Genomic DNA, 56301 nt, shown 5'->3' with positions numbered 1-56301 from the left:
TATCGTCTGAAGAGTACAGCAGTTCCTCCAACAGCACAAACAGCACTCAGCAAGGCATGATGAGAGGAGGACCTGGCGGAGAAAGCCAGCAAACTCTTTATCTCGTGGAATAAAAAAGAGGCTTGGATCAATCCAAGCCTCTTTTTCTATTAAGCTTCTTCTTTTACATGTACCTTTAACACTGCCTGCACCTCAGGATGCAGCTTCACAGGCACGTTTGTGTATCCTAATGCACGAATGCCGTCCGGCAGTTCAAGCTTCCGCTTATCTACTTTAATGTTATGGTCTTTTTGCAGCTGTTCAGTGATTTGCTTGCTTGTCACTGAACCAAATAAACGGCCGCCTTCACCTGATTTTGCGCTAAGTTCAACAGTCAGTTTTTCTAATGTCTCTTTCAAGCTCTTAGCCTGCTCAAGCTCGGCAATGGCTTCTTTTTTCTCTTTCTGCTTTTGTCCGTTTAGCGCGCTGATGTTTGACGCGTTCGCTTCAACCGCGAGGCCTTTTTTAATGAGAAAGTTATGCGCATAACCGTCTGCTACGTTTTTGACTTCACCTTTTTTTCCTTTTCCTTTTACATCTTGTAAGAAAATAACCTTCATCTCTGTACGCCTCCCTCAAAATACTCATCTATGGCGTGCTTCAGCCGTTCCAGCGCTTCAGAAACTGAAATGCCGGACAACTGCGTCGCCGCATTTGTTAAATGCCCTCCGCCTTCCAGCGCCTCCATGATGATCTGCACATTTACCTCGCCAAGTGACCGCGCACTGATACAAACCGTTTGTTCATCCCGTCTCGCCACCGCAAATGAAGCCTCAACCTCACTCATCGACAGCAGCGAATCGGCAGCCTGCGCAATCAGGACTTGATCGAAGTATTCCTCTTCATTTTCAGGAAGAGAAGCAATCGCAATGTTATCTTTATAGAGGACCGTATGCTGGATCAGCTTCGCCCGTTTAATATAGGAATCAACGGTTTCTTTCAGGAACTTCTGCACCAGCACCGTATCGGCGCCTTTTGCCCTTAAATAAGAAGCCGCATCAAAAGTCCGCGAGCCCGTGCGGAGAGAAAAGCTCTTTGTATCCACTATTATACCAGCTAATAGGGCTGTTGCTTCAATCATATTGATTTTTAAGCGTTTCGGCTGATATTCAAGCAGCTCTGTCACCAATTCTGCTGTGGAAGAAGCGTACGGCTCCATATAAACGAGCAGCGGGTCTCTGATAAACTCCTCACCCCTGCGGTGATGGTCGATGACCACGATATGTTCAATTTTATTGACCAGCCGTTCCTCCATAACAAGCGACGGCTTATGTGTATCAACGATCACAAGAAGCGTGTCATCATTAGAAATTTCCATCGCTTCTTCAGGCGTAATAAATCTTGACCACAACTCTTCATATTTTTTGATTTCCTCAATCAAACGCTGCACGCTTGATCCGATTTGATTTGGGTCAATCACAATAAAGCCATCTTTGTTATTTGCCTGTGCCACCTTTAAAATCCCGATCGCTGCGCCGATAGAATCCATGTCGGGGAATTTATGCCCCATGATAATCACATTGCTGCTTTCAGAGACGATTTCCTTTAAGGCATGAGAAATGACGCGGGCCCGCACCCTTGTTCGTTTCTCCATTGGGTTTGTTTTACCGCCGTAAAACTTCACCTTGCCGTTTGGCAGCTTAATCGCTACCTGGTCTCCGCCGCGTCCCAGTGCTAAGTCCAAGCTGGATTGCGCCAAATCGCCAAGTTCTTTCAAGGAAGAGACTGAAGCCCCGACACCGACGCTTAACGTCAGCGCTACACCGTCAAATGAGGTTTTTTCCCGCACTTCATCAAGAATCGAAAACTTCGAATTTTCGAGTTCAGTTAAGATGTGTTCATTAAGCACAGCGATAAAGCGTTCTGAAGACGTCCGTTTCAAGAAGATCCCGTACTCCTGCGCCCAAGCGTTCAGCAGAGATGTCACCTGGCTGTTCATCGTGCTTCTCGTCTGGTCATCCAATCCTTGTGTCACATCATCATAGTTATCAAGGAAAATATAGGCCAGCACGGTTCTTTCGTTTTCATATAGCTTTTCAATCTGGATTTGTTCTGTAACATCAAAGAAGTATAAGAGACGCTCATCCCGTTTGATGACAACCCTAAACTTACGGTCATTCAATGAAACCGTTTCCGATTCCACCTCTTGTTTGATCAGCGGTACCACCGATTCACAAGTATCGTAAAGTGATCTCCCCACTAAAGTGCTTTCATTAAAGCAAGAGGAAAGAAACGGATTTGCCCATTCTATATAATATTGGTCATTAAAAAGCATGATTCCGATCGGCATTTCCATCAATGCCTCTTCACCGACTTTTTTCAACCTGTAGGATAACGTTGAAATATAAGCATCTATCTCTTTTCGAATAAGAGAATCAGCACGTTTAATAAAAAACAAAATAACTGCCAGCAGCAGCACTTCGACGGCTCCTAATATCCAGTTAAAATAAAAGCTGATGAGGATTGTAATGATTGACAGAGCAATCAATGCATAGATGGGATACCGAAACAGCGGTTTTTCATAAAAGCTTGGCATTTCTATCACTCCCCACCATGTGAGTAAAACTCATGTTCACTTCACCTTATTCCTTATATGAAAGCCCATATCTAAGACGCCTAAAATGCGAATGACTGCCATGAATACCGGATGCACAAACCCAAGTACGACAGCAATCACAGCCGCAGCCTTCGGATATTGTTTCTTATGGCAATAGAAAAAGATAAATGATAAACCTTGGATAAAAATCAGAAACCCGAGTATAAACTCCCCATTTAAAGCGATAGAGTACAGCATTTGGCCTTTTTCTAAAGGCAAAAATGAAAGCATGACAACTATCAAATACAGCACTACAACACTTTGCGGAAACTTCAACTCTCTAAAAGGCTTTAGATTAGGAATATCGGGGGAGAATCGCCTTAAGAGCGGCTTAGCGATAAGGTAACTGAGGAAAGCATATATTACCCCCAGCATCACAATAGCTGTTGGGAATAGGTATTGAGCTGTGTCTAATTGATCTCTCATTATACTCAAGTTTTTATTAATTTCTTCTGAATGAACTGAATTTCTCATCATATCCTCTGCAGAATCAATCGCTTCCTGTGATTGTGTTAAGGCCCTATCGATGATATTAATATCCATAAATAAAACACTTAACACAAAAAACATCATAATACATAGCACTGAAACAAAAGAACCAGATAAAATCGCAATTGCAGGATCCTTCTTCTTAAGAAAAAAACCTAAAGCAACACCTGTAAATGCGGATATAATCGCTAAAAAGACCCCAGTAATTGAACTAGTTATAAAAATAACGGGAAGACTTACAATACTCATCCAAAAACCTAATTTTGCCCCATATCTCAATGTGTATAAAATCAAAGGTAGAGGTAAAACCAACCAAAACAGTATTCCAATCACAGGAACATAAACGACCAAAAGCGTGATGATCGCAAACAGACTGATTAAAATAGCACCTTCCATTAATGCTCTCGTTTGTTTCACTTAGTCACCTCGTATCATCTTGAACATACGAATAGAAAAGAGCAGCATAAACGACTGCTCTTTTTTCATCGCTGCAAACGCTTTGCACCGAATGTTTTTATATCATCTCTAAATTTTACTTTTATATTTTAACATAAGTCCAAATCGCAAGTAAAATGACGCTAATGTTTCATGTGAAACATAAAAAAAGGAAAAGACATTCTTGGAAAAGAATGCCCATCACCATTAATGTTTATCATCCATAAAGCCAGAAGATTCTTTGTTTTTCTTTTTCGTTTTTCTGACATACATAAAAATTAAGATCACCAGTAAAATAGTTGTTGCTTGCAGAATGCCGCTGCTAAACAAGAAAAAGTTCTTTATCATGTCCCACATTGAATTTCACCTCTTTGTGCATGTTCTCAACCCGTAGCCTATATAAGGTGAATTTCCCTTTTTAAAAACTTCAAAACATCATGAACAACATTGAGCGTTGGGCATATGCTGATATGGAATCTGATTGATAAAGGAGAATTTTCACATGGATGAACGCAGAACATTGGCTTGGCATGAAACACTAGAAATGCACGAGCTGGTTGCTTTTCAATCAAACGGACTTATTAAACTGAAGAAAATGGTAAGAGAAGTAAAAGATCCTCAGCTCAAACAGCTTTATAACGTGTCTATTCAGGCCGTTGAGCAAAATTTGAGAGAGCTTCTTCCGTTCTTTCCACAGGCTCCGCACAGAGAGGATGAGGAAGAAGAACGCGCAGATAACCCATTTTACAGCGGTGACCTGCTCGGTTTTGCCAAAACGTCTGTCCGCAGCTATGCCATCGCCATTACAGAAACAGCAACACCTCAATTAAGAAACGTACTGGTCAAACAGCTGAATGCTGCCATCCAGCTGCACGGCCAAGTTTATCGATACATGTATCAGCATGGATACTATCCGTCTTACAACCTTTCTGAACTGTTGAAAAATGACGTCAGAAACGCCAACAGAGCCCTTTCAATGAAATAAAACAAGCAGCAAAGGAGTTCCCTTTGCTGCTATTTTTGCTGATCCTTCAGCAAGCCGTTCGTACGATAAGATTCCAGCACGTCTCTGTTGGATTCTCCCCATTCTTTCATTTGCAAAACAATCGGTTCAAGTGTTCGCCCGAATTCCGTCAGAGAATACTCAACCTTCGGCGGCACCTGTTGATAAACCTCACGATGCACGATGCCGTCCGCTTCCAGCTCCCGCAGCTGAAGAGTAAGCATTCTTTGAGTAATATTCGGGCAGATTCGCCGAAACTCATTAAACCGTTTCTTGCCCTCTATCATGTGATAAAAAAGAATTCCTTTCCACTTTCCGCCAATGACATCTAGCGTAAATTCAACTGGACAGCCTTCTTTGTTCGGGTATATATTCTTTTTTTCACTCATTTATGACCCTCCAATAGTACCTTTTTTGATACTACATTACATTTTGCAACTAAGCTACCCAGTATTTTACACAGCTTTTCTCCTCAGCTCAAAGAAAATGCTTCTTATTCACATCAATTTTTAAGGGTTTGCATGATTACACCTGCAGCAAGACGTGTTAAACTATATAAAGATGACACTACTTAAAAAAGGATAGGAGCTATCATGGAAAAGATACTTATTTTCGGACACCAAAACCCAGACACAGATACGATTTGTTCTGCGATTGCTTATGCTGATTTGAAAAACAAACTCGGCTTCAATGCTGAGCCTGTCCGTCTTGGACAAGTAAACGGCGAAACACAATACGCGCTTGACTATTTCAAACAAGAAAGCCCGCGCCTTGTTGAAACAGCTGCAAACGAAGTAAACGGCGTTATCCTGGTTGACCATAACGAACGCCAGCAAAGCATCAAAGACATTGAAGATGTTCAGGTTTTAGAGGTTATCGACCATCACCGCATCGCCAACTTTGAAACAGCTGAGCCGCTTTACTATCGTGCTGAGCCTGTAGGCTGTACGGCTACGATCTTAAACAAAATGTACAAAGAAAATAACGTGAAAATCGAAAAAGAAATTGCCGGCCTGATGCTGTCTGCGATCATTTCTGACTCACTGTTATTCAAATCCCCAACTTGCACGGACCAAGACGTAGCAGCAGCAAAAGAGCTTGCGGAGATCGCTGGCGTAGATGCTGAAGAATACGGCTTGAACATGCTGAAAGCAGGCGCTGATCTAAGCAAGAAAACAGTGGAAGAGCTCATTTCTCTTGATGCGAAAGAATTTACACTCGGCAGCAAGAAAGTCGAAATCGCACAAGTAAACACAGTGGACATTGAAGATGTGAAAAAACGCCAAGCTGAATTAGAAGCTGTGATCTCAAACGTTGTGGCTGAGAAGAATCTTGATCTGTTCCTTCTTGTTATCACAGATATCTTAGAAAATGATTCACTTGCCCTTGCAATCGGTAACGAAGCAGCAAAAGTGGAAAAAGCGTTCAACGTGACATTAGAAAACAACACAGCTCTCTTAAAAGGCGTTGTGTCCCGTAAAAAACAAGTCGTTCCTGTCTTAACTGACGCAATGGCTGAATAAGCAAAAAGCATCCCGTGTAGGGATGCTTTTTCTTATTCACCCAGCTTTTCAATCTGTCCCATCACATCAGTGATTTGCTTTGCGTTTTGGACCAGATCTGACTGCTCCAAATCTTCAAGTGATACCTTGCCTTCCTCGACTTGTTTCAACACCTCTTCAGCGCTTTTCTGCAAGGTTTCGTTATGCTCCTGAATGGTTTGATGAATCTCCGCTGCGGCATCAGGCGGTGCTAACTCATTAAAATCAGCGGCAGCCTTCTGAATCGACTCAAGCTGCGCTTCAAGGTTTTCTTTCGCCTCGGTGTCATTTACAGCTTTCTCAGCCAATTCAGGCGCTTCCTCTGCAAATGTCTTCACCTTCTCCACATACCCCGCTGCCTCACCCGTATAGTTCAACCCGTCGTTCACCTGATCAAGCATGCCGCATCCGCCTGCACTCAAAAGACCCACTCCGGCAAGTACTGTCAAAATAATCTTCATTGTCAGCCTCCTCAACGTTTCTTCTTCACTGTTTCTTTTAAGATCGGAATCAATTTCTCTTTCGCTAACGGCAGCCCTTTCCTCACCAACTCACGCTTCAGCCACTTTTTCAACGTAGACATCCTGACGCTCCTCTCCCTTTTTGATAAAAATGAAAAAAACTCCACCAATTTGGTGAAGTTCCGAAACAAAAAGACCTTCACCAAATCAGATTTGGCAAAGGTCTCGCTAACAATTAGATTGCCAGCAAAGCCGAGGACATCTTGTCCCGTAATGACGACTTTACTGTGAAAGCTACTCCCCTTTGGAGTGTTCATTTTTATTACTTTCATTCTAAAGCACCCATCTGTTCCAGTCAAATTCCTTCCGTTTACATAAAAGCGCGCTGTGGTATTTAAAATTTGAATGGTTTTTCCATCAGGAGATCATGCTATGAAAGAGGAGGTTTTCATCATGAGTCAAGAGCGTGTGAAACGGCCTGGGCATACCAGATGGTACATATCTTCGTTACTTAGCGGCATTATTATTCTTAATTATTTTGACCGAGTGGCCATCTCTGTAGCGGCACCTGCGATACAAGATTCGTTTCACCTTACTGCAACTGAACTCGGCATCGTATTTTCCATTTACACGTATTCCTATACACTGATGCAGCTGCCTGTCGGAAGTTTGCTGGACCGGTTTGGGGTGGCATGGGTCACAAGGGTTGGAATGACAATATGGAGCTTTTTAACGATCCTTCTTGCTTTTTTACAGGGGAAATTGCTGCTGTATCTGTTCCGGTTTCTCATTGGGCTGACGAGCGCCTCTGCGTTCCCTGCTGCCTCTAAGGCAACCGCTTTATGGTTTCCTCCAAGTGAGCGGGGATTGGCAAATTCACTGTTCGATTCAGCCGCCAAGTTTTCAAACGTCATCGGAGCGCCATTGGTCGCCTTTCTTGTCACAACGTTTGACTGGCGTGTCGCCTTTTTGACGATTGGATGCATCAATGTGCTGTTTACGATCTTTTTCTGGCAGTATTATGAACAGCCTGAACGGCACAAACGCATTTCCAAAAGTGAACTCAACTATATTCAAAAACACAACACCATTAATACAGAGCAAATCCCTTACAAAACGGGTCCGCTTTTAAAAAAGCTTTTCACCAACCGCAAAGTATGGGGCTTAATGATCGGATTTACAGGGTACGGGTATACATTCAATCTGCTGCTTACCTGGCTTCCGACTTTCTTTAAACATACATACGGGATGGATCTCATGTCGTCCGGTTTATTTACAGCCGTGCCGTGGCTGATCTCAACCATTTCTGGAATCGCTGTCGGCGGATGGCTCGTCGATTATTTTATTAAGAAAGGCTATCCAAACACCAAGGTGTATCGAACCGTAATCATAGTCGGGATGAGCTTCGGCTTTTTCTTTTTGGGCTCCATTCTGACGAACAATATTACCGTAGCGATTATTTGTATTTCCATCGGGCTCGCTGGAATTTCTGCTACCGCTCCGGTTGGCTGGTCCATCTCCGCTGAGCTCGCGCCGATCGGTTCCGTATCCATGCTGAGCTCTATGGTGAACCTCGCAAACAACCTGTTCGGAGGCATTATTGCTGCATCACTGACAGGGTATTTGTTTGATGTGACAGGCTCCTTTACGCTCAGCTTTCTGGTAGCCGGTTTTGTGCTGTTGCTGGGCTTGGTTTTTTATGTGTTTGTATTAGGGGAAGTGAAACGGATTAAACTATAGAACATGAAAAAGAGAGCTGCCAGTTGGCAGCTCTCCCATTACATCAAAGAATCCGGCCCGTCCCCATTTACCTTCTCCTCGTCCTGTTCCTCTATATCAAGCCCCGAAGCTAGCATTTCCTGCTCTATCTGTTCGAGCACCTGCTCGTTTTTTCCTTGAAGACCACCTTCATAATGAAAAGCATCCTGTGTGCCGTTTTCCTCTATTGTCGCTAAAATATCGTGGATATCATTATGGTCTCCTGAAATGGAGCCGAATCCTTGGTTTTGTTTTTTATAATTCACAAAACCGCTGGGGAGGTTGTTTCCGAGGTTTACACATGATGCGCCTTCAACCGTACCAATGGAAATGGAGCCAATAAAAAAAGAGGGAGAAAACCGTTTCACGTTAAACATCCTTTCCCTGATTGATGGTATACGGCACTGGTTTTCCGTCTATTTTGACCTCAATATCATCTTTTTTTGTTTTCTTTAATCGAGACTGCGATGTGGATTTCTGATGAACATGAGGAGAGAATACGTTGCCAAGATTCAGCATCCCGCTTAGCTCCTGTACATCCAGGTGATCGAGATGAAACGCTAAATCGTCTAAATGCAGCTTCTCTACATTCAATTCCTGTACATCCATCTTCACAAAAACAGAAGGGGTGCGTTTCTCCTGGGAGGATTGTTCAAGCGTATTGACTTTTTGGGCTAATTCTTCAAGCTTTTTTAGGACCTCATCTATGCTCATATACGCCATCCCTTTTTAAAAACTTTTCTCCACAGCTCCCGCATTTCCTTTGATTTTATTATGTTTCCCCTTTATGGCGCCAAAACCTTCATTGATAAAGGTTTCACTTTTTCTGCCTTTTTGGACATTTGTTCCGACAAAGAGGCCAGAAGAATTTCTCAGATGGTTAACCCGCAAAGAACCGTATTTGATAGAGGTCATCACTCTTCTCCTTTTTCATTAGTGCGGTGCGGAACGGTAACCGTTACTATTCCGCTTTCAAATTTCGCACGAATCTGACGCAGATCATACTCTTCGGGAATGGCGATCTCCCGTTTGAAAGGGCCGTAAAACCGTTCTCTGGCGATCCACTCTTGTTCCTCTTCCATCGGCTGGGGGGTAATCTTTCCTTCAATGATGAGTGTGCGATTCTTTTGGCTGATTGACATATCCTCTGCACGTGCACCAGCTGCATCAATGGTTATCGTCAATCTGTGGTTTGTTTTTATGAGATCGGCTCTCGGTTCGACAAAGGGAGCAATTTCGCGCAGCAGCTCAGCGAAATCCTTTCCCATCATTTCCTTCACACGGGGATAAAAATGAGATTTTGGCATAAATAAAAACCCCCTGCACATAGCCATACATCTTTAGAATCTATAACTATGCTTATGTGCTTTTTTTGGAGGTATGCTAAAAGAAAACTATTCACCGTTAAAGAGTTTGATTTTGTACACTTGGCGATATATTTTGGTTATTCATGACACCGTCCATGCCATCAGGGTCAATAACCGTTGAAACATTCCCCTGGTTCAAGACATTTCCTGCGAAGAAGCCGATTCCGTTATTTACTTTACGATGCGCAGCCCATCCGGGTAACTGATTTTCTCCAATCGCGATGGCTGTATTTGTCTGCTGGGAATTCACATTGATTGCACCGAGTGTAAAACCGATAGCCAAACAAATCCTCCTCCTTTTCAAACCAAGGCAGCCTCTTAAAAGTAATCATTTATTTGACAGTCATTTTCGTCGTTATCTATCACGAATGACGAGTTTTGAGTGTTTTGAATCGTGCCTAATAACCTTCCCTGGCCGGACGTTCGTTTACTATGTGAACTCCAGCCGGTAAGTTCGTTTTCGCCAACTGAAATGGCGGCACATGTATCCAGAACGTTAATATTCATTTCTCCAACATCAATATCATTCTGGTTTTCTCCCGAGTTCCCTTCAAAGGAAATCCTGTTTTCATGATGAATCGGCGTATCTACCTCATCGTTATCTATCACATAGCTAAAATTATGAGACACCTGGGAGTTGGTCATTGATCCGAGTCCGTAATTGTTTTTCCGATGCGAAGACCAATTATGCGCATAATTGGTTCCGATAAATATTCCTGAGGAGGTATCAATTGAAATCACGCTAATGTTGCTGACTTGAACCTGGTTTACTGCTTGTCGATGATTCAATCTTATTCAGTCCTTGATATGTCTTTTCAGTCCATTACTTTACAATATGTTTTACATCGATTATTGGTTCGGGTTCTTTTTCAAGCAGTATCTGACTTGGACACGTCCGTAAGCTAAAGACCAATTAAATCCGTACCATATGAATTATCGATTACGCAAAGCCACTCGCCTTGCGCATTCTTCTTAAAGACATAGGTCGCCCTTCTTTCCATCGCATACTCGGAGTCCTTTTTATCCGAATCAAGCAATGTCTGAGAAAGGACGAGGACAGTGTCACCTGCTTCCAGCATGATCATTTCTCCTTGTGTCGGCACAATATGATGATTAAAATAGTTCGCGATCGTGATAAACGCTTTTTTGATTTCTTCTTTGCCTCGCGCGATCATGCCAGGCTTCACAACTAAAATGGCATCTTCCGAGTAGTAATTCATCAGTGTATCAAAATCTTCATTTTGGATTGCCAAATCACACGCAGAGATGATGTCTTTCAATTGCTGTTCCAAATGAATTCCCCCAATCATCATGATTGGATATATTATACAATGTTTGACACGCTGAAACCGTAAAAACAAAATGAAAAGGATCCCTATTTCCTATATAATCAAATAGATATATTTAACAAAGTACCCAAGTGAAGGGGTGGACAATTTTGTCTGCGGAAGTAACGTTACATGACCATATACATCATGATTTAAGCGCGGATTGCCAGTATTGTTTTGGCTTGTGCTGTGTCGCCTTGCCTTATGCGAAGTCGGCAGATTTTGCTTTTGACAAAGACGGAGGCACGCCTTGCCGCAACTTACAATCAAACTATCAATGTTCGATCCATAAAAATCTCAGAGAAAAAGGATTTCGAGGCTGCTCTGCATATGAATGCTTTGGCGCCGGCCAAAAAGTATCCCAAATCACTTATGAGGGAAAGGATTGGCGAAACAGCCCCGAAACGGCCAACGAGATGTTTGGCGTTTTTCCTATCATGCAGCAGCTGCATGAAATGCTCTGGTATTTACATGAAGCTCTTTCTATAGATATAGCCAAGCCGATTCACCCTGAACTGAGAACCAGTTTCGAAAAAATAGAAAAGCTCACCAGACTCAGCAAAGAACGCCTGCTGACACTGCAGGTGGACGAGCATCGAGCTGAGGTCAATAAATGGCTGTTAAAAACGAGTGAGCTGGTGCGTGCCCAAGCCCGCAATCCAAAACTCCCGAAAAAAGTCAGCCGGGGAAGTGTCCTGATCGGTGCAAAACTAAAAGGGCTTGATTTGCGAGGAGCAAATCTAAGAGGAGCGCTGCTCATAGCCGCAGATCTGAGAAATGCCGATTTGAGAATGACAGACTTTATCGGTGCAGATATGAGAGACGCTGATCTCAGCGGCGCCGACCTGACCGGATGCATCTTTCTGACACAGGCACAGGTGAACGCCGCCAACGGTGATTCGAACACAAAGCTGCCGCCGTCTTTACGAATCCCTGCCCATTGGAAATAAAAAAGGACCCGCTTACGGTCCTTTTTTTACTGTCATCAATTCAATCCTTTTTCGTTCCTTTTATCCGGCATTTTCACACTTTTTGCCAAGTATCCCGACAGCCATAACGCAGCCAGCAGCATGAAGGTGATCATACCGACCACGCCCAGCCAGTGAAAAGCAGACCAGAATAGCCCTCCGACTGTTCCGCAAACGCTTGAACCGGCGTAATAAAAAAACAAATACAGCGATGAAGCCTGTGCTTTGTTGTAAAGAGCTCTCCTGCCCACCCAGCTGCTGGCAACTGAATGCCCTCCGAAAAAACCGAATGTAAAGAGGGCAATCCCCAGTATTTTCACTGCCAGCATACTGTTTATCGTGAATAAAGCACCTGCAATGACAATGAAAATATTCATCACCAGTATTTTCGGATAGCCATACCGATCAACCATCCTTCCAATGAAAGACGAGCTGAAAATGCCTACAATCATCACAATAAAGATCCAGCTGGCAAATGCTTTATTAAGCGAGTACGGCGGGCCCAGCAGCACATACACAATGTAATTAAACAATGCAACATTGCTTCCGAGCAGCAAAAAACCAATGAGAAATAAGCTGAATAGTTTGCGGTCTCTCAAGTGGCCGATCAGAGACATTCCCAACTTCCCGAGCTTCAATTTTCTTGGCGTAAAATGCCTGGATGGAGGCAAATTTATAAAAAATATAACACTAGCAATCAAACTAATGACACCAATTGATCCCATCGCCATATGCCAATTCACGTACTCGCTCAGAAGCCCGGAAACGATCCTTCCAAAAACGGCGCCGATTGCATTTCCGCTGATATACAGTCCCATCGCTGATCCGAGACTTCCAGGTTCAATTTCTTCTCCAAGATAAGCCATCGCAATTGACGGAAGGCCTGCGAGCGCAACGCCTTGAATAGTTCGCAATACGAGCAGCGTATGAAAGTTCGGACTGAAGGCCGATGCCAGACAGAGAACCGATGCGGCCAGCATGGAAATACCCATAATCGGCTTGCGACCCCATACCTCTGATAATGAGCCAAAGACAAGCATGCTCACTGCTAACAGCATTGTGGTAACGGATAAAGAGAGGCTCGCCGCAGTAGGCGTCACATGAAATTCCCGCGTGAATTCCTCCATGAGCGGCTGTACGCAATAAAGAATCGCAAATGTATTGAAGCCTGCGGCGAAGAAAGCAAACGTAATTTTACGAAAAACCGGTGTGCCTTTTTGAATGTATGTCATTGGGGTTTTATCTGCCCCTCCGCATGTTGTTGAGCACTGCAATTCATATAAAACCATCCTTTATTCTTCCGATTTCAAACATCCTCGAGTCTGTTTATACTTTTATCTTAGCACCGTCGATATATGATGTATAATGCATATAAAATATTCTTTTGATGCTTATATGTAATAAGGGAGGAATGATGATTGGAATGGGAACAACTTGAATATTTTCAAACCCTGGCCCGGATGCAGCACGTGACGAAAGCCGCAAAAAGCCTCTCCATCACACAGCCTGCACTTTCACGCTCTATCGCCAGGCTGGAGAATCATTTAGGCGTCCCGCTTTTTGACAGGCAAGGACGATCCATTACCTTAAATCAATACGGACACATCTTTTTGCGACGGGTGCAGGCGATGATGAAGGAGTACACCGAAGGAAAAGAAGAAATCCAAGCTTTATTAAAGCCAGACCAAGGCGTAGTCTCTCTCGGTTTTTTGCATACATTAGGCACTACGCTCGTGCCCGATCTCATCGGCTCCTTTCAGCAGGAATACCCCAACATTGCCTTCCAGCTGAAGCAAAACCACTCTTATTGGCTGCTTGAACGATTAAAATCCGGTGATCTCGACCTCTGTCTGCTCGCTTCGATTAAGCCTGAAAATCCGATCCAATGGATCAAGCTATGGAGTGAAGAGCTCTTTTTATTTGTGCCAATTGATCACCCATTAGCCAATCGTGAGAGCATTACCCTGACCGAGATTGCCGGGGAACGGTTCATTTTATTGAAAAAAGGCTACGCGCTTCGAATGACGGTCGATGAGCTGTTTGAGAAGGCTGATATACAGCCGAACATTATGTTTGAAGGAGAAGAAGCCGCCACTGCCGCAGGTTTTGTGGCAGCCGGACTGGGCATATCTATTCTGCCAGACCTGAAAGGCTTAGACCAAAGCAAAATCGCCAAAATCCGCGTCAGCTGGCCGGAATGTCAGCGTGTCATAGGGATTGCCTGGATAAAAGGCAGATTTTTATCACCGGTTGCTGAGACCTTTAAACAATATGTCATCAGCCATTTTTCGGAGTAAGGGAGGATTCAAGCATGAAGGTCAAAAAAATCACGTCAGAACAAGATTTACATACAGCGTTTGAAATCAGAAAGACAGTATTTGTAGAGGAGCAAGGCTGTCCCATTTCGGATGAATTCGATGAGTTCGATACACTCCACGGTGACTGCCGGCACATTCTGGCTTATCATCAGAATGTACCCGTTGGCACTGCACGCGTCCGTATCGTTGGCCACGCGGGAAAACTGGAACGAATCTGCATTCTGAAGCCTTACCGCAAATTCGGTCTGGGAAAAGTAATCGTCGGTGCATTAGAACGTATTGTGAAAGAACAAGGTTTTTCTGCCTTCAAACTGCACGGCCAGACACAGGCGGCAGGCTTTTATGAAAAGCTAGGCTATCAGACTGCATCAGAAGAATTTATGCTGGATGGCATTCCGCATGTGCTGATGACAAAACAGGACGATTCTGCGCTATAGATTATTCACAAATTTGTCACTTATGAGCATGAACGGTTCATTGGTATACTAATCACCGATTATAGAGAGAAGGAATGATTGTATGCCAGCAAATAAAAAAGAAGGCCTTATATTTGGCGTGATGATGTGCTTTGGAATGGTCTGCGTCATGTCGATTTACAACGCCATCATTAACGGAGCCATTCAGGATTTTTCAATGATGACCGTTTTTGAAATGGCCATCGGTTTTATGGTCGCCCTCCTGTTAGATTTACTGTTAGTGGGCCCCCTCGCCAAGAAGATTGCATTCAGCATGCCGTTCGACAAGACTAAAAAAATATATGTCATCCTTGCCATGTCAACTTGTATGGTGATCGGCATGGTGCTTTGTATGTCTGTGTTCGGTTTAGTGACAGCGGTTCTGGCAAATGGGCTGAACGGAGACAGCCTCTTCAGCACTTATCTTATGATTGTGTTGAAAAATTTCATCCTAGCTTATCCGTTGCAATTACTGATTATGGGCCCATTAGTAAGAGGGATTTTCATGAAATTTGTAAAACCAAAGCTCACAGCTGCAGTTTAACTAGAAAAGGGGTGAGCCTGACGCTCACTCCTTTTTCTAACGAATCAAATGTAAAACAAGCTCCGCAAAAGCCTCTGCGGCAGGCAGCTGCCATTTTTTCTTTTTGAGTAACAGGTGTGAGTAAATCGGATCGAGGGCTTCACCATGCTGAAGAATTTTCAGCTTAAGTTTTTCACTTCCATTAATCCCTATACCTTACCACATAGTTTTTATACAATTCTTCGTTATAAAGAATTTCTGCGCCATGTGAAGAGCAAATGAGCGTTGGTTTGATTTGATCTATGATTGAGCCGCTATCGATGTTCTCATTTATATCAACACTGAATCTTCTTATAGGTGGGTGTAAATCCTCCTTACTCGTGATAAAAAGGTCGCCCGTTAATAGAGTACGATCGATTTTATGATAATACACGACATGCCCCGGGGAATGTCCGGGTGTTAAATCATATTGCAGAGGCAAGTGAGCAAGCGTTTGCTCTGTCAGCGGCTGAACAATATGGGCTACCCCTGTGTTCTCTGCTTCATTTTTGTTTGGATAAGGCGCTTCTCCATTGATATATATAAGTTCTTTCTGGTGGGCATAAATCGGAAGATCAAATCTCTCTAACCATTTTGATGCACCTCCGATATGATCACTGTGGCCATGGGTAAGCAAAATGGCTTTTGGATTGCCGATCGCTAACGCTGCCCTAATTTGAGCATCAGCAAAACGTTCTATCCCCGTATCAACAATATAAACATCATCGCCATCTTTAATAAACCAAGTATGAACCGGGACACGAAGGGGAACATCAAGCTCAAATTCACATTGAAAGACATGTTCTGATAGTTGTCTCAAGTTCATCAAAACCACTCCCTTTGGAAATTTCTTGCTATCATTACTGTAATACAAATCAATTCAATATGTAACTACGCACGTTTTTGTAACTTGCATTGTGAAATGATCGAAACAGGAAATTGGCCCTTCCCGGACTCATATTTGGTTCTGTCGATAAGGTACATTTTGTACATTAATAATCCCTTTTGTTCCCCTTCTTCACATACTCCCAATCACGTTCTACATTTTTCCTCACTCTATGAAGGAGTGCAGAAATGGTTTCCTTTTCCTCATGTGTAAAACCAGACAAAGCGACTTCCGTGGAATGTTCTCCTTCTCTTCTTAACAAGGGATACACCTTTTTCCCTTTCTCAGTCGGGAACAATTTTTTTATTTTTTTATTTTGCTCATCTGGCAGTTTTTGAATAAATCCCTGCATTTCCAGCTTCTTAATGGCCCGCGCGGCCGTTGTCCGGTCCACTTTTATCATTTCCGCCAGCTTCTCTTGAATAATTCCCGGATTTTCATATATGCGTACGAGATAGAGATACTGCCCTCTTGTTAAGTCCAAATCTTTAAATTCGATATTGCTTATGGAATCCAACGCTCTTGCTATCATGCCGATTTCACGCAAAATATCATTCATTCTAAAACTCCTCACGTATTTTTGTTGTAATTACAACAAAACTGTTTTAACCTTACTATTATAAGACCACATGCATGCTGGACAGTCCAGACTAATATCAGAAAAGGATTGATTTAGATGAGTATAAAAAGAATAACAACTGAAGCGGATTTACATGAAGCTTTAAAGATTAGAAGAGGCGTTTTCATTGAGGAGCAACATGTGTCTGAAGCCGATGAGTTCGATGAATTTGATACGCTTCAGGAACAATGCCAACATATCTTGGTATATCATGAGAATCAGCCTGTCGGCACCGGCCGTGCGCGCATCGTTGGCCATACAGCAAAGCTGGAAAGAATCTGCATCCTAAAACCTTACCGTAAGTACGGATTGGGGAAGATCATCGTAAGCGGGTTAGAGGAAATCATGAAAGAAAAAGGACTGACTTCATATAAGCTGCATGGTCAAACACAAGCGGCAGGCTTTTATCAAAAACTGGGCTATCAGACTTCTTCACAGGAATTTATGGAGGACGGCATCCCTCACGTCTTGATGACAAAAGAAATATCGCGGAATATAACATGAAATATATGTATTACGGAATAGGCATACTTATATTAAGTTTGGGCATTTCCTTAACCATACAATCAGGACTGGGCACATCATCCTTCGATGCCCTTTTGGTTGGTCTGTCAAAAGAAATCGGTCTTACCGTAGGAAGCTGGGAGGTCCTTATTTCTGTGATCCTCTTAATCTGCAACGCTATATTAACGAGAAAAAAACCTATTTTGCTGGGCTTGATTACAGCATTCATTACTGGAATAGGCATTGACCTATGGTTGTTTGTTGTAAAAAACACCATCTATCTAAACGCGTTGTTAAGCAAACTGATTTGTTTCGGAATTGGTTTGGTGCTCATCGGTCTTGGAACAGCCATCTATCTTCAGACGAAGTTTGCATCAACGCCCATCGATCATTTGACACTTATTATCCGAGATCTCACCAAAAGAACAATCTTGTTTTCAAGAACATTGGTATACGCTCTTTTCTTAGTATTAGCCATCATCTTTAAAGGCCCTATCGGCATCGGAACCCTATTAACCGTCTGTTTGGGAGGAATGCTCCTTCACGTTTTTATGCCTATTGTGGAAAGACATTTCTTATCAAAGAATAGAAGAGGTTATTAAGAAACCTCTTCTCGATCCAAAAAACGAAACGCAAAACAAGCCCCGTTTCGTTCGTCAATTCTTTATCTCTGGTACTGTTGAGATTTTATAATCAATTAAAATTTATAGTACCAAAAAATCGCAATTTCATTTGCTGTTGGAAAGTTGGAATAAAGCATCGTATCAACCGCACCTATTATAAAGTGATGTTTGGCATAAAAATGACAAGCTGAAACATTAATATCTTGGGTTTCAAGCATAAGACCACAAAAATGATTCTCCTTTGCCCACTCAATCGCTTTATGTAATAATGCTGTTCCAACACCTTTTTTTCTATAGTCTTTTGCCACGGCAATGTCCTCTATTAGTGCATACCCATTCCAGTTAGAACGGATCTTAATCCGGCCAATGCAGTTGTTTTCAAGATAATATAAAAAAGCCGCTTTCCCCTCTTCTTCAACATAACTAACATCCATGTCATCATCTTCATATTGTTTAAAATAAGGTTTGGAAAATCGTTCCTCAGTATATGTCCAAACACCGTTTTCAAAAGCAGGTATCATTCTCCCAAAAACAACGAAAGGTTCGTTTGGTTTATTAAAATCTTTCATATTCAAATGAGTCATTTTCATGATCATATCAATCTCCGCCAATCGAGAAATATTTAGAAAAATCATTTCGACACTATTCAATAACAGCTTCCAAAAGTGCACTCTTTAACATTACCTTTTATATAGCGATTTTTCTATTTCACTATCATAATGAGGTATTTCACCAGAAAGGCTTGTGGTACATTAAAAAGGAACAGAAACAAGAGAAAAGAAGATGATCCCATGCCCACTAATAATAAAACTCGCCCACACCCCTGTTGTCTAGTACCCATGGAAAAAGGAAGCTTCGCCAAAGCAAAAAAACTTATATTAGTAAGGATGAGAAACAGCTTCTGCCATTGGTGACATCTCTATTGAAGCATCCATAGGACAACCAAGGATCGCTCTTTGATTTTTCCAAGAAGAAATGAGAGTGAATAAAGGAGTAATGGAGTATGTTAACAAGAGAAGACATCTTTAAACACGTCAAAGAAAAATACGGCACATCGCCTGATTATCCGTGGGAGAAATACCCAAACTATGCTTCTTTGAGACATGAATCAAACAAAAAATGGTACGGTCTTATTATGAATGTTCTCCCGGAAAAATTAGGCTTGGAAGGACGTGACGAAATAGATATTCTAAATCTAAAATGTCCCCCTGAAATAAGTGATAGCTTAAGAAATGGCAAAAATATCTTTCCTGGATATCATATGGATAAGGAACATTGGATTTCACTTGTTTTGGAACGAACAGATCCAGCAGGCGAAATTTATTACTTAATCGAGCAGAGCTTTCATTTAACCAAGTGAAGATAAAGAGAGTGTCCTGCTAATCAAGCTACGAAGATTAGTGGACACTTTCATTTTAGGATATTGTTCTTCTCTCTGTCCACAAACGCAACTTAGTCCATCTGGTGCGAGAGTGGGAGAAGAATTTCTACCAACTTCTTATATAAAAGGATGAATAGTTATGACAAATAACTTAAAACAGAGAAGAATAATTTTAGATTTAGCAGTTACTTTAGATGGTTTTATTGAAGGGAAAAATGGAGAAGTTGATTGGTGCATTATGGACCCTGATATGGGGTTTACTGATTTCTTAAATCAAATTGATACTATTTTATATGGTAGAAAAAGCTACGATTTATGGGGACAATATATTCCAAAAAATGAAGACCCTGATACAGAAAAGGAAATTTGGAAATTAGTTCATAGTAAAAAGAAATATGTTTTTTCCAGAACACAAAATGAGATTGATAATCAAGCCATATTTATAAATGATAATATTCTTGAAGAAGTAAATAAATTGAAGAAAAAGCCTGGTAAAGACATCTGGCTATATGGTGGAGCGAGTCTCATTACAACTTTTATAAATTTGGGGCTTGTTGATGAATTTAGATTATCTATTCACCCTGTTGTTTTGGGACAAGGAAAACCGTTGTTTATTGATGTAAAACAGAGGATAAATTTAAAAATGGTGAATACAAGAACATTTTCCTCTGGCGTTGTGCAAATCGTTTATCATTGGAATGGCTAAAAAAATCTTTCCCTCCAAAATATACATTGTAAGGTAACACTCGACAGTTATTTTTCTTATTGAACTAAAGGGGAATCCTAAATAATGGGTTCCCCTTAATACTATGGAATTATCAACATCGAATTTTAACAGAGCCCAAAATATCTTTTCCTGTAATAAAAGAAAAGAAGACTGAAAAGGACAAATTAACATAATTAAACATTATAGTATATTTTATTCTCCCTCTTTTAAGTAAATCAGCTAAGTTTTGTATTTATAAAAAAACGAAAGAAGATGATCCCATGCCCACTAACAATAAACCCAATAGATTAATCGCTGAGAAGTCTACTTATTTTACTTCACATGCTCACAATCCTGTTGACTGGTTCCATGGGGAGAAGAAGCCTTCGAAAAAGCAAAACGCGAAAACAAACCCGTTCGTCAGCATCGGTTATTCGACTTGCCATTCGTGGCCTAGGATAATCCACTCGTGCGGAACTCCATTAACAGAAGCCATTTTAAACGATAATACCATGTGTTCTAATAATACAGTTTACCTTTTATGTCATTCATTATCTAAAACCTGTAATCCGTAACCATGCGGTAGCAGGTTTTTTTTATTTACTTGACTTAGAGTTAACTCTAAGTTGTAAACTAACTCTAATCAAAAGAGAGGGATGATGTTTGTTGTATTCCATTAGTAAAGCTGCTGAGAAGACTAGTATTAGCTCGTATACATTAAGATATTACGAAAAGATTGGGTTACTTCCCCCACCAAAACGAAAAAACAGTGGAAGGCGTTTTTATACAGAGACTGATATTCAGTTCATGACATTCCTGAAAAGTTTAAAGGAAACAGGTATGTCTTTGGAGGATATTAATGAGTTTGTCAAAGACGGCTGCATTTTGGAAAAAATCAATTCAGATGTTAAATCAGCACAACTCTCCCCATCTATAAATAAACGTATTGAGATTTTAACCAAGCACTTAGAGAAAATGGAGATTAAAAAAAGGGAGCTGGAAGAAGTAATTTCTACTACAAAAGGAAAACTGGATACATATTATTCAATTTTGAAAGAGGAAGTGGAAAACAAATGAAACATTTAAATATATATCTGATGTTAATTGGCTTCTCTATTTTTACAGGAGCTACTTTTAATCTTGCAAAATATACGGTAGGATATTTTTCTCCATCGTCCTCTGCGGCATGGCGTTTCGGTTTAGCTGCTGCGGTGATGCTCCTCATTTTGATTTTTACTGAAGGTATAAAGAAGAGTCAATTACGGAAAAACGCCGTTTCATACATTGTTCTCGGAATTATAGGAATATTTGGATTTAACGCCTTGTTTTTTATTGGTTTGAAATACACATCTCCCGTTAACGGAGCATTAATAATGGGGCTGAATCCTTTATTAACAGCAATTCTCGCTCGAATTATCTTAAAGGACAACATGACAAAAAAACAAGTGCTCGGCATATTCTTTGCATTCATCGGTGTATTGCTAGTCATTACACAAGGTTCTATCGAAACCATTAAAACCTTATCAATTTCAGGCGGAGATTTAATAATCTTTACAGGTAACGTTTGTTGGGCACTTTATGGTGTACTTGGACGGCGGTTTGTAAAAGATGGCACTCCGCTATCTACAACCACTTATACGATGGTTATCGGGGCTGTTAGTTTAATAGTAGTTTCATTATTTACATCCAAACCTGTTTCTTTATCGAACATCCCGATTGGAGTTTGGGGGGCAATTGCCTTTATGGCTTTCTTTACAAGCGTTTTGGGTTACCTATGGTGGAATCAGGGGATTAAGGAGATTGGGGCAGGTAAAACATCTTTATTTTTCAACCTTGTTCCCGTTGTAACGATGATTATTTCATTTGCCATTGGCACACCGATAAAGGTATTTCAAGTTATTGGGGCTGTGTTAGTTATAATAGGCGTTTTAACTGCTTCGGGGGTAATACGTATTCCTAAGTACAATACTAGAGAACAGTCAGCTGTATAAAGAAGCAGGGATTATTTTTGAGAAAATGTGTTAAGTTAAATATAAACTAATTACAGAAAGCAGGTGATCCCATGCCAAACAAAAGTAAACCCAATAGATTAATCGCTGAGAAGTCTCCTTATTTACTCCAACACGCCCACAATCCCGTAGACTGGTTCCCTTGGGGCGAAGAAGCCTTCGAAAAAGCAAAACGCGAAAACAAACCGGTTCTTGTCAGCATTGGTTATTCGACATGCCATTGGTGCCACGTGATGGCCCATGAAAGCTTTGAAGACGAAGAAATCGCGCGTCTTCTCAATGAACGGTTTGTGGCGATTAAGGTCGACCGGGAAGAACGGCCGGATGTGGATTCTGTTTATATGCGAATCTGCCAGCTGATGACCGGGCAGGGCGGCTGGCCGCTGAATGTGTTTATTACGCCTGATCAGAAGCCGTTTTACGCGGGTACATATTTTCCAAAGACGAGTAAATTCAATCGTCCTGGTTTTGTTGATGTGCTTGAGCATCTGTCTGAGACGTTTGCGAACGACCGCGAGCATGTCGAGGATATTGCGGAGAACGCCGCTAAACATTTACAGACCAAAACAGCTGCAAAATCTGGTGAAGGTCTTAGCGAGTCAGCAATTCACCGGACATTCCAGCAGCTTGCCAGCGGGTTTGACACGATCTACGGCGGTTTCGGGCAAGCACCGAAATTTCCGATGCCTCATATGCTGATGTATTTGCTGCGTTATTATCACAATACAGGGCAGGAGAACGCTCTATACAACGTGACGAAAACGCTGGACAGCATGGCGAATGGCGGCATTTACGATCATATCGGCTATGGGTTCGCCCGCTATTCAACCGATGACGAGTGGCTCGTTCCCCACTTTGAAAAAATGCTCTACGACAATGCGCTGCTGCTGACCGCTTATACCGAAGCCTATCAGGTCACGCAAAATAGCCGCTATAAAGAGATTTGTGAGCAGATCATTACGTTCGTTCAGCGGGAAATGACCCATGAAGACGGAAGCTTTTTCTCCGCTTTAGATGCGGACACAGAAGGAGAAGAAGGAAAGTACTACGTATGGTCAAGGGAAGAGATTCTAAAAACGCTTGGAGACGAACTCGGAACTTTGTATTGCCAAGTGTATGACATCACTGAAGAAGGAAACTTTGAAGGCAAAAATATTCCGAACCTCATTCACTCAAAGCGGGAACAAATCAAAGCGGATGCCGGGTTAACTGAAGAAGAGCTCCGCCTCAAGCTTGAGGACGCAAGACAACGGCTCTTGAAGACACGCGAAGAAAGAACCTATCCGCATGTCGATGATAAAGTGCTGACCTCATGGAACGCGCTGATGATCGCGGGTCTCGCCAAAGCAGCAAAGGTATTCCAGGAACGGAAATATCTCAGCTTAGCGCAAGACGCCATTACATTTATTGAAAAAAATTTAATCATCGACGGCCGTGTGATGGTCCGGTATCGAGACGACGAAGTGAAAAACAAAGGCTTTATCGACGATTACGCTTTTCTCCTATGGGCCTATCTCGATCTCTATGAAGCTTCGTTTGATCTTTCTTATTTACAAAAAGCGAAGAAACTGACAGACGATATGATCGGCTTATTTTGGGATGAGGAGCATGGCGGATTCTATTTTTCCGGGCATGATGCAGAAGCCTTAATCGTACGGGAAAAAGAAGTGTACGACGGCGCCGTGCCTTCCGGAAACAGTGTGGCAGCCGTTCAGCTGCTGCGTCTTGGACAAGTCACAGGCGACTTATCACTGATTGAAAAAGCAGAAACGATGTTTTCTGTATTCAAGCCGGATATCGACGCGTATCCGAGCGGCCACGCTTTCTTTATGCAAAGTGTGTTAAGGCATCTGATGCCTAAAAAAGAAATCGTGATTTTTGGCAGTGCAGACGACCCAGCCAGAAAACAAATCATAACGGAGCTCCAAAAAGCCTTTAAGCCCAACGACTCCATTCTGGTGGCAGAGCAGCCCGAGCAATGCAAAGACATTGCGCCATTTGCAGCAGACTACCGCATCATAGACGGCAAAACAACCGTGTATATTTGTGAAAACTTTGCCTGCCAGCAACCGACAACGAATATCGAAGAAGCCATCCAAACGTTAATAAGCAGCAAGGATTAAGACCCTTGCTGCTTACTTTTTGATTTCTTATGGTACCATAAAGCGATCCCCGCAAACACAAGGTTGACCGCAATCGTCAAGAAAGCCTCCCACATTGGGTTCCCCCGCGTAACCGTAAATAGAGAAGGAATTCCTCCATACACACTGTTTTTTTCTGTGATAAACATACACAAAAACATATTATTCGCAGCGTGGGCGCCAAGTGAGATTTCAATACTGCCAGTTTTAATCGTGTAATAGGTCCACACAAAACCAAATGTTAAATACTCAATTCCTGCCCAGACAGCTCCATTGTTCATTTCTGGATTCGCAAAATGCAATACGCCAAACAATCCCCCGACAATCAATGTCAAGATAAGAGGATTTTTCGTCAATCTCCCGAAGGCTTGAAGCAAAAATCCCCTGAAAAACAATTCCTCAGCTGATGTCTGAATCGGAACCAAAATGAGGGCTGCTGCAAGCAGCCAGATAAACCGCGTGGCATCAAAGGCTTGCATTGAATAATTGTCTGGATGAATCGCAAAATCAATCAATTGTACGGCGATCATCAGCAAGAAATAAGCCATAAAACCAAAGGAAATTCTCCGCCAATTCATCTTTGAATTCGGTGTAATCACCGTTCGGAAGGGCCGCTTCAAAATAAAGCGCACAGCCAGCCAAACTCCAGGAATGGCGAATAAATAAATCACATGGGACAAATAAATATCAACGAGAGGATCACTCAGCACAGCTTCATCCAAATCAAACGTGATATTGGGATTCACAATAACCGTGAACAGTATAGCGAAAAGGTAAGCTATATTCCCGAATACATATAACCCTACCATCACCAAAAAAGCGAAAAAATATCTCCACAACGTATTGTTTCCTTCTATAGGACGGATAAATGAATTCATTCCTTCTATGTCTCTTCCTTTCAATGAGAATATTACTATATATTTGCATAAATTGGTCTATGAATCTACTGTTTTGGAAATCTTTTAAGCAAAATGCACGGAAAAAGTGCGAATTTAGTTCTCCCATCTAGTGATTTGAACTCTGTCGCCAATGAACCAAGATACTTATAATATTCCCAAGAGGGGAATTATCAGTCTTTTCTTACTACTTTAAAAGGGGGTTTTTTATGAATACGATCTTCAATCAGAAGAATGCACATCCTTTCTCAAACGCAGCGAATCGTTTAGACCGCCTTCCGATTTCACGCGTTCATTTCCAAGTGTTAACCGCTCTCGGCATTGTTTATTTCTTTGATCTCGCAGATTTATTTACCCTCAGCAATGTAGCACCGGCACTGATCGAGCATTGGGGCATTCCGCTTTCAACCATTGCCAACGTGACGGCGGCTTCATTTTTAGGCATGTTTTTAGGCGCTTCGCTGGGCGGACGGCTGTCCGATCGAATCGGCCGCAAAAAAGCCTTAAATCTATTTGTCTTTGTTTTCTCAATCGCATCGCTGTGCAATGCTGCGGCATGGGACATTCCATCTTTAATGACATTCCGTTTTCTCACCGGATTTGGTGTCGCAGCAGCCATGGTCATTACGAATAGCTATTTGGCGGAGTTTTTCCCTTCAAGTGTACGTGGAAAATATATTTCTTTTTGTGCCATGATTGGATTGATCGGCGTCCCGATCACCAATATTGTGTCTGCCTTTGTCATACCGCTCGGTTCATGGGGATGGAGGCTTGTATTTGTATGGGGTGCCGTCGGCCTTATTTATTTTTTCTTCATCCGCCGTCTGGAAGAGTCACCTCGCTGGCATGAAAATCGCGGTGAATATGTGAAGGCTGACGCGATCCTCAATCGAATTGAGACGCAGGTTGAACTGGAGAAAGGCCCGCTTCCGGCACCGGCTCAGCCTAAAGAAAACAGTTCTGTTCAACAGCATGCCGGTTACGCAGGATTATTGAAAGGCAGAAACCTCAAAATCACCATTATTTTATCTGCTGTATGGATTTTTGAAACGTTTGGGTTTTACGGGTTTGCCTCATGGGTTCCAAGCCTGCTAAAAAGCAATGGCGTCACCATGGAAAATACATTGTGGTATAACGTATTGCATTCTGTCGGCGCTCCGTTGGGCGCACTGCTCGGCTCCATGATTTCTGAGAGATTTCAAAGAAAGTGGATTTTAGCTGCCAGCGCGTTTCTGACGGCCATCGCAGGGCTCTTATATGGCATGACTTTTATTCCCATCATGATCATTGTGTTTGGTTTTATCGTGAATATCACAGAACGGGTTTTCACCTCGAACTTATACGCCTATACATCTGAACCTTATCCGACTGAATACCGCTCGTCCGGCAGCGGATTAGCCTACGGTCTGGGCCGTTTTTCAAACATTTTCGGCTCATTGCTTGTCGGATTTATTGCCGTTCAGCTCGGCTATGTCAGCGTCTTCTTGTTTATAGGCGGCTGCTGGCTCGCATGCTCCTTGCTGTTAATCTGCTTCGGCCCTAATACCAATGCGAAACAAATTTAAAAAAGTCAGTGCGGAGCTGCCGCACTGATCTCTTTACAATTCCTTCAATATCCTCGCAGGGTTTCCGCCTACAACAGTGTTAGCGGGCACATCCTTAGTCACAACAGATCCTGAAGCAATCACCGCATTATCACCAATTGTCACTCCTGGGTTAATCACTGCCCGGCCTCCGATCCAAACTTGATCTCCAATTGTCACAGGCTTACCGAACTCCTTCCCGGACTTTCTTTCAATCGGATCGAGAGGATGGCCGGCCGTGTAGATATGTACACCTGGCGCAATCAAACAATGACGGCCGATACGCACCTCACACACATCTAAAATGACACAGTCAAAATTAACAAATGTGTGATCTCCGATATGAATATGATAGCCATAATCACAGCGAAATGTCGGCAGAATCGTGACTTGATCCCCAACCGAACCGAGCAGCTCCTTCAAAAGCTCTGTCCGCACTGCATCATCTTCCGGTGTTTCGTTATATTGTCTAATCAGCTGTCTCGCATGCTTGCGTTCTAGTAATAGTTGTTGATCTTCCGGATTGTATAATTCGCCGGCTGCCATTTTTTCTTTTTCTGTCCTCAGCATTCAAGTCACTCCAGATGTTAAATTGTAATTTCAATTAAGTTTCCTTCATCATCTTCAATCACACTTTCATAGTAGCCGTCTCCCGTTGTCCTTGGGCCGTTTACTACTGCGAAACCGTCCTTCTTCAATCGAACAGTCAGTTCATCAACCTTCTCCCGGCTTCCTACGGAAAAGGCAATGTGTGCCCAGCCTGTCATTGTTTGTGAAGGCGGATCGGTCACATTCCCTTTTTTCATAATCTCCAGCCTTGCTCCGGAATCAAACGTAATAAAATAAGATTTAAAATCCTTTTTCTCATTATGATACAAATCATTCGCTTTGCCATTAAAATACGTTTCATAAAAAGACTTCATTCGCTCTAAATCATTGACCCAGATCGCTGTATGTTCAATCCGCATGTCTTTTCCTCCTTTACCTTCAATGAAGTTATAACGTATGAAATGCATTTCAGTTCAAGCTTTTTTCTCAAAGTTATGCTGAATTTTGATATCAACAGGTTCATCCTGCAAAAAAAGAGAAAATGCGGCGGTGCCAAGCTGCTCAAGATTCAAATCGAGCGATGGAAATCCAAGAACACGGCTGATAGAAGTATTTCCCTCACCTATGATTTCAACATCCCAATTATTCTTCTGGGCAAATAGATGAATTCCAGCTGCCACTTCATCACTGTTTGCATAAATAGCAGTAGGAACCCGTTCGCTCGTATAAAAGTGCTCAGCTGCCCGCTCACCGTTATTCATATCATTGCATCCAGACAGCATATGGCGGTCTTCCAGCCTTCCGCAAACGGATTGATAGGCAGAAGCTTTATCAGCCGTGCTTGGGCTCCTGTCGACTTCTCTGACGCATGTAAAAGCGATATTCTCATGTCCGCGGCTTTTTAGATAGCGAAAGCTTTCTGCATAAGCAGCTTTTCTGTCGTTATACGCACATGGGACATCAATGTCACCGGTTTCCTCACAAGCGATGATCGGCCCATATTCCTGATAAGCTAAAATCTTGTCCCAATGATTGGCGCGGGAAGTAATAATGAGGCCGTCAATTTTCTTTGTTTTTAACAGCTCTAAATATTTGATTTCAATAGCGGGGTTATAATTGGTGGGGAGAAGCGTCGTTGCATACTCCTGCTGAAAAGCAGCCTTGGTGATTCCGTTCACGATTTTATCAAAACAGGGATGATCGCTATAAGGCAGAATCACACCGACCGTATGGGTTTTCCCGCGAATGAGATCGATTGCGGTTCGATTTGGTGTATAATTCAATTCCTTCATGACTTGATGCACAAGCTTTCTCTTTTCTACAGACACATACGGATGATGATTCAATACACGCGAAACAGTTGAAACAGATACATTTGCCAGTCTTGCAATCTCTTTTATATTTGCCATCCTCTTTCTCCTTTTTCATATAAAAAAAGCAGTAAGTGTAAAATCCTTACTGCTATCTCATCATATATTGATGATAAGTTCAACAGGACAATGGTCGGAACCCATGACATCCTTTGATATGCCGGCATCTTCAATCTGTTCCTTAAGGCTTTCAGAAACAACAAAATAATCAATGCGCCAGCCGATATTTCTGTCCCGGGCGCCGGCACGATACGACCACCAGGAATAAGCGCCTTCAAGATCAGGATAAACATGACGGAAGGAGTCAACATAGCCAGCCTCTAATAAACGAGAGAATGCCCCTCTTTCTTGATCGGAAAATCCAGCGTTCTTCCGGTTCGCCTTTGGATTTTTTAAATCGATCTCCTGGTGAGCCACATTCAAATCACCGCATAAAATGACCGGCTTTTTCTTATCCAATTCAAGAATATAAGACAACAGAGCCTCTTCCCATTGCATGCGGTAATCGATTCGCTCTAATCCCCTTCTGGAATTGGGCGTGTAAATGGTCATCACAAACACGTTTTCAAATTCCAGCGTAATCACTCTGCCTTCTTGGTCATGCTCTTCTATTCCGATACCGTACATGACACGCAGCGGCTCTTGCTTAGAAAAAACAGCTGTGCCGGAATATCCTTTTTTCACTGCATAATTCCAATACACATGATAGCCCTCAGGCTGGAGATCAACCTGTCCGTCCTGTATCTTTGTTTCCTGAAGACATATGATATCTGCATCCTCTTCTTTCAGATAAGAGAGGAAATCCATTTTTCTCATCACAGCCCGCAGGCCGTTTACATTCCATGAAATCAGCTTCATGTTTCATCCCCCTATAAAAAAGAGCAAGAACCCAAAGGTCCTTGCTCTTTACGTATCAGCTTACTCACCGCTTACGTATGGAAGTAAAGCCATTTGACGTGCGCGTTTGATCGCTGCAGTCAATTTACGTTGGTATTTAGCGTTTGTTCCAGTTACACGACGTGGTAAAATTTTACCGCGCTCAGAAACAAACTTTTTAAGAAGATCTACATCTTTGTAGTCGATGTGCGTGATGCCGTTAGAAGTGAAATAACACACTTTACGGCGTTTCGCACGACCGCCTCTGCGTCCTCCTGCCATTGTCATTTCCCTCCTTTCTTTTTCATTTTAGGCGATAATCACATTAGAATGGAAGATCATCATCCGAGATGTCAATCGGTTTGCCATCGTTGGCAAATGGGTCATCATTAAAGCTGTTCCCCTGATTGCGTCTCTGGTTGTTTTGATTTCCCCCGAATGGATTATCATTTTGGCCTCCGCCAAAGTACTGGCCTCCGCCGCTGTTTCCTTCGTTGTATCCACCTGAACCAGAACCGCCGCCGTTTTTCGGCTCAAGAAATTGAACACTTTCAGCTTGGACCTCTGTCACGAAGACACGCTGTCCTTGCTGGTTTTCATAGTTTCTTGTTTGTAAACGGCCATCTACGCCTGCAAGGCTTCCTTTTTTCAAGAAGTTTGCAACGTTTTCGGCTTGTCTTCTCCAAGTGACACAATTAATGAAATCGGCCTCACGTTCTCCAGACTGGTTCGTAAATGTACGATTCACAGCAAGAGTAAACGTAGCAACAGCCGCACCGTTTGGCGTATAACGAAGCTCTGGGTCTTTTGTCAGTCTTCCGACTAATACAACTCGGTTAAGCATAAGAAAGACCACCTTTTACCATTATATATTTCAAAATTGCTTATTCTTCTTCTTTAACAACAATGTGGCGAATGATATCGTCACTGATCTTAGCTAGACGGTCAAATTCTTGAACTGCCGCAGCATCAGCTTGAACGTTTAAGATTTGGTAGAAACCGTCGCGGAAATCGTTGATTTCGTAAGCAAGACGACGTTTACCCCAATCCTTTGTTCCAGTGATCTCCGCACCGTTAGAAGTCAGAACGTTGTTGAAACGCTCGATAACTGCTTTTTTAGACTCATCGTCAATGTTTGGGCGGATAATGTACATAACTTCGTACTTTCTCATCTGTTTGCACCTCCTTTTGGACTAAGCGGCCCATAATGGGCAAGGAGCAATAATTCTATTACTCACAATTTTATATTATACCAAAGCTCTTGTCCCTTTACAACTGCATCCTAAACATTAAATCGGAAATGAATAACATCTCCGTCTTGGACAACATATTCTTTCCCTTCGAGGCGGACTTTTCCTGCTTCTTTGGCTCCTGCCATACCGCCGCCCGCAAGAAGATCCTCATAAGCAACTGTCTCAGCGCGAATGAAGCCTCGCTCAAAGTCACTATGAATAATTCCTGCACACTCAGGGGCTTTCATGCCTTTTTTGAATGTCCAAGCTCTGACTTCCTGCTCTCCCGCCGTGAAGTATGTTGCAAGGCCAAGAAGAGAGTAAGACGCTTTGATCAGCTGATCAAGACCTGATTCTTGAATGCCCAGCTCTTCCAAGAACATTTGCTTTTCTTCGCCTTCAAGCTCAGCAATCTCGGATTCGATTTTCGCACACACAACGATTACTTCTGCGTTTTCGCCGGCAGCGTACTCGCGAATCTTTGCTACATTTTCATTGCCAGATGGATCAGCCACTTCATCTTCACTTACATTGGCCACATACAAAATAGGCTTCGAAGTCAGTAAATGGAGCTGCTTCACAAGCTTTTGCTGCTCTTCAGTGAATTCTACAGATCGAGCAGGCTTTTCACTCTCAAACGCTTCTTTCAGTTTAGATAAAATCTCAAACTCATATACAGCGTCTTTATCTTTTTGTTTCGCAAGTTTGCTGACGCGTGTAATCCGCTTTTCAACCGTTTCCATATCGGCGAGGATCAGCTCAAGGTTGATCGTTTCAATGTCATCAATCGGATCAACTTTTCCGGAAACGTGTGTAATGTTGTCATCGGAAAAAGCACGGACAACGTGGCAAATCGCGTCAACCTGGCGAATATGGGATAGGAATTTGTTACCGAGTCCTTCTCCTTTAGATGCGCCTTTTACAATCCCTGCAATATCAGTAAATTCAAAAGCAGTCGGCACAGTCTTCTTCGGGTTGACCAGCTCAGTCAGCTTTTGCAGACGATCATCAGGTACTTCTACAATTCCCACGTTCGGATCAATCGTACAGAACGGGTAGTTCGCTGATTCGGCACCGGCCTGTGTAATTGCGTTAAATAGTGTTGATTTCCCGACGTTCGGCAAACCAACAATTCCAGCTGTTAAAGCCATTCTTTCATCTCCTCTATATAAAACCGTCATTTTATGAACGTATTTTGAACCTAGAGCAATTATAAGGAGGTTCACTGGAAAAGACAAGCTGACAAAAAAGCATTTTCAGCCTGCCAATCCCTTTGATTATGCTTTTTTCAAGCCTACTAAACAGTCAAAAAGCGTACTTCCCATTCCATTATCAGAATTTGTATCATTTGTCAGTGCATTGACTGAACCTCCAAAAGCCGCCCACATGCCTTCATCTATATTAATCGTCTTCGCATGAGCCTGCTTCATCACTTTCACCGTTCCCTTCAAGCGTCCGCGGTCATTAAAGATGACAACCTCGTCTCCATCCTGAAGATCCTGCTCAGCCGCTATATCTGGAGAAATATCGACCTGAACGTGCTGAAGCTTTTCAACAAACGGCACATGCTGTGAATGGTTGGAACGCTGCGGGTGAATGGACAACAGCGTATAAGGATACTTTCCAGCTAACGCCTCATTATGGAAAACAGATTCTTCGGGCACATTTAATTGAAGCAAGCCGCTAAACCCTTTTTGCTCAGCTAGTGACGAAGTAAATTCAAATTTCCCGCTCGGCGTCAAAAACTTATAATCATCCCACGGAACCTGCTTGACCGGGAGAGGGAGGTGGCCTTTTTCTTTTAAACGCTCGAGTGTCACACCTTCTGCTTCCAATGAAGAAAGCCCCATCTCTAGAAATTCTTCAGTACTATGCTCAAACAGCTCGCCAAACCCAAGACGTTTTGCAAGCTCTGACCAGATCCAGCTGTCCGACTTCGCTTCACCTTGGGGCTCCACAAGTTTTTTTCCGTACTGAACATAGTGGTGATACATACTGGAATAGTAGATATCCTCTTCTTCAAAAACAGTGGCAGTCGGCAAAACATAATCACACAGCTTTGCGGTATCTGTCATAATGGAATCAATGGCTACCGTCATTGGAACCTTTTCAAAAGCTTGTCTGACTTTGTTTGTATTCGGCACCTGAGTCAGCGGATTTCCGCACGTCACAATCATCATCTCAATCGCAGGATCAGCAGCGGTCAACACTTCTTCAGCCTGCGTCATCATTGAGAATGAACGTGATGCTGTTTTTAATTCCGGCAGCGTCAGCTTTGTTTTAGCAAAGCTCTCGCCAATCTGGACATTTCCGAAATTCGCGCCGCCGCCCTTAATTCCGACATTTCCGCTTGCCGCAACGAGTGCATCAATCCAGCGAATCGTTCCGCCGCCGTTTTTATATCGCTGCATGCCTAGCCCCATAAAAGTAGACACCGGACCATCTGCATACAAACCGGCCAAATACTCCAGCTCCTCCATAGAAGTTTCTGTTTTCACAATAAACTCTTCCAGAGAAACAGTTTTCAATAGCTCTTTCACATCATCAAAACCGACAGAGTGCTCAGAAATAAACGTTTCATCCGTTCTTCCCGTCTCAATCAGAACCTTCAAAACGGCTGCCGCAAGCCAGCCATCCATTCCCGGCTTGACAGAGATATAGCGGTCGGCAAGCTTAGCAGTCGGATTGAAGATCGGATCAATCACCGTAATCGTGGCGCCCTTCTTTTTCACCTGCTGCAAGTGATGGTATAAGTGCATATTTGTTCTGGATACATTTCTTCCCCACACAACAACATGCTTGCTGTTGTAAATATCAAGCGGGCCGTGCCCGTACGAACGGCCAAAATCCCAGCTTTGCGCCTCGATGCCAGAGCCCCAGCATATGCTTCCGACGATTTCAGTCACACCGCCATATCCATTAAAAAAACGCTGATCAAGCGCTTTTAACAAACCATTATTCGCATAATCATGGCTGTGCAAAACAGCAGTCGTCTCCGACGTTTCCTTGATCTCCCGAAGTTTATCGGCAATTTCATCAAGTGCCTGCTCCCAAGAAATCCGCACAAACTCGCCATTTTGTTTTTTCATCGGATAGCGAAGCCGATCAGGCGAATTTGTTTTTGTCTCAAGCATTCTGCCGCGGCCACAGATTTTGCCCTCCGTAATCGGATGGTTTGGATCCCCGTCCACTTTCGTTACCTTTCCGTCTTCAACAGTCACCAAAAAGCCGCAGCTGTCCCAACAATTCAGCGGACATGCCGACTGATGCACTTTGCTCATCGCCGTCTTCTCCTTACCTTCTATATGAAAAAGCATGAGTGTCGGCCTATTTATGAAGTAGGCTCCTCATGCTTGACTAGTACTTTTTTTAGTTTTCTTTCAAATTCTTTTCTCGGAATCATAACACTGTGAGAGCATCCCTCACACTTAATACGAATATCCATTCCCATGCGTATAATTTTCCAGCTGTTCGCTCCGCATGGATGCGGTTTTTTCATTTCTACGATATCATTCAGGCCAAAGTCTTTATCCGCCAAGACCCTTCACCTCTTTTCATAAACTGCTGTATCTATTGTACAAAAAAACTGATCATAAGAGCAATCAAGATACCTGAAAAGAAATACATCCTCTTATTTCCATTTACTTAAAATAGGATATAAGAGAAGACAAACTAACAAATACAAATTTAACATCCCGTATATCGGGTACAAAAACGCGATCAAATCAGAAAATCCTAAAGAAGTAAAAGGTACCATTAACACTAACAAAATCAACACAATCAACCATCTCGGCATATGAACAAACCCCATCAGCCGGCTGGACAGCCCCAGCAATCCCGCTACCGTCGTCGTGTAAATGGCCAGACACAGCACCGCCGTCATACATAAAAAAAGGACATAAGGCGCACCCTCCAAAACGGCAAACAGCGGTATTTCAAACTGAGAAAGGGAGCCCGCCAGCTCCACTAACGTTTCATTATAAACAAATGAGATCACGCCAAAAATGAGACCGCTTGCCACACTTGCGATTTTCGCTTCTCCGAGTCCTTTCATCTCTTTCCCAACAGAGGATAAAATCGCAACAACTGAAAGGATGTTTAAAGAAGTAAACGTTATGCTCGCAGGCCAGTTATACTGCTGAGACAAATCAATCGTCCACGTATGGTGATGTGTGCTCTGAAAGGAGATCAGCGCATATAAAAGGCCCGCTACTAACACAGGAATCAAAATACTATTTATAGATAATATTCCTTTCACATCCCACAAAAACAAACACACTGTCACGATGCAAATCAGCGCGATTCCCCACCAGAAAGGAAGCTTGTACATCTGCAGGGTCACACCGCCTCCGGCAATCATCACCATAGTCGTCGAAAACAAATAAAAAATGATGAGAACATCATAAATTTTCGCCAGCCACGGCCCCATTAAATGCTCCAGAACCGGCAGAAAATGAGTGGATTGAACCTTAAAACTGATTTTCATCACAATATAAGACGAGAAAATGAACATGATTGTAAACAGCAAAATAGCAAGTCCGCTTTCCGCCCCAAAAAACTGCCAAATCTCCTGACCGCTCGCATATCCGGCCCCGATCAGGCTCCCTAATATGAGCAGCATCCACTTCATTCCGGCTCTCCACAACATCATCACCTCATAGACAAAGATCAGCTTGTTTCCGTTATTGTTACTATATAAATAAAAGAAGGTAAAAATGCCATATTTTCATAGACATTTGAACACAAGCTGAAATTACCATCCGAAATACTCATAATAAAAGACTGCTGATGCAGGCAGTCTAAAAAAATATCATTTTGCCGCGGAATGAAGGAATGAACCTCATTAACCACCATAGCTTGATCATGATCGAGGCAATGGGGGACAATATTTGTAATTCACCCACTAACCATTCATATCATAACCTCTACTTTTTTAAAATCTCCGGTGTCATACACAAAGCATAAAAAACCGTACTGCTGGATATACTGTAAACAACCTTACATAACGAAACACACACCATAGCAATTCTGTTACCTACTATAACAAGGAAGTGAAACCTATGAATCGAAAAGGCGGGCTTTTTTCCTCTCAGGAACGAGTAAAACAATACGTTTCACATACAGATGCAGCTGCAGCAAAGCAAATCCAAACCATTCTTTCTTCATCCTTACGTAAAGCTGCCGGCAAACCAATTGTCGTGGTTTGTATCGGAACAGACCGTTCAACCGGTGATTCATTGGGCCCGCTCGTAGGAATGAAACTCAAACAGATGCGGCTCACCAGATTCCATGTCTACGGAACTTTATCTGATCCCGTCCATGCTGTGAACATGAAGGATAAAATCAGTGACATTCATAAATTACATAAAAATCCATTTGTTATAGCGGTCGATGCATGCTTAGGCCGCGTTAAGAGTGTGGGTTCATTTCAAATCGGAGACGGGCCATTAAAGCCTGGAGCCGGTGTGCAAAAAGACCTTCCTGAAGTGGGAGATCTTCATATTAACGGAATCGTGAATATGAGCGGTTTCATGGAGTATTTTGTATTGCAAAACACAAGACTCAACTTGGTCATGAATATGGCCAATGTTCTCGCGGAAGGATTGAGTTTAACAGATCGGACAGAGTGGAGGCAAGAACGCCTGAATCCGCTGCAAAGGCTCACTGGGCGCATATAAAACAAAAACCATCTTCGAATGAAAGATGGTTTCTTCATTTATGATTCTCGTTCAGACAAAAGCTCTAAAATCCGATCAAGATCTTCATTGGAGAAAAATTCAATTTCGATTTTACCTTTTTTCTTCTGTCTTTTAATATTAACTGTTGTTCCAAAATAATTTTGGAGATAGGATTCCCGTTCTTTTAGAACCGCGTCTTTCACAGGTTCTTTTTTCTTTGTTTCACGTGGAACATTCTGATTTAACTGCTGAATCAGTTGCTCAAGCTGGCGAACATTAAGCTGCTCCGCAATAACTTTTTGTACAAGCGGTTCAAGCTTATTTTTGTTTTTTAATCCAAGAAGCGTGCGCCCATGTCCCATAGAAAGCGTACCTTCGGCAATAAGCTGCTGAATATTTTCTGGCAGTGTCAGCAGTCTTAAATGATTCGCAATATGCGGTCTGCTTTTCCCAAGACGTTTGGCAAGCTGTTCTTGCGTGAGATCTAAGTGTTTCAGCAAAGAGTCATATGCCTGTGCCTCTTCAAGCGGAGATAAATCTTCGCGCTGAAGGTTTTCTAATAAAGCAATTTCCCTCATTAATGCCTCTGATAATTCACGGACAATCGCGGGAACTGTCTCTAAACCCGCCAGCTTTGCTGCCCGAAAACGCCGTTCCCCCGCAACAATATCATAGCCTTTTAAAGATTTTCTGACGATAAGCGGCTGAAGAATGCCATGCTGCAGCACTGATTCTTTAAGTTCAGCTAATGCCTCGTCATCAAAGTGTTTTCTTGGCTGATAAGGATTAGGGCGTAAATCGGCAATTTTAATTTCTTCAACTGTCTCTTCAGACAAATCGACCTGATTAAATAACGCATTAATCCCTTTTCCAAGGCCTTTAGCCATTCGCAGCCACTTCCTTTGCTAAATCTAAATATACTTCCGCACCTCTTGACCGCGGATCGTATAAAATGATGGGTTTTCCGTGACTCGGTGCCTCACTCAGACGGACATTACGCGGAATAACTGTCTTATATACTTTATCTCTAAAATACTTTTTAACCTCTTCAATCACTTGAATGCCAAGGTTTGTCCGAGCATCAAGCATTGTCAGCAATACACCTTCAATCATTAAATCCGTATTCAAATGCTTTTGCACAAGACGTACTGTATTTAATAACTGGCTGAGCCCCTCCAAGGCATAATATTCGCACTGTACAGGAATCACAACGGAATCCGAGGCAGTAAGGGCATTAATCGTCAGCAGCCCTAGTGATGGCGGACAATCAATGATAATGTAATCATAATTTTGCTTTACTGCTTCAAGTGCTCTCTTCAATCTCACTTCTCTTGAAATTGTAGGAACCAGCTCGATCTCAGCCCCGGCAAGCTGAATCGTCGCAGGGATCACGTCCAAGTTCTCGACTGTCGTTGCTTTAATAATATCTATAACATCTGCATCATCTACTAAAATATCGTACACACACTGCTCTACATCGGCTTTTTCAATCCCTAATCCGCTTGTCGCATTTCCCTGCGGATCAATATCTACCAGCAGAACCCTTTTCCCTATGTAAGCCAAACATGCCCCAAGGTTGACAGACGTCGTTGTTTTGCCGACCCCGCCTTTTTGGTTCGTAATTGCTATGATTTTTCCCACGATGTCACCTACTTTCACATGAACATGTACTATCTTGCTTCTATTCTATCAAAAAAAGATTAAAGCGTTTCATTTTTTTCATTATTTTGTTCCGAATCAGAAGGGAAATAATTGAAAATTCAAGCACGTTTTATGCTTTCTCTTATAAATTCTACAATTTCTATGTTTTTTTGACTTAAAAAAGGAATTTCTTAAAGAAAAAAAGAAGAAGTCACAGTAACAGAACGCGGAAACAGGACGGTGAGAGAATGGTTTATCAAACAAAGAGAGATGTACCCGTTACGCTGATGATTGTGTTTCTCATATTACTGATACAAGCAGATGCCATTGTTCCTTTTGTGCTGGGAAATATGAGAGTTTCGGGCTGGGTCATTTTTATTCTGCTGACTCTTTTAAACGGACTCATCATATGGAGCTTTATTGATTTGAAATATGTATTGAAGGAGCACCACCTGATCATTAAAGCCGGACTGATCAAACATCAAATTCCTTACGAAACAATCGATAAAGTGATCCAAAAAAAGAAGCTGTGGTCAGGTTTCCGTCTTATCGGCTCACGTCATGCCATCACGGTCTACTATCAGGGAGGATGGGGACATGCGGTGATTTCACCGCAAAATACTGAAGAATTTATCCACAAGCTCAAAGAAAAGAATTCTAATATAACAATTCTCACTAAAAGTAATTAATTGCCTTTTTCAATGAATATAAAAAGCTCTCCTGCTTTTCAGGAGAGCTTTTATTTTGGTATGCGAATCGTTAATTGAATATATTCTTCAAATTCTTCTTCTTCCGTATTCAATTTTACACCACTGTCCTCCACCATTGATAGTGACTGGCGAATCGTGTTCATCGCAATTCTTGTATCTCTGCTGAACGCTTTGCGTCTCGGCTTTGGCTTTCTCTGGCCTTGCTCCAGCATTTTCACCACGCGGTCTTCCGTCTGCTTTACATTTAAACTTTTCTCAATAATCTCTGTGAGCAGTGTGACTTGGAGCTCAGGCTGTTTCAGCGGAATCAGCGCTCTGGCATGACGCTCGGTGATTTTCTTCTCCATAATCGCGTCTTGGACCGGCTGAGGCAGCTTTAATAACCGGAGCTTATTCGCGATTGTAGACTGCCCTTTTCCTAAACGCTGTGCGAGTGCCTCCTGTGTTAAATCATGCAGCTCAAGCAGCCTAGCATAAGCATGGGCTTCCTCAATAGAAGACAATTCTTCCCGCTGCAAGTTTTCAATTAACGCCACAGAAGCGGTTTCCGTGTCGGAAAAATCCTTAATAATCGCCGGAATCTTTTCCCACTCAAGCGATTGCACCGCTCTCCAGCGTCTTTCACCTGCAATGAGTTCGTATTGGCCTTCTTCTTCTGTATGCCTAACAACAATCGGCTGAATAATGCCGTGTGTATGAATGGTCATTGCTAACTCTTTGATTTTTTCATCTGAGAAAATGGTGCGTGGCTGAAAACGGTTGGGAACGATAGCATTTACCGGTATTTCCAGAATCTCTTCTTTGTTTGTATCATGTTCAGCAATCTCCGGCTCCTGTTCCTTCTCACCAAGCCCGAAGAAACGAGAGAATGAATGCTTCATGTACCTACACCACCTTTAAAAACTGCCATTTTTATAATTCTATTTTCTCATGGTTTTTCCTGCTATACATCCATCAATTTTGATGAAAATATGATGGTATTGTCATATCAGGCTGTCTAAATTACCCTTCAATTGGCGATTTATTAGGAGTTCCCGGTTTTCTTGGATACTTCTTAGGTGTATTTTTTATCTTGCGTATCACCATAATATTACGATCGCTTTCTTCAATAGGCAGCTTAAAGGAATGGACATTCTCAAGTTCTCCTCCAAGCGTCGTGATTGCTTTTTTGCCTGCATTCAGTTCTTCTTCAGCTGATGCCGCTTTTAAAGCAACAAATAAACCGTTTTTCTTCACCAGAGGCAAGCAAAGCTCACTCAAAACAGATAATCTTGCAACTGCTCGCGCCGTCACAATATCATAGCTTTCCCGCACGTCTTTCCGTTGTCCGAACGTTTCAGCTCTGTCATGGCAGAATGTTGTATTCTCCAATTGCAAAGCTTCAGATAACTTTTCTAAAAACGTAATCCGTTTGTTCAGTGAATCCACGATTGTGACATTGAGGTGCGGAAAACATATTTTTATCGGCAGACTCGGAAAACCCGCTCCCGCTCCGACATCACAAATCGTGTTCACTTGATTGAAGTCGACATAGAAAGCAGCTGTAATGGAGTCATAAAAATGCTTCAGATACACTTCTTTTTTCTCTGTAATTGAAGTCAGGTTGATTTTTTCATTCCATTCAACCAGCATGTCGTAATACAGCTCAAATTGCTCCAGCTGACGGGGAGAAAGGGAGATCCCTTTTTCCGCCAAACCGGAAGTGAATTCTTCAATATTCATGCCGTCATCCTTTCTACTCGGCTATCTTCGCAATGCGTCCCTGCTCTAAATACACCAATAGAATTGAAATGTCCGCCGGGTTTACACCGGAAATGCGGGAAGCTTGGGCAACAGACAGAGGGCGCACATTTTTCAGCTTTTGACGCGCCTCAGTCGCGATCCCTTTGATTGCGTCATAATCAATTCGATCCGGAATTTTTTTATTTTCCATCTTCTTCAGTTTTTCCACTTGCTGAAGAGATTTTTCAATATATCCTTCATATTTCACTTGGATTTCCACTTGTTCTGCCACGTCTTGAGGAACCGGCACTTCTGGCGGCGCCAGTTTTGTGACTGTTTCATAGTTCATTTCAGGACGTTTCATCAAGTCTGTGCCGCGAACTCCATCTTTCAATTCGCTTCCGCCAAGAGAACGGATATATTCTTGGTTTTCTGGAGACGGCTTGATAATTACAGAATACAGACGTTTTTTCTCCGCTTCGATCGCCGCTTTTTTCTTCTCAAAAGCTGCATACCGCTCATCAGAAATCAATCCAATGCGGTGCCCGATTTCTGTCAGGCGCAAATCAGCATTATCATGGCGAAGAAGCAATCTGTATTCAGCACGTGATGTCAAGAGACGGTAAGGCTCATTAGTTCCTTTTGTTACAAGGTCATCAATCAGAACACCAATGTAGGCGTCAGAACGGCTTAGAATCACTTCTTCTTTTCCAAGCGCTTTTCGTCCTGCATTGATGCCCGCCATAATTCCTTGTCCCGCGGCTTCTTCATAACCGGATGTTCCGTTAATTTGGCCTGCAGTGTAAAGGTTGGTGATTTTTTTCGTTTCAAGTGTCGGCCAGAGCTGTGTCGGTACGATCGCATCATACTCGATCGCATAGCCGGCTCTCATCATTTGCACGTTTTCAAGTCCAGGAATCGTTGCAAGCATTCTTTGCTGTACGTCTTCTGGAAGACTAGTAGATAAACCTTGGACATAGACTTCCTGTGTATTTCTGCCTTCCGGCTCAAGGAAGATCTGGTGACGCGGTTTATCATTAAATCGTACAACTTTATCTTCAATGGACGGGCAATATCTTGGGCCAGTACCTTTGATCATACCGGAATACATCGGTGAACGGTGCAGGTTGCTGTCAATAACCTCATGTGTCTCAGGGCTTGTATATGTCAGCCAGCAAGGGAGCTGATCTGTGATATACTCCACTGTTTCATATGAGAAAGCGCGAGGCACTTCGTCACCAGGCTGAATTTCCGTTTTGCTGTAATCAATTGTGTCGCTTTTAACGCGAGGCGGCGTACCTGTTTTAAAACGAACAAGGTCAAAACCCAGTTCCTCTAAATGCTCAGAAAGCTTAATAGATGGCTGCTGGTTATTCGGGCCGCTTGAGTAAGACAGATCGCCAAGAATGATTCGTCCTCTTAGATAGGTCCCTGTCGTCATGACAACTGCTTTCGCACGATAATGTGCGCCGGTTTGTGTAACCACACCTCGGCATTCGCCGTCTTCAACGATCAGCCGCTCCACAATTCCTTGCAGCAATGTTAAGTTTGGTTCTTTTTCAAGTGTATTTTTCATTTCGTGCTGATATTGGAATTTGTCTGCTTGTGCACGCAATGCACGAACCGCAGGACCTTTTCCTGTATTCAGCATTCTCATTTGAATATGCGTTTTATCGATGTTTCTTCCCATTTCTCCGCCAAGCGCGTCAATCTCACGAACGACAATCCCTTTTGCGGGGCCGCCGACAGACGGATTACATGGCATAAATGCAACCATATCTAGGTTGATGGTCAAGACAAGCGTTTTGGCGCCTTGACGTGCAGATGCGAGGGCAGCCTCAACACCGGCATGCCCGGCGCCAATCACAATCACATCGTATTGGCCTGCTTCATACCCCATGATTCTAGTTCCTCCTTTTATTATTTTCCTAAACAGAATTGTGAAAAGAGCTGATCAATTAAGCTTTCGTGGACAGAATCTCCGATGATTTCGCCCAAAAGCTCCCAGCATCTTGTAAGGTCGATTTGCACCATGTCGATCGGGACATCCTGTTCGATGCCGCTAAGCGCATCTTCAATGGCCCGTTTTGCTTGCTGTAAAATAGAGATGTGACGTGTGTTGCTGACATAAGTCAGATCCCCGCTTTCAATGGCACCCGTATAGAACAGCGATTGAATCGCTTCTTCCAAATCATTGATGCCTTCCTCTTTTAATAGAGATGTCGTAACAACTGGACGTCCATGGGCAAGTTCACGGACACGCTCAGTGTCAATCTTCGCCTCAAGGTCAGTCTTATTCAAAATCACGATAACATCCATGCCCTCAACGGCTTCAAAAAGTTTTACATCTTCTTCAGAAAGCTCTTCACTATTATTAAGAACAAGTAAAATCAGGTCCGCTTCCTTCAGAACCTGGCGAGAACGTTCAACACCGATTCGCTCAACAATGTCTTCTGTTTCGCGAATACCTGCTGTATCAACCAGACGAAGTGGGACGCCTCTTACATTCACGTATTCCTCAATTACATCCCGTGTCGTTCCGGGAATATCGGTTACAATGGCTTTTGCCTCATGAACGAGACTGTTCAGAAGAGATGATTTTCCTACGTTCGGCCGGCCGATAATGACGGTAGAAAGACCTTCACGCAAGATTTTTCCTTGCTCAGAAGTCCTCAACAGCGCCTCAATTTCCTTTTTAACGGCGGTTGCCTTTTCAACTAAAATCTGATGCGTCATTTCCTCTACATCATCATACTCCGGATAATCGATATTCACCTCAACATGAGCCAGGGTTTCTAAAATCTCACTGCGCAAACGGCGCACTAAAGCAGAAAGACGCCCTTCCATTTGATTCATAGCAACGTTCATTGCCCGGTCCGTTTTCGCTCTGATTAAGTCCATAACCGCTTCCGCCTGTGAAAGATCGATTCGCCCGTTTAAAAACGCACGTTTCGTAAATTCGCCAGGCTCTGCCAGTCTCGCTCCCTCTCTCAATGCGAGCTGAAGCACTTGGTTCACAGTCACAATTCCCCCGTGACAGTTAATCTCGATAACATCTTCCCGTGTAAAAGTTCTTGGCGCTTTTAACACTGATACCATTACTTCCTCAACGACACGATCTGAAGGTCTGTCTACGATATGACCATAATGAATCGTATGTGATTCAACCGAGCCGAGTGTTTTCCCCTTCGGTCCTTTATAAATTTTATCTGCGATTTGAATGGCTTCTGGTCCGCTCAACCGTACAATCGCAATCGCGCCTTCTCCCATCGGTGTGGAAATTGCCGCAATTGTATCCATGCTGTTCACCTCTCTTTACTTATGTTTCATCTATATAAAAAAATTTTTATTATGCCAAAACTAAAAGATAACATAGTTTGGTTCGAAGTGGAAGATGTGTTATCCACAGAAATAGAAATTCATCCCTTATTACTTTAACTTATCCACATGTGAATAACAATTAATTTTATTTCCTGAACTTCCTTTTTATCAACAGGATACACCTAAAAAGAAAAAACTTAAACGGCAAAACCTTGATATTACTAGGAAAAGTAGATTTTTCGCATACAAAAAAACCGAAATCCGATTTTTACCGGACTTCGGTTTTATGCTATTTTTTATGGGAAATAACGAGATGGCGATTTTCGCCTTCACCCATTGAATATGTTTTGATCTGGTGGTTTGCATATCCAGAAAGAGTATCATGAATAACTTTTCTTTCACTGGATGGCATAGGCTCAAGCTGGATTGCTTTTTTCGTTTTCAAGACCTGGTCAGCAAGCCTGATGGCCAGCTGGCTCAGCGTTTCCTTTCTTTTCAAACGATAGTTTTCTGCATCCACCGTCACATTTTTATATTGGCCTGGATAACGGTTAAGAACTAGCTGTGTCAATGTTTCAAGAGCATTTAAGGTTTGTCCTCTTTTCCCAATCAACAATGCCGTTTTTTCACCTGTTATATGGAATCTCACTGTCTTTTTGCTTTCTTGAACAGTCACATCAGACTTTCCGGCAATGGCTTCGGCAATCGTTTGAAGATAAGACTTCGCTTGCTGAATCGGATCAATCTTTTCAACTAGCTTGACGATCGCCGGCTTTTTACCGAAAATACCGAGAAACCCTTTGTGTCCCTCTTCAATAACAGTAATTTCTACTTTATTCCTCGTTAATCCAAGCTCTTGCAATCCGGACTGTACTGCTTCATCGACATTTCGCCCTGCAGCAGTCACATTCCTCACTTTTTCTTTCCTCCGGCTTTTTGCGGCTCAGGATTTTTTTTAATATCAGGCCCTTTAATGAGGAAAGTTTGCGCAATCATAAACAAGTTACCGACTACCCAATAAAGAGAAAGAGCCGCCGGGAAGTTGATCGCAAATACGATAATCATAATTGGCATAATCCAAAGCATCATCGCCATTTGCGGATTTTGCTGCGCATTGCCCGCCATCATCAGTTTTTGCTGAACAAATGTGGCGACACCGGCAACGATAGGAAGAATATAGAAAGGATCCTTTTCTCCTAAGTCAAACCATAAGAAGCTATGCTCTGAAATCGCCTGTGTTCTCATGATTGCATGATAGAATCCAATTAAAATCGGCATCTGGATCAAAATCGGGAAACATCCCGCCAATGGATTAACACCATGCTTTTGGAATAAAGCCATTGTTTCCTGCTGAAGCTTTTGCTGTGTTTTTTGATCCTTTGAGCTGTATTTTTCTTTCAGCTTTTGCATTTCCGGCTGTAAAGCCTGCATCGCTTTCGAACTTCTCAGCTGCTTAATCATCAGCGGTAAAATTAATAAACGAATTAAAATGGTAACAAGAATAATTGAAAGTCCGTAGTTATCTCCCGTCAATTTCGCTACATACGTAATGAGCTCAGACAATGGATATACTACGTACTTGTCCCAGAAATGCGGACTATCTGCAGTGATCGGCTCTTTCACACTCGAGCATCCAGCCAAAAGCATGAATACGCCAACCATACTTAATAGCAACCCTATTCTCCTTTTCAACAACATTTCCTCCTATAATTAATCTTTACACTCTTTTATTGCAAAGCATACTTGTATGTATTTTAGCATCTTTCAGTTTTAAATGGTGTCTTTTTCTGATCAACCAGAAAGGAAGCGCTTTTAAAAGTTGTAAGAAAGCAGTGGTGATGCCTACTTTGACGAAGATTTCTTATATAATGAAGACTTTCTGAATAGATGCTGCAGACTTTTTTTCGTTTCCTCATATGTCAGCTGGCTCGCCGGTTTTCTGGCAATAATGATATAGTCCTTTTCCTTCAGTCTCTCTTTCTCTTCAAGAAAGGCCTGCCGAATCAAACGTTTGATCCGATTTCGCATCACAGCATTGCCAATTTTTTTGCTGACGGAAAGCCCGACACGCAGCTCATCATTTTCAGGCTGATCAAGCGTATATAAGACAAACTGGCGGTTTGCAACTGATGTCCCATGTTTAAACACTTTTTGAAAATCTTCATTTTTCTTTAAACGATTTCGCTTCTTCAAATGACTCACTCCGATACTGGCTGGCAGAAACTTTTAAAATTTATTATGAAAATGAGATGCATTGAACCAGGAAGCAAGCCCCGGTTCATTTCGCATCACATCTATCTTTTCCCATAACGTGAAAAAAGACCACTGACATTATTCAGTGGCCTAAGCTGATAATACTTTTCTGCCTTTGCGGCGACGGCGTGCTAAAACTAGACGACCGTTTTTTGAACTCATACGGCTTCTGAAGCCATGAACTTTGCTGCGTTTACGGTTATTCGGTTGGAATGTTCTTTTCATTTATGACACCTCCCTCGAGGAATAGCTGTTAAAGACAGTCTTACTTATTATATTTGCGTTACCTATTCATTGTCAACTTTACTAGTGCTTTTATTTCTTGCAACCATAATAGGATACCATACCTTTTCAACTTTCGAAACCTTATTTTTTAGATTCCTTAATTTAACGAAAAAAAGACAAATCCAAACAATTTGCCCCTAAAATCACGCGTGTGGATATCTTTTTCGACTTTTTTTAATATCCACAAAGGTTATCGACAACATTTTCACATTACCAACCCCTGTGGACAATATTTTTTCAACAGGTTGTCCGCTTTGTGGATAAGATTGTGACAACCATTGCAAGCTCTCGTTTATTTTGGTATTATATTTGTGTTTTAACTCTTGATTACTAATCTTACCTTTCCTCTTTATCCACAAAGTGTGGATAAGTTGTGGATTGATTTCACACAGCTTGTGTAGAAGGTTGTCCACAAGTTGTGAAATTTGTCGAAAAGCTATTTATCTACTATATTATATGTTTTCAACATTTAATGTGTACGAATGGTAAGCGCCATTTGCTCTTTTTTTGTGTTCTATAACAGAGAAAGATGCCATTTTCTATGAAAAGGAGGGACGTGCCGGAAGATGGAAAATATATTAGACCTGTGGAACCAAGCCCTTGCTCAAATCGAAAAAAAGTTGAGCAAACCAAGTTTTGAGACTTGGATGAAGTCAACCAAAGCCCACTCACTGCAAGGAGATACCTTAACGATCACGGCTCCCAATGAATTTGCCAGAGACTGGCTGGAGTCCAGATACTTGCATCTGATTGCAGATACTATATATGAATTAACCGGGGAAGAATTGAGCATTAAGTTTGTCATTCCTCAAAATCAAGATGTTGAGGACTTTATGCCGAAACCGCAAGTCAAAAAGGCGGTCAAAGAAGATACATCTGATTTTCCTCAAAATATGCTCAATCCAAAATATACTTTTGATACTTTTGTCATCGGATCTGGAAACCGATTTGCACACGCTGCTTCCCTTGCAGTAGCGGAAGCACCCGCGAAAGCTTACAACCCTTTATTTATCTATGGGGGCGTCGGCTTAGGGAAAACACACTTAATGCATGCGATCGGCCATTATGTAATAGATCATAATCCTTCTGCCAAAGTGGTTTATCTGTCTTCTGAGAAATTTACAAACGAATTCATCAACTCTATTCGAGATAATAAAGCCGTCGACTTCCGCAATCGCTATCGAAATGTTGATGTGCTTTTGATAGATGATATTCAATTTTTAGCGGGGAAAGAACAAACCCAGGAAGAATTTTTCCATACATTTAACACATTGCACGAAGAAAGCAAACAAATCGTCATTTCAAGTGACCGGCCTCCAAAGGAAATTCCGACACTCGAGGACAGATTGCGCTCACGTTTTGAATGGGGCCTGATCACGGATATCACGCCGCCTGATCTGGAAACGAGAATTGCGATTTTAAGAAAAAAGGCCAAAGCAGAGGGCCTCGATATTCCAAACGAGGTTATGCTTTACATCGCGAATCAAATCGACAGCAATATTCGGGAGCTGGAAGGCGCATTAATCAGAGTTGTTGCTTACTCATCTTTAATTAATAAAGATATTAATGCTGATCTGGCCGCTGAGGCGCTGAAAGATATTATTCCTTCATCAAAACCGAAAGTCATTACGATTAAAGAAATTCAGAGGGTAGTAGGCCAGCAATTTAATATTAAACTCGAGGATTTCAAAGCAAAAAAACGGACAAAGTCAGTAGCTTTTCCGCGTCAAATCGCCATGTACTTATCAAGGGAAATGACTGATTCCTCTCTTCCTAAAATCGGCGAAGAGTTTGGAGGACGGGATCATACAACCGTTATTCATGCGCATGAAAAAATTTCAAAACTGCTGGCAGATGACGAACAGCTTCAGCAGCATGTAAAAGAAATTAAAGAACTGCTTAAATAGCAGGACCGGGGATTAATCGGGGAAAGTGTGAATAACTTTTCGGAAGTCATACACAGTCTGTCCACATGTGGATAGGCTGTGTTTCCTGTCTTTTTCACAACTTATCCACAAATCCACAGGCCCTACTATTACTTCTACTATTTTTTTAAAATATATATATTAATACATTATCCGTTAGGAGGATAAAAATGAAATTCACGATTCAAAAAGATCGTCTTGTTGAAAGTGTCCAAGATGTATTAAAAGCAGTTTCATCCAGAACTACGATTCCCATTCTGACTGGTATTAAAATTGTTGCATCAGATGATGGCGTATCCTTTACAGGAAGTGATTCAGATATATCTATTGAATCCTTCATTCCAAAAGAAGAAGGAGATAAAGAAATCGTCACTATCGAACAGCCCGGAAGCATCGTTTTGCAAGCTCGCTTCTTTAGCGAAATTGTAAAAAAACTGCCGATGGCAACTGTAGAAATCGAAGTGCAAAATCAGTATTTAACGATTATTCGTTCTGGTAAAGCCGAATTTAATCTAAACGGACTGGATGCTGATGAGTATCCTCACTTGCCGCAGATTGAAGAACATCATGCGATTCAGATTCCAACTGATTTGTTAAAAAATTTAATCAGACAAACAGTATTCGCAGTGTCCACCTCAGAAACACGCCCTATCTTGACAGGTGTAAACTGGAAAGTGGAACAAAGTGAATTATTATGCACCGCAACGGATAGTCACCGTCTTGCTTTAAGAAAAGCGAAACTTGATATTCCAGAAGACAGATCTTATAACGTCGTGATTCCAGGAAAAAGTTTAACTGAACTCAGCAAGATTTTGGATGACAATCAGGAACTCGTAGATATCGTGATCACAGAAACTCAAGTTCTGTTTAAAGCGAAAAACGTTTTATTTTTCTCACGGCTTCTGGACGGAAATTATCCAGACACAACCAGTCTGATTCCGCAAGACAGCAAAACAGAAATCATTGTGAACACAAAAGAATTCCTTCAGGCCATTGATCGTGCATCTCTTTTAGCCAGAGAGGGACGCAACAACGTGGTGAAGCTGTCCGCAAAACCAGCTGAATCCATTGAAATTTCTTCTAACTCCCCTGAAATCGGTAAAGTTGTGGAAGCAATTGTTGCGGATCAAATTGAGGGTGAGGAATTAAATATCTCTTTTAGTCCAAAATATATGATGGATGCACTAAAGGTGCTTGAAGGAGCAGAAATACGCGTAAGCTTTACAGGTGCAATGAGACCTTTCTTAATTCGCACGCCGAATGATGAAACGATTGTACAGCTTATCCTTCCTGTCAGAACCTATTAATCCGATACACTGCTGCCGACCCGTCGGCAGCTTTTCTATTCGGCAACTGCTCCGACAAGTTTTCCCTTTCCCTAATTCGTTTTTTTTTAGTACAATTAGATATTAGTGATATTTGAAAGAGGTCGATATAATGGCAAATCCGATTTCAATTGATACAGAGATGATTACACTCGGACAATTCTTAAAATTAGCCGATGTGATTCAGTCTGGCGGTATGGCGAAGTGGTTTTTAAGCGAGCATGAAGTGCTTGTGAACAACGAGCCGGACAACCGCCGAGGCAGAAAGCTGTATGTTGGAGATGTGGTAGAGATTGAAGGATTTGGTTCATTTCAAGTCGTCAATTAAAGCGGGTGACACTGATTGTATATCCAGAACTTAGAACTGACATCTTACCGCAACTACGACCATGCTGAACTTCAATTTGAAAATAAAGTAAATGTGATCATCGGTGAAAACGCCCAGGGGAAGACAAACCTCATGGAGGCGATCTATGTCTTGTCTATGGCGAAATCGCACAGGACATCAAATGACAAAGAACTTATACGGTGGGACAAAGACTATGCTAAAATAGAGGGAAGAGTGATGAAGCAAAACGGGGCGATCCCGATGCAGCTCGTCATCTCCAAAAAAGGTAAAAAGGGCAAGGTCAATCATATTGAACAGCAAAAGCTCAGCCAGTATGTCGGGGCCCTCAACACCATTATGTTTGCGCCGGAAGATTTAAATCTTGTAAAGGGAAGCCCTCAAGTGAGAAGGCGGTTTCTTGACATGGAAATCGGACAGGTTTCTCCCGTCTACCTTCATGACCTTTCTCTTTACCAGAAAATCCTTTCCCAGCGGAATCATTTTTTAAAACAGCTGCAAACAAGAAAACAAACAGACCGGACGATGCTCGATGTTTTGACCGATCAGCTTGTGGAAGTTGCAGCAAAAGTCGTCGTAAAACGCCTGCAGTTTACAGCACAGCTCGAAAAATGGGCGCAGCCCGTCCATGCAGGCATCTCAAGAGGGCTTGAAGAACTGACCTTGAAGTACCATACAGCTCTTGATGTATCAGATCCCGTAGACTTGTCGAAAATAGGAGATAGCTATCAAGAAGCGTTTTCTAAATTAAGAGAAAAAGAAATCGAGCGCGGTGTTACTTTGTCAGGGCCTCATCGTGACGATGTCCTTTTCTATGTGAACGGACGCGATGTGCAGACGTATGGTTCTCAAGGACAGCAGCGAACGACGGCGTTGTCCCTTAAGCTGGCGGAGATTGACCTGATCCATGAAGAAATCGGAGAATATCCCATTTTACTATTGGATGATGTACTGAGTGAACTAGATGATTATCGCCAGTCACACTTGCTTCATACGATCCAAGGCCGTGTACAAACGTTTGTCACAACGACAAGCGTTGATGGCATTGATCACGAAACCTTACGTCAAGCAGGAATGTTCCGTGTGCAAAATGGTGCGTTAGTGAAGTGAAGAAATGAGGTGAGCAATTGTATATTCATTTAGGTGATGACTTTGTGGTTTCAACACGAGATATTGTCGGCATTTTTGACTTTAAAGCCAACATGTCGCCTATTGTTGAAGAATTTCTGAAAAAACAGAAACACAAGGTGGTGCCTTCCGTAAATGGCACGCCCAAATCTATCGTAGTCACGGTTCAGAATATATATTACTCTCCCTTATCTTCCAGCACATTAAAAAAACGTGCGCAATTTATGTTTGAAATAGATTCTTAGAAATTTTTATCACGAATATATCGTTTAGAAAAGTGTAGGTGAATGACGTGGCTATGGAACAGCAGCAAAACAGTTATGATGAAAATCAGATACAGGTACTAGAAGGATTGGAAGCTGTTCGTAAAAGACCGGGGATGTATATCGGCTCGACAAACAGCAAAGGCCTTCACCACCTGGTATGGGAAATTGTCGACAATAGTATTGACGAAGCCCTCGCCGGTTATTGTAAAGATATCAATATTCAAATCGAAAAAGACAACAGTATCACGGTTGTAGATAATGGCCGCGGTATTCCAGTCGGTATTCATGAAAAAATGGGCCGTCCTGCGGTAGAAGTCATTATGACGGTGCTTCATGCCGGAGGAAAATTTGACGGAAGCGGCTATAAAGTATCCGGAGGATTACACGGTGTAGGTGCGTCGGTCGTGAACGCACTATCAACAGAGCTTGATGTGACGGTTCACCGTGACGGTAAAATTCATCGCCAAACCTATAAACGCGGAGTTCCGGTTTCAGACCTTGAAATCATTGGCGAAACGGATCATACAGGAACGACGACACATTTTGTCCCGGATCCTGAAATTTTCACAGAAACAACTGAGTATGATTATGATCTGCTTGCCAACCGCGTGCGTGAATTAGCCTTTTTGACAAAGGGCGTAAACATCACGATCGAAGATAAACGTGAAGGGCAAGAGCGTAAAAACGAGTACCATTACGAAGGCGGAATTAAAAGTTATGTAGAGTATTTAAACCGTTCTAAAGAAGTTGTCCATGAAGAGCCGATTTACATTGAAGGCGAAAAGGACGGCATTACGGTTGAAGTGGCTTTACAATACAATGACAGCTACACAAGCAACATTTACTCGTTTACAAACAACATTAACACGTACGAAGGCGGTACCCATGAAGCTGGCTTCAAAACGGGCCTGACTCGTGTTATCAACGACTATGCCAGAAAAAAAGGTCTTATTAAAGAAAATGACCCCAACCTAAGCGGAGATGATGTAAGAGAAGGGCTGACCGCGATTATTTCAATCAAACACCCTGATCCGCAGTTTGAGGGCCAAACGAAAACAAAGCTAGGCAACTCAGAAGCTCGGACCATCACTGATACGTTATTTTCTGCGGCAATGGAAACATTTATGCTGGAAAATCCAGATGCGGCCAAAAAAATTGTCGATAAAGGTTTAATGGCGGCAAGAGCTAGAATGGCTGCGAAAAAAGCGCGTGAACTTACACGCCGCAAGAGCGCTTTGGAAATTTCAAACCTTCCCGGTAAGCTAGCGGACTGCTCTTCAAAAGATCCGAGCATTTCCGAGTTATATATCGTAGAGGGTGACTCTGCCGGTGGATCTGCTAAACAAGGACGGGACAGACATTTCCAAGCTATTTTGCCGCTTAGAGGTAAGATCTTGAACGTTGAAAAAGCAAGACTGGACAAGATCCTTTCTAACAACGAAGTTCGCTCTATGATTACAGCACTTGGCACAGGTATTGGGGAAGATTTCAACCTAGAGAAAGCCCGTTACCATAAAGTTGTCATTATGACAGATGCCGATGTTGACGGTGCGCACATCAGAACACTGCTGTTAACGTTTTTTTACAGATATATGCGCCAAATTATCGAAAATGGCTATGTGTACATTGCACAGCCGCCGCTCTACAAGGTTCAACAGGGGAAACGTGTTGAATATGCGTACAATGACAAGGAGCTTGAAGACTTGTTAAAAACGCTTCCTCAAACACCTAAGCCTGGATTGCAGCGTTACAAAGGTCTTGGTGAAATGAATGCCACCCAGCTATGGGAGACAACCATGGATCCTAGCTCTAGAACGCTGCTTCAGGTAACTCTTGAAGATGCAATGGATGCGGATGAGACATTCGAAATGCTGATGGGCGACAAAGTAGAACCGCGCCGAAACTTCATAGAAGCAAATGCGAGATACGTTAAAAATCTTGACATCTAATCATAAAAAGCCTTATTTCCAATAAGAAATAAGGCTTTTTTCTAAACAAGATCAGATGCAGCAATGCTTGCAATACCTATATATTCTAGCAATTTAATGTGTATAATCATAAGTTTATTGATATAATGGAGAATAGTGAAATCGTATTGAAGGTCATAATGGACAATCTACTCCCACATATTTCATGTGATACTTCAGGGAGGTTTTTTAATGAGTGAACAAAACACACCACAAGTTCGTGAAATAAATATCAGTCAGGAAATGCGTACTTCCTTCTTGGATTATGCAATGAGCGTTATCGTATCCCGTGCTCTTCCGGATGTTCGTGACGGCTTAAAGCCGGTTCATAGACGGATTTTATATGCAATGAATGATTTGGGCATGACCAGTGACAAGCCTTATAAAAAATCCGCGCGTATCGTTGGAGAGGTTATCGGGAAATACCATCCGCACGGTGATTCAGCGGTATATGAATCCATGGTCAGAATGGCTCAGGATTTCAACTACCGTTATATGCTCGTTGACGGTCACGGAAACTTCGGTTCTGTTGACGGAGACTCAGCGGCTGCCATGCGTTATACAGAAGCAAGAATGTCTAAAATCTCGATGGAAATTCTTCGAGACATCACAAAAGACACAATCGATTATCAGGATAACTATGACGGTTCAGAAAGAGAACCTGTCGTTATGCCTTCGAGGTTCCCAAATCTGCTCGTGAACGGTGCTGCCGGCATTGCGGTAGGTATGGCAACAAACATTCCTCCGCACCAGCTGGGAGAAATCATTGACGGTGTACTTGCTGTCAGTGAGAATCCGGACATTACAATTCCAGAGCTTATGGAAGTCATTCCAGGTCCTGATTTCCCGACTGCGGGTCAAATCTTGGGCCGAAGCGGTATACGGAAAGCATACGAATCTGGCCGAGGCTCTATTACAATTCGGGCAAAAGCTGAGATCGAACAAACATCTTCAGGTAAAGAAAGAATTATTGTTACAGAGTTGCCTTACCAAGTAAATAAGGCGAAATTAATCGAGAAAATTGCTGATCTCGTTAGGGATAAAAAGATAGAGGGCATCACAGATCTGCGTGATGAGTCAGATCGTACAGGTATGAGAATTGTCATTGAAATTAGACGTGATGCTAATGCAAATGTCATTCTAAACAATCTGTACAAACAAACTGCTCTACAGACATCTTTTGGTATCAACTTGCTTGCACTTGTTGATGGTCAGCCGAAAGTTTTAACTCTTAAGCAATGCCTGGAGCATTACCTTGACCACCAAAAAGTCGTAATTAGACGCCGTACTGCCTATGAATTGCGTAAAGCGGAAGCGAGAGCCCACATCCTTGAAGGCTTGAGAGTTGCTCTGGATCATCTCGATGCAGTTATTTCCCTTATCCGTAATTCTCAAACGGCTGAAATTGCGAGAACAGGTTTAATTGAACAATTCTCACTGACAGAGAAGCAAGCACAAGCGATCCTTGATATGAGGCTCCAGCGTTTAACAGGACTGGAACGTGAAAAGATCGAAGAAGAATACCAATCTCTTGTTAAATTAATTGCAGAGCTAAAAGACATCTTGGCAAATGAATATAAAGTGCTTGAGATTATTCGTGAAGAACTCACGGAAATCAAAGAGCGTTTTAACGATGAAAGACGTACTGAGATCGTCACTTCTGGACTAGAGACAATTGAAGATGAAGATCTCATTGAGAGAGAAAATATCGTCGTCACTCTGACACACAACGGGTACATCAAACGTCTTCCTGCATCAACTTATCGCAGTCAAAAACGAGGCGGTAAAGGTGTACAAGGAATGGGAACAAACGAAGATGATTTCGTTGAGCATTTGATCTCTACGTCAACTCATGACACGATTCTCTTCTTCTCAAACAAGGGAAAAGTGTATCGTGCAAAAGGGTATGAAATCCCTGAATACGGCAGAACAGCAAAAGGAATCCCGATTATTAACCTGCTGGAAGTAGAAAAGGGTGAATGGATCAACGCGATTATTCCAGTCACGGAATTCAATGCGGAGCTTTACCTTTTCTTCACAACAAAGCACGGGGTTTCAAAACGAACTTCGCTGTCTCAATTCGCTAATATCCGCAACAATGGCCTAATCGCTTTGAGTCTTCGTGAGGATGATGAACTGATGGGTGTACGTCTGACTGATGGTACAAAACAAATCATCATCGGAACGAAAAACGGTTTACTGATCCGTTTCCCTGAAACAGATGTCCGGGAGATGGGAAGAACTGCGGCAGGCGTAAAAGGCATCACCCTGACAGATGACGACGTTGTTGTCGGCATGGAGATATTAGAGGAAGAATCACACGTCCTTATCGTAACTGAAAAAGGATACGGAAAACGGACTCCGGCTGAAGAGTACAGAACCCAAAGCCGGGGCGGAAAAGGGCTCAAAACAGCAAAAATCACCGAGAACAACGGCCAACTAGTAGCAGTGAAAGCTACTAAAGGTGAAGAGGATCTAATGATTATTACAGCCAGCGGCGTACTCATTAGAATGGACATCAGTGATATCTCAATCACCGGACGTGTCACTCAAGGTGTGCGTCTCATCAGAATGGCAGAAGAAGAACATGTTGCTACAGTGGCCTTAGTAGAGAAAAACGAAGAAGATGAGAATGAAGAAGAACAAGAAGAAGTGTGAGAAAAAGCGCAGCTAAAATAGCTGCGCTTTTTTGTTTTATTCCTCTTTACAGTCTTAAAAATTATGGTATAATCATTTTTGTTGTCTTTTAAAAGACGCAAACGTAACAATCATGACTAGTAAAAACTTTTTCAAAAAAGTGTTGACCTAGTTAACTAAAAATGTTACTATTAAGTAGTCGCTTCGAGAGAAGCACACAAAGTTCTTTGAAAACTAAACAAGACAAAACGTACCTGTTAATTCATTTTTTATAAATCGCACAGCGATGTGCGTAGTCAGTCAAACTTTTTATCGGAGAGTTTGATCCTGGCTCAGGACGAACGCTGGCGGCGTGCCTAATACATGCAAGTCGAGCGGACAGATGGGAGCTTGCTCCCTGAT

66 protein-coding genes, 1 rRNA gene and 1 pseudogene (1 of these 68 only partly in view) are annotated in these 56301 nt (G+C 42.4%); 27 read left to right on the top strand and 41 right to left on the bottom strand.

What is annotated here, in order from left to right:
- Nucleotides 1-113: the 3' portion of an ArnT family glycosyltransferase gene (locus tag NZD81_RS11615; protein WP_289860561.1), read on the top strand. It extends 1951 nt beyond the left edge of the window; 113 of the gene's 2064 nt are visible here — the last part of the coding sequence; the start codon falls outside the window, past its left edge; its stop codon occupies nt 111-113.
- A 36-nt stretch (nt 114-149) separates the two neighbouring features.
- On the opposite strand, the gene rplI is transcribed toward NZD81_RS11615, so the two are convergent.
- The 4 genes from rplI to NZD81_RS11595 all read right to left on the bottom strand — a co-directional run bounded on the left by rplI (nt 150) and on the right by NZD81_RS11595 (nt 3916).
- The gene (gene rplI / locus NZD81_RS11610; protein ID WP_003226915.1) at nt 150-599 is read right to left on the bottom strand and encodes a 50S ribosomal protein L9; all 450 of its coding nucleotides are present in this window, start codon (nt 597-599) and stop codon (nt 150-152) included.
- Nucleotides 596-2575: a cyclic-di-AMP phosphodiesterase GdpP gene (gdpP, locus tag NZD81_RS11605; protein ID WP_040081167.1), complete on the bottom strand. Its 1980-nt coding sequence runs from the start codon at nt 2573-2575 to the stop codon at nt 596-598. Before gdpP ends, rplI begins: the two co-directional genes overlap by 4 nt.
- 36 nt (nt 2576-2611) lie before the next feature.
- The gene (locus NZD81_RS11600; protein WP_289860560.1) at nt 2612-3541 is read right to left on the bottom strand and encodes a YybS family protein; all 930 of its coding nucleotides are present in this window, start codon (nt 3539-3541) and stop codon (nt 2612-2614) included.
- A 225-nt stretch (nt 3542-3766) separates the two neighbouring features.
- Nucleotides 3767-3916, bottom strand: a complete 150-nt coding sequence (locus NZD81_RS11595; protein WP_040081164.1) for a hypothetical protein — start codon at nt 3914-3916, stop codon at nt 3767-3769.
- A gap of 145 nt (nt 3917-4061) precedes the next feature.
- On the opposite strand from NZD81_RS11595, the gene cotF reads away from it, so the two are divergent.
- The gene (cotF, locus tag NZD81_RS11590; RefSeq protein WP_014666104.1) at nt 4062-4544 is read left to right on the top strand and encodes a spore coat protein CotF; all 483 of its coding nucleotides are present in this window, start codon (nt 4062-4064) and stop codon (nt 4542-4544) included.
- A gap of 29 nt (nt 4545-4573) precedes the next feature.
- Here the strand turns inward: cotF and hypR are convergent, their stop codons facing one another.
- Nucleotides 4574-4951: a transcriptional regulator HypR gene (gene hypR / locus NZD81_RS11585; protein WP_014666105.1), complete on the bottom strand. Its 378-nt coding sequence runs from the start codon at nt 4949-4951 to the stop codon at nt 4574-4576.
- A gap of 204 nt (nt 4952-5155) precedes the next feature.
- Here hypR and NZD81_RS11580 point away from each other — a divergent pair, with 204 nt between their 5' ends.
- Complete coding sequence (locus NZD81_RS11580) at nt 5156-6085, top strand: manganese-dependent inorganic pyrophosphatase (RefSeq protein WP_014666106.1); 930 nt, start codon at nt 5156-5158, stop codon at nt 6083-6085.
- 32 nt (nt 6086-6117) lie between these two features.
- Here the strand turns inward: NZD81_RS11580 and NZD81_RS11575 are convergent, their stop codons facing one another.
- Together NZD81_RS11575 and NZD81_RS21195 are read right to left on the bottom strand one after the other, a co-directional pair.
- The gene (locus NZD81_RS11575; protein ID WP_040081163.1) at nt 6118-6564 is read right to left on the bottom strand and encodes a DUF6376 family protein; all 447 of its coding nucleotides are present in this window, start codon (nt 6562-6564) and stop codon (nt 6118-6120) included.
- 11 nt (nt 6565-6575) lie between these two features.
- On the bottom strand, nt 6576-6896 hold the full coding sequence (locus tag NZD81_RS21195; protein ID WP_040081162.1) for a hypothetical protein: 321 nt from the start codon (nt 6894-6896) through the stop codon (nt 6576-6578).
- Between the two features lie 100 nt (nt 6897-6996).
- Between NZD81_RS21195 and NZD81_RS11570 the strand changes: the two genes are divergently transcribed.
- Nucleotides 6997-8304: an MFS transporter gene (locus tag NZD81_RS11570; RefSeq protein WP_014666109.1), complete on the top strand. Its 1308-nt coding sequence runs from the start codon at nt 6997-6999 to the stop codon at nt 8302-8304.
- A gap of 38 nt (nt 8305-8342) precedes the next feature.
- Here the strand turns inward: NZD81_RS11570 and NZD81_RS11565 are convergent, their stop codons facing one another.
- From NZD81_RS11565 to NZD81_RS11535, 7 genes are all read right to left on the bottom strand, one after another.
- Entirely contained in the window at nt 8343-8690 is a 348-nt protein-coding gene (locus NZD81_RS11565) for a hypothetical protein (protein WP_014666110.1), read from the bottom strand.
- A gap of 1 nt (nt 8691) precedes the next feature.
- Nucleotides 8692-9036, bottom strand: coding sequence for a hypothetical protein (locus tag NZD81_RS11560; RefSeq protein WP_148343429.1), 345 nt, complete (start codon nt 9034-9036; stop codon nt 8692-8694).
- 15 nt (nt 9037-9051) lie between these two features.
- Nucleotides 9052-9237 carry a hypothetical protein gene (locus NZD81_RS11555; protein ID WP_014666112.1) on the bottom strand — a complete coding sequence of 62 codons (186 nt, stop codon included), beginning with the start codon at nt 9235-9237 and terminating at the stop codon, nt 9052-9054.
- The gene (locus NZD81_RS11550) at nt 9237-9629 is read right to left on the bottom strand and encodes an Hsp20/alpha crystallin family protein (protein ID WP_282373874.1); all 393 of its coding nucleotides are present in this window, start codon (nt 9627-9629) and stop codon (nt 9237-9239) included. Before NZD81_RS11550 ends, NZD81_RS11555 begins: the two co-directional genes overlap by 1 nt.
- A gap of 97 nt (nt 9630-9726) precedes the next feature.
- Nucleotides 9727-9972, bottom strand: a complete 246-nt coding sequence (locus NZD81_RS11545) for a hypothetical protein (RefSeq protein ID WP_282373875.1) — start codon at nt 9970-9972, stop codon at nt 9727-9729.
- A 35-nt stretch (nt 9973-10007) separates the two neighbouring features.
- Nucleotides 10008-10478 (bottom strand): hypothetical protein, encoded by a 471-nt coding sequence (locus tag NZD81_RS11540; protein ID WP_282373876.1) that lies wholly within the window; start codon nt 10476-10478, stop codon nt 10008-10010.
- Nucleotides 10479-10591: 113 nt separating this feature from the next.
- Complete coding sequence (locus NZD81_RS11535; protein ID WP_041521465.1) at nt 10592-10981, bottom strand: YybH family protein; 390 nt, start codon at nt 10979-10981, stop codon at nt 10592-10594.
- 146 nt (nt 10982-11127) lie between these two features.
- Between NZD81_RS11535 and NZD81_RS11530 the strand changes: the two genes are divergently transcribed.
- The gene (locus tag NZD81_RS11530) at nt 11128-11967 is read left to right on the top strand and encodes a pentapeptide repeat-containing protein (protein WP_282373877.1); all 840 of its coding nucleotides are present in this window, start codon (nt 11128-11130) and stop codon (nt 11965-11967) included.
- Nucleotides 11968-12002: 35 nt separating this feature from the next.
- On the opposite strand, the gene NZD81_RS11525 is transcribed toward NZD81_RS11530, so the two are convergent.
- On the bottom strand, nt 12003-13217 hold the full coding sequence (locus tag NZD81_RS11525; RefSeq protein ID WP_148343435.1) for an MFS transporter: 1215 nt from the start codon (nt 13215-13217) through the stop codon (nt 12003-12005).
- Nucleotides 13218-13403: 186 nt separating this feature from the next.
- Here NZD81_RS11525 and NZD81_RS11520 point away from each other — a divergent pair, with 186 nt between their 5' ends.
- The 3 genes from NZD81_RS11520 (at nt 13404) to NZD81_RS11510 (ending at nt 15302) form a co-directional block, all read left to right on the top strand.
- On the top strand, nt 13404-14282 hold the full coding sequence (locus tag NZD81_RS11520; RefSeq protein ID WP_014666119.1) for a LysR family transcriptional regulator: 879 nt from the start codon (nt 13404-13406) through the stop codon (nt 14280-14282).
- A 14-nt stretch (nt 14283-14296) separates the two neighbouring features.
- Entirely contained in the window at nt 14297-14740 is a 444-nt protein-coding gene (locus tag NZD81_RS11515) for a GNAT family N-acetyltransferase (protein ID WP_282373878.1), read from the top strand.
- 82 nt (nt 14741-14822) lie between these two features.
- A complete protein-coding gene (locus NZD81_RS11510) occupies nt 14823-15302 on the top strand; it encodes a DUF2798 domain-containing protein (protein ID WP_040081151.1) in 480 nt (159 codons plus the stop codon).
- A 36-nt stretch (nt 15303-15338) separates the two neighbouring features.
- On the opposite strand, the pseudogene NZD81_RS11505 reads toward NZD81_RS11510, so the two are convergent.
- The 3 genes and pseudogenes from NZD81_RS11505 to NZD81_RS11495 all read right to left on the bottom strand — a co-directional run.
- Nucleotides 15339-15467: pseudogene (locus NZD81_RS11505) on the bottom strand (LysR family transcriptional regulator); the annotation flags it as partial.
- 16 nt (nt 15468-15483) lie between these two features.
- The gene (locus tag NZD81_RS11500) at nt 15484-16146 is read right to left on the bottom strand and encodes an MBL fold metallo-hydrolase (RefSeq protein ID WP_040081149.1); all 663 of its coding nucleotides are present in this window, start codon (nt 16144-16146) and stop codon (nt 15484-15486) included.
- A 166-nt stretch (nt 16147-16312) separates the two neighbouring features.
- On the bottom strand, nt 16313-16765 hold the full coding sequence (locus tag NZD81_RS11495) for a MarR family transcriptional regulator (protein WP_040081147.1): 453 nt from the start codon (nt 16763-16765) through the stop codon (nt 16313-16315).
- 117 nt (nt 16766-16882) lie between these two features.
- Between NZD81_RS11495 and NZD81_RS11490 the strand changes: the two genes are divergently transcribed.
- Nucleotides 16883-17329, top strand: coding sequence for a GNAT family N-acetyltransferase (locus NZD81_RS11490; RefSeq protein WP_014666124.1), 447 nt, complete (start codon nt 16883-16885; stop codon nt 17327-17329).
- Complete coding sequence (locus NZD81_RS11485) at nt 17326-17931, top strand: YczE/YyaS/YitT family protein (protein ID WP_282373881.1); 606 nt, start codon at nt 17326-17328, stop codon at nt 17929-17931. The genes NZD81_RS11490 and NZD81_RS11485 overlap by 4 nt, the downstream gene beginning before the upstream one ends.
- Nucleotides 17932-18026: 95 nt before the next feature.
- On the opposite strand, the gene satA is transcribed toward NZD81_RS11485, so the two are convergent.
- Nucleotides 18027-18548, bottom strand: a complete 522-nt coding sequence (satA, locus tag NZD81_RS11480; protein ID WP_014666126.1) for a streptothricin N-acetyltransferase SatA — start codon at nt 18546-18548, stop codon at nt 18027-18029.
- Between the two features lie 407 nt (nt 18549-18955).
- Between satA and NZD81_RS11475 the strand changes: the two genes are divergently transcribed.
- The 6 genes from NZD81_RS11475 to NZD81_RS11450 all read left to right on the top strand — a co-directional run bounded on the left by NZD81_RS11475 (nt 18956) and on the right by NZD81_RS11450 (nt 24171).
- Nucleotides 18956-19312 (top strand): MmcQ/YjbR family DNA-binding protein, encoded by a 357-nt coding sequence (locus NZD81_RS11475; RefSeq protein WP_147772783.1) that lies wholly within the window; start codon nt 18956-18958, stop codon nt 19310-19312.
- Between the two features lie 160 nt (nt 19313-19472).
- The gene (locus NZD81_RS11470; RefSeq protein WP_282373882.1) at nt 19473-20039 is read left to right on the top strand and encodes a dihydrofolate reductase family protein; all 567 of its coding nucleotides are present in this window, start codon (nt 19473-19475) and stop codon (nt 20037-20039) included.
- A 281-nt stretch (nt 20040-20320) separates the two neighbouring features.
- Nucleotides 20321-20614, top strand: a complete 294-nt coding sequence (locus tag NZD81_RS11465) for a DUF255 domain-containing protein (protein ID WP_354669335.1) — start codon at nt 20321-20323, stop codon at nt 20612-20614.
- An 88-nt stretch (nt 20615-20702) separates the two neighbouring features.
- Complete coding sequence (locus NZD81_RS11460; RefSeq protein ID WP_050982296.1) at nt 20703-21116, top strand: MerR family transcriptional regulator; 414 nt, start codon at nt 20703-20705, stop codon at nt 21114-21116.
- Entirely contained in the window at nt 21113-22030 is a 918-nt protein-coding gene (locus NZD81_RS11455; RefSeq protein WP_282373883.1) for a DMT family transporter, read from the top strand. Before NZD81_RS11460 ends, NZD81_RS11455 begins: the two co-directional genes overlap by 4 nt.
- A gap of 71 nt (nt 22031-22101) precedes the next feature.
- Nucleotides 22102-24171: a thioredoxin domain-containing protein gene (locus NZD81_RS11450; protein ID WP_282373884.1), complete on the top strand. Its 2070-nt coding sequence runs from the start codon at nt 22102-22104 to the stop codon at nt 24169-24171.
- On the opposite strand, the gene NZD81_RS11445 is transcribed toward NZD81_RS11450, so the two are convergent.
- Nucleotides 24168-25067 (bottom strand): CPBP family intramembrane glutamic endopeptidase, encoded by a 900-nt coding sequence (locus tag NZD81_RS11445; RefSeq protein ID WP_289860559.1) that lies wholly within the window; start codon nt 25065-25067, stop codon nt 24168-24170. The genes NZD81_RS11450 and NZD81_RS11445 overlap by 4 nt on opposite strands.
- A 227-nt stretch (nt 25068-25294) precedes the next feature.
- Between NZD81_RS11445 and NZD81_RS11440 the strand changes: the two genes are divergently transcribed.
- Nucleotides 25295-26650: an MFS transporter gene (locus NZD81_RS11440; RefSeq protein ID WP_289860558.1), complete on the top strand. Its 1356-nt coding sequence runs from the start codon at nt 25295-25297 to the stop codon at nt 26648-26650.
- A 33-nt stretch (nt 26651-26683) separates the two neighbouring features.
- On the opposite strand, the gene NZD81_RS11435 is transcribed toward NZD81_RS11440, so the two are convergent.
- The 11 genes from NZD81_RS11435 to NZD81_RS11385 form a co-directional block, all read right to left on the bottom strand.
- Nucleotides 26684-27238, bottom strand: a complete 555-nt coding sequence (locus NZD81_RS11435) for a sugar O-acetyltransferase (RefSeq protein ID WP_014666134.1) — start codon at nt 27236-27238, stop codon at nt 26684-26686.
- Nucleotides 27239-27255: 17 nt separating this feature from the next.
- On the bottom strand, nt 27256-27636 hold the full coding sequence (locus NZD81_RS11430) for a VOC family protein (protein ID WP_014666135.1): 381 nt from the start codon (nt 27634-27636) through the stop codon (nt 27256-27258).
- 54 nt (nt 27637-27690) lie between these two features.
- The gene (locus NZD81_RS11425) at nt 27691-28626 is read right to left on the bottom strand and encodes a transcriptional regulator CcpB (RefSeq protein WP_205440446.1); all 936 of its coding nucleotides are present in this window, start codon (nt 28624-28626) and stop codon (nt 27691-27693) included.
- 60 nt (nt 28627-28686) lie between these two features.
- The gene (xth, locus tag NZD81_RS11420; RefSeq protein ID WP_014666138.1) at nt 28687-29445 is read right to left on the bottom strand and encodes an exodeoxyribonuclease III; all 759 of its coding nucleotides are present in this window, start codon (nt 29443-29445) and stop codon (nt 28687-28689) included.
- A gap of 60 nt (nt 29446-29505) precedes the next feature.
- A complete protein-coding gene (gene rpsR, locus NZD81_RS11415) occupies nt 29506-29745 on the bottom strand; it encodes a 30S ribosomal protein S18 (protein WP_003219224.1) in 240 nt (79 codons plus the stop codon).
- A gap of 43 nt (nt 29746-29788) precedes the next feature.
- Nucleotides 29789-30307 (bottom strand): single-stranded DNA-binding protein SsbA, encoded by a 519-nt coding sequence (ssbA, locus tag NZD81_RS11410; RefSeq protein ID WP_003219228.1) that lies wholly within the window; start codon nt 30305-30307, stop codon nt 29789-29791.
- Nucleotides 30308-30347: 40 nt separating this feature from the next.
- Entirely contained in the window at nt 30348-30635 is a 288-nt protein-coding gene (gene rpsF, locus NZD81_RS11405) for a 30S ribosomal protein S6 (protein ID WP_014115888.1), read from the bottom strand.
- 110 nt (nt 30636-30745) lie between these two features.
- Nucleotides 30746-31846: a redox-regulated ATPase YchF gene (gene ychF, locus NZD81_RS11400; protein WP_014666140.1), complete on the bottom strand. Its 1101-nt coding sequence runs from the start codon at nt 31844-31846 to the stop codon at nt 30746-30748.
- Nucleotides 31847-31972: 126 nt separating this feature from the next.
- Entirely contained in the window at nt 31973-33976 is a 2004-nt protein-coding gene (locus NZD81_RS11395; protein WP_286314326.1) for a molybdopterin-dependent oxidoreductase, read from the bottom strand.
- Nucleotides 33977-34026: 50 nt separating this feature from the next.
- Nucleotides 34027-34233 carry a DUF951 domain-containing protein gene (locus NZD81_RS11390; protein WP_003219236.1) on the bottom strand — a complete coding sequence of 69 codons (207 nt, stop codon included), beginning with the start codon at nt 34231-34233 and terminating at the stop codon, nt 34027-34029.
- Between the two features lie 93 nt (nt 34234-34326).
- Entirely contained in the window at nt 34327-35343 is a 1017-nt protein-coding gene (locus NZD81_RS11385) for a YkvI family membrane protein (protein WP_289860557.1), read from the bottom strand.
- Nucleotides 35344-35755: 412 nt separating this feature from the next.
- Between NZD81_RS11385 and yyaC the strand changes: the two genes are divergently transcribed.
- Nucleotides 35756-36373, top strand: a complete 618-nt coding sequence (gene yyaC / locus NZD81_RS11380) for a spore protease YyaC (protein ID WP_289860556.1) — start codon at nt 35756-35758, stop codon at nt 36371-36373.
- A 38-nt stretch (nt 36374-36411) separates the two neighbouring features.
- Here yyaC and spo0J read toward each other — a convergent pair whose 3' ends face one another.
- Complete coding sequence (spo0J, locus tag NZD81_RS11375; RefSeq protein WP_040081123.1) at nt 36412-37260, bottom strand: stage 0 sporulation protein Spo0J; 849 nt, start codon at nt 37258-37260, stop codon at nt 36412-36414.
- On the bottom strand, nt 37253-38014 hold the full coding sequence (soj, locus tag NZD81_RS11370) for a sporulation initiation inhibitor protein Soj (protein WP_003219244.1): 762 nt from the start codon (nt 38012-38014) through the stop codon (nt 37253-37255). Before soj ends, spo0J begins: the two co-directional genes overlap by 8 nt.
- 248 nt (nt 38015-38262) lie before the next feature.
- Between soj and NZD81_RS11365 the strand changes: the two genes are divergently transcribed.
- Nucleotides 38263-38703 carry a PH domain-containing protein gene (locus tag NZD81_RS11365; RefSeq protein WP_289860555.1) on the top strand — a complete coding sequence of 147 codons (441 nt, stop codon included), beginning with the start codon at nt 38263-38265 and terminating at the stop codon, nt 38701-38703.
- 50 nt (nt 38704-38753) lie between these two features.
- On the opposite strand, the gene noc is transcribed toward NZD81_RS11365, so the two are convergent.
- From noc to rpmH, 8 genes are all read right to left on the bottom strand, one after another.
- Entirely contained in the window at nt 38754-39605 is an 852-nt protein-coding gene (gene noc / locus NZD81_RS11360; protein WP_014666147.1) for a nucleoid occlusion protein, read from the bottom strand.
- Between the two features lie 121 nt (nt 39606-39726).
- Nucleotides 39727-40446, bottom strand: coding sequence for a 16S rRNA (guanine(527)-N(7))-methyltransferase RsmG (rsmG, locus tag NZD81_RS11355; RefSeq protein WP_014666148.1), 720 nt, complete (start codon nt 40444-40446; stop codon nt 39727-39729).
- Nucleotides 40447-40459: 13 nt separating this feature from the next.
- Nucleotides 40460-42346, bottom strand: coding sequence for a tRNA uridine-5-carboxymethylaminomethyl(34) synthesis enzyme MnmG (gene mnmG, locus NZD81_RS11350; RefSeq protein WP_289860554.1), 1887 nt, complete (start codon nt 42344-42346; stop codon nt 40460-40462).
- A 20-nt stretch (nt 42347-42366) separates the two neighbouring features.
- Complete coding sequence (mnmE, locus tag NZD81_RS11345) at nt 42367-43746, bottom strand: tRNA uridine-5-carboxymethylaminomethyl(34) synthesis GTPase MnmE (RefSeq protein WP_289860553.1); 1380 nt, start codon at nt 43744-43746, stop codon at nt 42367-42369.
- A gap of 310 nt (nt 43747-44056) precedes the next feature.
- Entirely contained in the window at nt 44057-44683 is a 627-nt protein-coding gene (gene jag, locus NZD81_RS11340; protein WP_040081117.1) for an RNA-binding cell elongation regulator Jag/EloR, read from the bottom strand.
- Complete coding sequence (spoIIIJ, locus tag NZD81_RS11335) at nt 44680-45465, bottom strand: YidC family membrane integrase SpoIIIJ (RefSeq protein WP_050982297.1); 786 nt, start codon at nt 45463-45465, stop codon at nt 44680-44682. The genes jag and spoIIIJ overlap by 4 nt, the downstream gene beginning before the upstream one ends.
- Nucleotides 45466-45609: 144 nt before the next feature.
- Nucleotides 45610-45960: a ribonuclease P protein component gene (gene rnpA / locus NZD81_RS11330; protein WP_003242628.1), complete on the bottom strand. Its 351-nt coding sequence runs from the start codon at nt 45958-45960 to the stop codon at nt 45610-45612.
- 150 nt (nt 45961-46110) lie between these two features.
- Nucleotides 46111-46245, bottom strand: coding sequence for a 50S ribosomal protein L34 (gene rpmH, locus NZD81_RS11325; RefSeq protein WP_003178075.1), 135 nt, complete (start codon nt 46243-46245; stop codon nt 46111-46113).
- A gap of 626 nt (nt 46246-46871) precedes the next feature.
- Between rpmH and dnaA the strand changes: the two genes are divergently transcribed.
- The 8 genes from dnaA to NZD81_RS11285 form a co-directional block, all read left to right on the top strand.
- Nucleotides 46872-48212 (top strand): chromosomal replication initiator protein DnaA, encoded by a 1341-nt coding sequence (gene dnaA / locus NZD81_RS11320; protein ID WP_289860552.1) that lies wholly within the window; start codon nt 46872-46874, stop codon nt 48210-48212.
- Between the two features lie 188 nt (nt 48213-48400).
- Nucleotides 48401-49537 (top strand): DNA polymerase III subunit beta, encoded by a 1137-nt coding sequence (gene dnaN, locus NZD81_RS11315; protein WP_014662455.1) that lies wholly within the window; start codon nt 48401-48403, stop codon nt 49535-49537.
- A 130-nt stretch (nt 49538-49667) separates the two neighbouring features.
- Entirely contained in the window at nt 49668-49883 is a 216-nt protein-coding gene (gene rlbA / locus NZD81_RS11310; RefSeq protein ID WP_003219264.1) for a ribosome maturation protein RlbA, read from the top strand.
- Between the two features lie 15 nt (nt 49884-49898).
- Nucleotides 49899-51011, top strand: a complete 1113-nt coding sequence (gene recF, locus NZD81_RS11305; protein ID WP_040081112.1) for a DNA replication/repair protein RecF — start codon at nt 49899-49901, stop codon at nt 51009-51011.
- A 17-nt stretch (nt 51012-51028) separates the two neighbouring features.
- Nucleotides 51029-51274: an extracellular matrix regulator RemB gene (gene remB, locus NZD81_RS11300; protein ID WP_003219266.1), complete on the top strand. Its 246-nt coding sequence runs from the start codon at nt 51029-51031 to the stop codon at nt 51272-51274.
- A 53-nt stretch (nt 51275-51327) separates the two neighbouring features.
- The gene (gene gyrB / locus NZD81_RS11295) at nt 51328-53244 is read left to right on the top strand and encodes a DNA topoisomerase (ATP-hydrolyzing) subunit B (RefSeq protein ID WP_014662457.1); all 1917 of its coding nucleotides are present in this window, start codon (nt 51328-51330) and stop codon (nt 53242-53244) included.
- A gap of 210 nt (nt 53245-53454) precedes the next feature.
- A complete protein-coding gene (gene gyrA / locus NZD81_RS11290) occupies nt 53455-55920 on the top strand; it encodes a DNA topoisomerase (ATP-hydrolyzing) subunit A (protein WP_014662458.1) in 2466 nt (821 codons plus the stop codon).
- Between the two features lie 288 nt (nt 55921-56208).
- Nucleotides 56209-56301 (top strand): 16S ribosomal RNA (locus NZD81_RS11285); the annotation flags it as partial.

The sequence above is a fragment of the Bacillus sp. B.PNR1 genome, from assembly GCF_030386235.1.
Lineage (GTDB): Bacteria > Bacillota > Bacilli > Bacillales > Bacillaceae > Bacillus > Bacillus stercoris.
The sequence above is the reverse complement of the archived record's forward strand: the minus strand, read 5'-3'. Positions and strand labels throughout refer to the sequence as shown.

Excerpts from the sequence above, each read along its gene's own strand:
- NZD81_RS11495 (WP_040081147.1), bottom strand. The coding sequence starts at position 16,765 with ATGAATGATATTTTGCGTGAAATCGGCATGATAGCAAGAGCGTTGGAT.
- spoIIIJ (WP_050982297.1), bottom strand. The coding sequence starts at position 45,465 with ATGTTGTTGAAAAGGAGAATAGGGTTGCTATTAAGTATGGTTGGCGTA.
- NZD81_RS11595 (WP_040081164.1), bottom strand. The coding sequence starts at position 3,916 with ATGTGGGACATGATAAAGAACTTTTTCTTGTTTAGCAGCGGCATTCTG.
- NZD81_RS11515 (WP_282373878.1), top strand. The coding sequence starts at position 14,297 with ATGAAGGTCAAAAAAATCACGTCAGAACAAGATTTACATACAGCGTTT.
- rpsR (WP_003219224.1), bottom strand. The coding sequence starts at position 29,745 with ATGGCAGGAGGACGCAGAGGCGGTCGTGCGAAACGCCGTAAAGTGTGT.
- NZD81_RS11445 (WP_289860559.1), bottom strand. The coding sequence starts at position 25,067 with ATGAATTCATTTATCCGTCCTATAGAAGGAAACAATACGTTGTGGAGA.
- NZD81_RS11450 (WP_282373884.1), top strand. The coding sequence starts at position 22,102 with ATGCCAAACAAAAGTAAACCCAATAGATTAATCGCTGAGAAGTCTCCT.
- xth (WP_014666138.1), bottom strand. The coding sequence starts at position 29,445 with ATGAAGCTGATTTCATGGAATGTAAACGGCCTGCGGGCTGTGATGAGA.
- rplI (WP_003226915.1), bottom strand. The coding sequence starts at position 599 with ATGAAGGTTATTTTCTTACAAGATGTAAAAGGAAAAGGAAAAAAAGGT.
- NZD81_RS11425 (WP_205440446.1), bottom strand. The coding sequence starts at position 28,626 with ATGGCAAATATAAAAGAGATTGCAAGACTGGCAAATGTATCTGTTTCA.
- NZD81_RS11395 (WP_286314326.1), bottom strand. The coding sequence starts at position 33,976 with ATGAGCAAAGTGCATCAGTCGGCATGTCCGCTGAATTGTTGGGACAGC.
- NZD81_RS11570 (WP_014666109.1), top strand. The coding sequence starts at position 6,997 with ATGAAAGAGGAGGTTTTCATCATGAGTCAAGAGCGTGTGAAACGGCCT.
- NZD81_RS11500 (WP_040081149.1), bottom strand. The coding sequence starts at position 16,146 with ATGAACTTGAGACAACTATCAGAACATGTCTTTCAATGTGAATTTGAG.
- NZD81_RS11440 (WP_289860558.1), top strand. The coding sequence starts at position 25,295 with ATGAATACGATCTTCAATCAGAAGAATGCACATCCTTTCTCAAACGCA.
- spo0J (WP_040081123.1), bottom strand. The coding sequence starts at position 37,260 with ATGGCTAAAGGCCTTGGAAAAGGGATTAATGCGTTATTTAATCAGGTC.
- NZD81_RS11575 (WP_040081163.1), bottom strand. The coding sequence starts at position 6,564 with ATGAAGATTATTTTGACAGTACTTGCCGGAGTGGGTCTTTTGAGTGCA.
- ssbA (WP_003219228.1), bottom strand. The coding sequence starts at position 30,307 with ATGCTTAACCGAGTTGTATTAGTCGGAAGACTGACAAAAGACCCAGAG.
- NZD81_RS11580 (WP_014666106.1), top strand. The coding sequence starts at position 5,156 with ATGGAAAAGATACTTATTTTCGGACACCAAAACCCAGACACAGATACG.
- satA (WP_014666126.1), bottom strand. The coding sequence starts at position 18,548 with ATGATCATGAAAATGACTCATTTGAATATGAAAGATTTTAATAAACCA.
- mnmE (WP_289860553.1), bottom strand. The coding sequence starts at position 43,746 with ATGGATACAATTGCGGCAATTTCCACACCGATGGGAGAAGGCGCGATT.
- cotF (WP_014666104.1), top strand. The coding sequence starts at position 4,062 with ATGGATGAACGCAGAACATTGGCTTGGCATGAAACACTAGAAATGCAC.
- NZD81_RS11465 (WP_354669335.1), top strand. The coding sequence starts at position 20,321 with ATGCCCACTAACAATAAACCCAATAGATTAATCGCTGAGAAGTCTACT.
- rpsF (WP_014115888.1), bottom strand. The coding sequence starts at position 30,635 with ATGAGAAAGTACGAAGTTATGTACATTATCCGCCCAAACATTGACGAT.
- NZD81_RS11485 (WP_282373881.1), top strand. The coding sequence starts at position 17,326 with ATGAAATATATGTATTACGGAATAGGCATACTTATATTAAGTTTGGGC.
- NZD81_RS11385 (WP_289860557.1), bottom strand. The coding sequence starts at position 35,343 with ATGTTGTGGAGAGCCGGAATGAAGTGGATGCTGCTCATATTAGGGAGC.
- NZD81_RS11560 (WP_148343429.1), bottom strand. The coding sequence starts at position 9,036 with ATGAGCATAGATGAGGTCCTAAAAAAGCTTGAAGAATTAGCCCAAAAA.
- NZD81_RS11475 (WP_147772783.1), top strand. The coding sequence starts at position 18,956 with ATGTTAACAAGAGAAGACATCTTTAAACACGTCAAAGAAAAATACGGC.
- dnaN (WP_014662455.1), top strand. The coding sequence starts at position 48,401 with ATGAAATTCACGATTCAAAAAGATCGTCTTGTTGAAAGTGTCCAAGAT.
- gyrB (WP_014662457.1), top strand. The coding sequence starts at position 51,328 with ATGGAACAGCAGCAAAACAGTTATGATGAAAATCAGATACAGGTACTA.
- NZD81_RS11490 (WP_014666124.1), top strand. The coding sequence starts at position 16,883 with ATGAGTATAAAAAGAATAACAACTGAAGCGGATTTACATGAAGCTTTA.
- dnaA (WP_289860552.1), top strand. The coding sequence starts at position 46,872 with ATGGAAAATATATTAGACCTGTGGAACCAAGCCCTTGCTCAAATCGAA.
- ychF (WP_014666140.1), bottom strand. The coding sequence starts at position 31,846 with ATGGCTTTAACAGCTGGAATTGTTGGTTTGCCGAACGTCGGGAAATCA.
- NZD81_RS11455 (WP_282373883.1), top strand. The coding sequence starts at position 21,113 with ATGAAACATTTAAATATATATCTGATGTTAATTGGCTTCTCTATTTTT.
- NZD81_RS11430 (WP_014666135.1), bottom strand. The coding sequence starts at position 27,636 with ATGCGGATTGAACATACAGCGATCTGGGTCAATGATTTAGAGCGAATG.
- NZD81_RS11555 (WP_014666112.1), bottom strand. The coding sequence starts at position 9,237 with ATGACCTCTATCAAATACGGTTCTTTGCGGGTTAACCATCTGAGAAAT.
- gyrA (WP_014662458.1), top strand. The coding sequence starts at position 53,455 with ATGAGTGAACAAAACACACCACAAGTTCGTGAAATAAATATCAGTCAG.
- NZD81_RS11470 (WP_282373882.1), top strand. The coding sequence starts at position 19,473 with ATGACAAATAACTTAAAACAGAGAAGAATAATTTTAGATTTAGCAGTT.
- NZD81_RS11510 (WP_040081151.1), top strand. The coding sequence starts at position 14,823 with ATGCCAGCAAATAAAAAAGAAGGCCTTATATTTGGCGTGATGATGTGC.
- NZD81_RS11435 (WP_014666134.1), bottom strand. The coding sequence starts at position 27,238 with ATGCTGAGGACAGAAAAAGAAAAAATGGCAGCCGGCGAATTATACAAT.
- rpmH (WP_003178075.1), bottom strand. The coding sequence starts at position 46,245 with ATGAAAAGAACATTCCAACCGAATAACCGTAAACGCAGCAAAGTTCAT.
- NZD81_RS21195 (WP_040081162.1), bottom strand. The coding sequence starts at position 6,896 with ATGAAAGTAATAAAAATGAACACTCCAAAGGGGAGTAGCTTTCACAGT.
- rsmG (WP_014666148.1), bottom strand. The coding sequence starts at position 40,446 with ATGAATATTGAAGAATTCACTTCCGGTTTGGCGGAAAAAGGGATCTCC.
- NZD81_RS11550 (WP_282373874.1), bottom strand. The coding sequence starts at position 9,629 with ATGCCAAAATCTCATTTTTATCCCCGTGTGAAGGAAATGATGGGAAAG.
- gdpP (WP_040081167.1), bottom strand. The coding sequence starts at position 2,575 with ATGCCAAGCTTTTATGAAAAACCGCTGTTTCGGTATCCCATCTATGCA.
- mnmG (WP_289860554.1), bottom strand. The coding sequence starts at position 42,346 with ATGGGGTATGAAGCAGGCCAATACGATGTGATTGTGATTGGCGCCGGG.
- NZD81_RS11365 (WP_289860555.1), top strand. The coding sequence starts at position 38,263 with ATGGTTTATCAAACAAAGAGAGATGTACCCGTTACGCTGATGATTGTG.
- NZD81_RS11525 (WP_148343435.1), bottom strand. The coding sequence starts at position 13,217 with ATGACATACATTCAAAAAGGCACACCGGTTTTTCGTAAAATTACGTTT.
- rlbA (WP_003219264.1), top strand. The coding sequence starts at position 49,668 with ATGGCAAATCCGATTTCAATTGATACAGAGATGATTACACTCGGACAA.
- hypR (WP_014666105.1), bottom strand. The coding sequence starts at position 4,951 with ATGAGTGAAAAAAAGAATATATACCCGAACAAAGAAGGCTGTCCAGTT.
- noc (WP_014666147.1), bottom strand. The coding sequence starts at position 39,605 with ATGAAGCATTCATTCTCTCGTTTCTTCGGGCTTGGTGAGAAGGAACAG.
- yyaC (WP_289860556.1), top strand. The coding sequence starts at position 35,756 with ATGAATCGAAAAGGCGGGCTTTTTTCCTCTCAGGAACGAGTAAAACAA.